The sequence below is a fragment of the uncultured Aggregatibacter sp. genome (assembly GCF_938046485.1).
In the GTDB taxonomy this organism is placed as follows: domain Bacteria; phylum Pseudomonadota; class Gammaproteobacteria; order Enterobacterales; family Pasteurellaceae; genus Aggregatibacter.
Window position 1 is genome coordinate 57672 of the sequence record NZ_CALIWN010000009.1, and the last position, 57671, is coordinate 115342.

A 57671-nucleotide genomic window follows, 5' to 3' on the forward strand; every position below is an offset into this window, starting at 1 on the left:
CACAATCTGATGGTTCAATGATTATTGAAGGTTCTGCCAATTTACGTGATTTAAATAAAATGTTCCATTGGAATTTGGATACCGAAGATGCCCGCACATTTAACGGTTTGATTTTGGAACATTTAGAAGAAATCCCTGAAGAAGGCACCGTCTGTGAAATTAATGGCTTACGCATTACCATTTTAGAGGTGGGTGAAAATATGATTAAACAGGCAAAAGTCGTGAAATTATAGCGCGCCTTGATGAAGAAAAATCCGCACCTAAAACTATCTTAACAGAGAAGACAAGGTACGGGGTTTTGTTTTTTTTAATCAATATGGCATGTCATCAGCCGCAGAATACGCGAGATTATTTTTCAATAATCTGCTTCACCAAGGCTTGTAATGTTGGAATAACTTCCTGTGCAAACCAAGGGTTTTTCGCCTGCCAGAGTTGATTTCGTGGAGAGGGATGCACTAAGGGCAAAAAGTGCGGTAGAAATTCGCGGTAGTTTTTAACGGTATCTGTGACATTTAGGCGATTTTCAGGCAGGTAATAGCGTTGCGCATATTGCCCGATGAGAATGGTCAATTCAAGTTGGGGGAGTTGTGCCAAAATTTGAGGATGCCATTTTGCGGCAAAACCTTTACGTGGCGGTAAATCACCGGATTTGCCTTTGCCCGGATAATAAAAATCCATAGGAATCACAGCAAATAAGCCGGAATGATAGAATAGATCGCGATCTACACCGAGCCAATGACGAAGTCGATCGCCACTTTGATCGTTCCAATACAAGCGACTATTTTGTGCTTTCAATCCCGGCGCTTGCCCCACAATGTTAATGCGAGCGGTAACAGGCGCCGCGAACAAGGGCGCAATACCTCTGTCGGTGAAAGAACGATTTTCCGGATCCGCCATGATGGCTTGGGTGATTTGCTCTAGTGTTTGCATACTTCCTCGAACCTCGTTAAAGATTACGCATGTTTCTTTTCTAATGCGTCTAACAGCTTCTGATGAATACCACCAAAGCTGCCGTTGGACATCACCAAAATATGATCCGTTGGTTTGGCTTCAGCTGCAATGAGATGAACAAAGTCATCCAAATTATCGCTGTCATACGCTGGCTGAGTTAAATGCGCAGAGATTTCCGCCACTTTCCACGGAATAGTGTCCGGTTGAAATAAAAATACCGCATCCGCTTTTTCTAATGCCGGTGCGATGTCCTCTTTATGTACCCCCATTTTCATCGTGTTAGAACGTGGTTCCAGCACCGCCAAAATACGTTCATTTTGTCCCACTTTATCGCGAAGTGCGGTCAACGTAGCTTGTATTTCTGTTGGATGATGGGCGAAATCATCGTAAACCGTCACGCCCTGAACATTGCCCTTCACTTCCAAACGGCGTTTTGCGTTGATAAATGTTCCCAGTGCCGCACAGGCATTTTCAATACTCACGCCCGCATGATGCGCCGCCGCAATGGCCATTAAGCCGTTCCGCATATTGTGCTCGCCTACAATATTCCAATGTACTTCTGCCACTTTCTCACCTTGATGGAACACAGCGAATTCCGTGCAATCGTGTTTAATGCGCTCCGCATACCATTCCTGATCGCGACCGACATATTGGCATTCAGACCAACAGCCCATTGCCAAGGTTTGTTGCACACTTTCTTCGTTTGCAAAAGAGAGAATTCGCCCATTGTTTGGAATGGTGCGAATCATGTGGTGGAACTGACGTTGAATGGCTTTCAAATCGTCAAAAATATCCGCATGGTCAAAACCAATATTATTAATAATCAACGTGCGCGGGTTGTAATGCACAAATTTAGAACGCTTGTCAAAAAATGCCGTGTCATATTCATCCGCTTCAATCACGAAATACGGGCTCTTACCTAAACGCGCGGAAATCCCGAAATTGCCTGCAATGCCACCGATTAAAAAGCCCGGTTGTAAACCGTTTTGTTCCAAAATCCACGTCAGCATCCCGGTGGTAGTGGTTTTTCCATGGGTACCTGACACTGCCAAAACCCAACGATTACGCAATAAATGATCATGCAACCACTGTGGCCCGGAGGTATAAGGCAGGTTGTTTGCCAACATATATTCAATACAAGGATTACCGCGTTTCATGGCATTGCCCACAATCACCATATCCGGCGCCGGTTGCAGTTGGCTTGGGTCAAAGTGCGGTATGATTTCAATGTTATTTTCTGCAAGGAACGTGCTCATCGGCGGGTAAACGTTCGTATCAGAGCCGGTAACGTGGTAGCCCATTTGTTTGGCAATCATGGCAATACCGCCCATAAACGTGCCGCAAATACCTAAAATATGAACATGTTTGGTTGTCATTTGGAGTCCTTATGCATTCCAATTTCTGATGTAAACGCGAAAAATGTGTTGTGAATCACAGAAATAGGAATCTTTTTAATCATCTGAAAATGAGGATGTTATAATAAGCCAAGTTACGATTTGAGTAAATTTATTCATCAAATAAGGAAAAAGTATGAAAACGTTAGGCGAATTTATTGTAGAAAAACAAGCGGAATACCCAAATGCTAAAGGGGAGTTAAGTGGCATTTTGTCCTCCATTCGCTTAGTGGCAAAAGTGATTCACCGCGATATCAACAAAGCCGGTTTAACTAATAATATTATTGGTAATTCCGGTGTAGAAAATGTGCAAGGCGAAGCGCAAATGAAATTAGACTTATTCGCTCACAACACGATGAAACAAGCCCTTATGAGCCGCGAAGAAGTCGCCGGTTTTGCTTCCGAAGAAGAGGAAAATTTCATTGCCTTTGATACGGAGCGTGGTCGCAACGCGAAATACGTCATTTTAACCGACCCATTGGACGGCTCCTCCAACATTGATGTGAACGTTTCCGTTGGTACCATTTTCTCCATTTATCGCCGCGTTTCACCGGTAGGCACACCGGTCACCTTAGAAGACTTCATGCAACCGGGCAATCGCCAAGTGGCAGCAGGTTATATCGTGTATGGTTCCTCCACCATGTTGGTTTACACCACAGGACATGGTGTCAACGGTTTTACTTACGATCCATCACTCGGTGTGTTCTGCCTCTCCCATGAAAACATTCAAATTCCGCAAACCGGCAAAATTTATTCCATTAACGAAGGGCAATACCTCAAATTCCCGATGGGCGTGAAAAAATACCTGAAATATTGCCAAGAAGAAGATAAAGAAACTCAACGTCCTTACACTTCTCGTTATATCGGTTCTTTGGTGTCCGACTTCCACCGCAACATGCTTAAAGGCGGTATTTATATTTATCCAAGTGCCACAAACTACCCGAACGGCAAATTGCGTTTACTCTATGAAGGCAACCCAATGGCATTCTTGGCAGAACAAGCCGGCGGCGTGGCAAGTGACGGTTATAATCGCATTTTGGATATTCAACCGACTGCATTACACCAACGCGTTCCGCTTTTCATCGGTTCTAGAGAAATGGTGAAAAAAGCCGAACAATTAATGCGTGATTTTAAAGAGTAATCCATTAAGTGCGGTCAGAAAATGACGTATTTTATTTAAAGAAACGTTCATAAAAAAACCTCCTCAATTCTGAGGAGATTTTTTCTTACCTAAATCACGCATTACATCAAATACGCAAAATTTGCCCACAATGGCAAGCTGGCCGTCATAAATAAGAGAATGAGAAGGCTGTTATAAGACAACGCCCATTTTTTGAAAACATGGATTGCCAACATGGCGGCCATCACTAAATGCAATAAGAGATAAAGTAACAAAGCAAATTCGTTGCTAAAAACCACCGCACTTTGTTGAAAAAGAATGAATAAATTCACACATACAAACAGCGCATTCAGTGCCAGAAAGGCAATCGCCGCCAACATCAACAATGCAATAAATCCTTTCAGACGATTGCGAGAAATCACTAAAGCTAAATTCGCCAAAATAATCCCTAATAGGATTTGTGCCACGGGGTTAAATTGAATGAAGTTTTCTTCGCTAGCCAGCATCAAGCCATAACCAATGACACCCAACATACCGATGAAACCGGCGATTTTTAATAAGAGATGACGTAATTTAACCTCAAACGGTTGCTTCCATGTGATGATAGTCATTGCCAAACCACAAAGACAAACCAAGTCCATGAATACATGGTGATAGCTTGTCCCTAAACCGAACAACAGCCAAACCACCCAAAATAGACCAAAATAAAGGTTTACCCGCCCTAATCGGGAACGTTGGCCGTTACAAATTTTGCCTTTAATAAAAGCAATCAGACAAATCAACTGTGCCGTTAATACACCAAGCGCCAAATGCGACATTGCGTTGGCCTGCGGCTCCAACCAAAAGGCAAAAAGATCAATAACGAGTAACAAAAAAATGGGGAAGAAAGACGAAAGTGCGGTTAAAAATTTAGGTTGTTCTTCGGACATACGATTTCCTTGTGATAAACAAAGACAAAAATTGCCGTGCATTATGCAAGAATTCCCAAAAACGGTCAAAAGCTAGGACAAAAGTGCGGTTGAAAAACACAACGTTTTTTCAATTATCACAAGGCAAAATAAAGTTATGATCTAAAACATGGTATTTTGCCCTTTCTCTCTCTAAAATAACGCAAAAATTCACCGCACTTTAAGGAACCTTATGCTGCTCAGCATTCTTTACATCATTGGTATCACCGCCGAAGCCATTACCGGTGCCCTTGCCGCAGGTCGAGAGAAAATGGATATTTTCGGCGTCGTTATTATTGCCAGCATGACCGCTATCGGCGGCGGCTCTGTGCGCGATGTGCTCTTAGGGCATTATCCGTTAGGCTGGGTAAAACATCCCGAATATTTTATTATCGTGGCCTCGGCTGCGGTGTTAACCGTATTTATCGCGCCTTTTATTCGCCATTTCATGCGTTATTTTCACACCATTTTCTTGGTGCTGGATGCTGTCGGACTTATTGTGTTTTCCATTATTGGTGCCCAAATCGCGTTAGATATGGGGCATGGCACGACAATTGCCGTAATTGCCGCCATTATTACCGGCGCATTCGGCGGGGTATTGCGTGATTTATTGTGTAATCGTATTCCACTCGTGTTCCAGAAAGAGCTATACGCCAGCGTGGCATTATTGGCGACGGTTATTTACATCGGTCTACAACATCTACAGGTAGATCAAAACATCGTCATTATCATTACCTTGATTGTTGGCTTTATTACCCGCTTACTGGCAATTTACTTTGAATGGGGCCTGCCGATTTTTGATTATCAAGAACAAGATATTTCAACACATCATAAAGACGACAAATTACCGCAAAAAACGAAATAGGAGAAAAGATGTCCGTCAATTTAATTGAAATGGGAAAACAGGCGAAAGAGGCAGCCTTTGTACTTTCCCAACTTTCCCAATGCGAAAAAAATCAAGCCTTAGCGTTTATCGCCGAGCAATTAGAACAAGAACAAGCTCGTATTTTAGCCGCCAACGCACAGGACATTGAAGCCGCCAAACAAAACGGTTTATCCGGCGCCATTATTGATCGTTTATTATTAACGCCTGAACGTTTACAGGGTATCGCTAATGACGTGCGACATGTGATTTCTTTGGTGGATCCCGTTGGGCAACTTATTGACGGCGGTGTGTTAGATAGTGGTGTCAAGATTAAACGTGTTCGCGTGCCTTTAGGCGTTATCGGCACGATCTACGAAGCGCGTCCGAATGTGACAATTGATGTGGCAAGTCTCTGCTTAAAAACCGGCAACGCCGTCATTCTACGCGGCGGCAAAGAAACACAACATTCTAATAAAATCTTGGTGGACGTGGTGCAAATTGCCTTAGAACGTGCCGGCTTACCTAAAGCGGCGGTTCAAGCCATTACGGATCCCGATCGTGCGCTAGTCATGGAATTACTGAAATTAGACCAATATGTCGACATGATCATCCCTCGTGGCGGCGCAGCATTGCATCAATTGGCAAAAGAACATTCCACCATTCCGGTGATTGTCGGCGGTATCGGCGTTTGCCATATGTTCATTGAGGAAACCGCCGATTTGGAAAAAGCACTGCCGGTGATTTTGAATGCAAAAACACAACGCCCAAGCACCTGTAACACCTTGGAAACGCTGTTGGTACAACGTAGCATTGCAAATGACTTTTTACCTAAACTGGCAGAAACGTTGAAAGAGAAAAACGTAAAATTACACGCAGATCCGACCGCACTTTTCTTATTGCAAAAAGCCGGTGCCAATGTGGTGCCATTAGTGGAAGCCGAACTGAAACAAGAATGGCTTTCATTGGATTTAAATGTGGTTGTCGTCGAAGATTTAGCACAAGCCGTCGCACATATTCGTCAATATGGCAGTCAACACTCCGACAGTATTTTGACCTCTTCGCAAAAGCAGGCGCAGCAATTTATCGCGCAAGTGGATTCGGCGGCAGTTTATGTCAATGCCAGCACCCGTTTTACTGACGGCGGACAATTTGGTCTAGGAGCAGAAGTGGCGGTAAGCACACAAAAATTACACGCTCGCGGCCCAATGGGATTAGAGGCACTCACTACCTATAAATGGGTGTGCGTAGGCGATTATTCGATCCGTTCTTAAAAAAGAGGGCATTTTTTAAATATTATTTAAAAATCAAAATTAATTGTTTGACAAAACTCCGGTAAATCAGTATTTGTAGAGTAAACACACTAATCATACTTATTTATCGGAGTTTTTTTATGTCTCATCTTTCAGTTGCTAAATTCGGTGGCACCAGTGTTGCCAACTACCCCGCCATGCAATCTTGCGCCAACATCGTGATTGCCGATCCCAATACTCGCGTTGTTGTTCTCTCTGCTTCCGCCGGTGTCACCAACTTATTGGTCGCCTTAGCAAACGGTTGTGAAGAACCGGAACGCAATAAATTGCTAAATGAAGTGCGTCAAATTCAAGAAAACATTTTGACAGAATTAAAAGACGACAGTCGCGTGCGACCAAAAATCGAAGCCTTATTAGCCAATATCACCTCATTAGCGGAAGCCGCGAATTTAGCCACCTCCTTGGCATTAACCGATGAATTAATCAGCCACGGTGAAATGATGTCTTCCTTGATTTTTGTGGAAGTGTTGCGTGAATTACAAATTGAAGCCACTTGGTTGGATGTGCGTACCATTGTTGCCACAAACAGCCATTTCGGCAAAGCCGCACCAAATGATGAACAAACCCGTCAAAACTGCGATAACCTCTTGAAACCGTTAATCGAACGCGGTGAGTTAGTCATTACTCAAGGTTTTATCGGCCGTGATGAACAAGGTAAAACGACCACCTTAGGACGTGGCGGTAGCGACTACTCTGCTGCTTTACTCGCTGAAGTGCTCAATGCGCAAGATGTGTTAATTTGGACCGATGTTGCCGGCATTTACACCACCGATCCTCGCATCGTGCAAACTGCACAGCGCATTGATACCATGAGTTTTTCCGAAGCGGCAGAAATGGCAACCTTCGGTGCGAAAGTATTGCACCCGGCAACCTTACTTCCTGCCGTGCGCAGCAATATCCCGGTCTATGTCGGTTCCAGCAAAGCGCCACAAGACGGCGGCACTTGGGTCACCCGCAATCCGCAACCGCGCCCGACATTCCGTGCGATTGCCTTGCGTCGTGACCAAACCTTGCTCACACTCTCCAGCTTAAATATGTTGTATGCACAAGGTTTTTTAGCGAATATTTTCACGATTTTAGCCAAACACAAAATCTCCGTAGACACCATCACAACATCGGAAGTTAGCGTTGCCTTAACCTTGGATAAAACGGGTTCAGCCTCTTCCGGTAAAAGCTTACTCTCTCAGGAATTAATCGAAGAATTAAGCCAATTCTGCACGGTGAAAGTGGATACCGGCTTGTCTTTGGTCGCCTTAATCGGCAATGAACTCCACACAGCCTCCGGTGTCGCCAAACGTATTTTTGAAACCTTAGATGCGTACAATATCCGTATGATTAGTTACGGTGCCAGCACTAACAATATTTGCTTGTTGGCAGACAGCGATAAAGCCGATGACATTGTTCGTTCCTTACATCGCTCTTTGTTTGAGTAAAACGTATGAAAAAATGACCGCACTTTGTGGTCATTGGTTTGTTTGGAAAAACCTCACGTCTGTTTGATGTGGTAAAGGGGAGAAGATGAAATGTCATTTTCTCCCTTTTTCATTGGATTCGGTGATTTTTTCTCGCCGGTTATTTTATTAAGAGGTGTTGCTTACGAAGACCCAGGACCAGCAACATGCCACCATAAACGATTGCCGCTAAAACAATCAGCCATGCGAGCCAATGTACGCGGGTAAGAAAACTCATGGCATTCCATTCAATGAGTGTTGGGCTGTTATACCAAACCAATAGCCCCATCATAGCGGCGGCACAAAAAACTTTCAGAAAAAATACCGCACTTTGACGGCTAAAATGATAAACATCCGCTTTTGCCAAACCACGATAAAGCAGATAGGCGTTTAAGGTTGCAGACATGGCTGACGCCATCGCCAAGCCTACGTAACTGAAAGGAATCGCTAATAAATTGAACGCCATGTTACTCACCATGGCAATGATGCCGATTTTCACCGGCGTTTTGGTGTCTTGGCGGGCGTAATAACCATTGGCCAAAATCTTGATTAACATGAAGCTTAGAAGCCCTACGTTAAAGCCCCACAGGGAATAAGAGGCGGCCTGAACATCGTTAAAGGTAAAGCTACCGCGCATAAACAGCACGAGCAACATCGGTTGCGCCAACACAGCGATACCAATCATTGCCGGCACACCGAGCAATAAAATCATGCGTACGCCCCAGTCCATTGTGTTGCGAAAATCCACCGCACTTTTAGCGTTATCATCACGGTTCACATGGTGCCGAGCAAGGGTTGGCAAAATCACCGTAGAAATGGCAATACCGAACAACCCAAGCGGAAACTCTAACAAGCGGTCGGAATAATATAGCCAACTGATGGAGCCCGTCATTAAAAAACTGGCGATAAAGGTATCAAGGAGCAAGTTGATTTGGCTTACAGAAACCCCGAATAAGGCGGGAATCATCAGTGTGCGAATTTTCTTCACGCCTTCGTCATGCCACGCCCATTTGGGTTTTACTAATAATTTGGCTTGATATAAGAAAGGCAGTTGAAACAGAAATTGTAATAACCCGCCGAGAAAGATCCCGATAGCCAAGCCTAAATCCGGATTTTCCAACTGCGGAGCCAGCCAAAGTGCGGTGGCGATCATGGCAATATTGAGCAACACCGGCGAGAACGACATCACGCCGAATTTACCGATGGTATTCAGAATTGCACCGGACAGCGCTACGAAGGTCACAAACCATAAATAAGGAAAGGTGATTTTGAGCAGCAACGAGGCTTGTGTGAATTTTTCCGCATTCGGCCCGTCATTCAGCCAATCCACAAACCAACCTGTGCCGAAAATTGCCGCGACCACCGGCGAACCGATCATCGCTAATAAGGTAACGACCGTGACCAAACCACCTAACGTTCCCGACACCTTGCCGATAAATTCACGGGTTTTGGATAAATCACCGGATTTTTGATATTCCGCTAACACCGGTACAAATGCTTGTGAAAACGCCCCTTCGGCGAATAATCGGCGGAGGAAATTAGGAATACGATTGGCGAATAAAAATACGTCTGCCGCCGCACCGGCACCGATTAAATTGGCAATCACCACATCGCGTACCAAGCCTAATACGCGCGAAACAAGCGTCATGCCGCTGACAATAATGCCGGATTTTAATAATCTTTTGCTCAAAACGAATTACTCTGAATAATAAAATTTGCCTAATTGTATAGAAATTTCGTTTTTACGCTATATTCTAAGGGAAAAAACTGTTAAAATCCCGCGCACATCGTTTGTGTGAGCCCATTTAGGAAGCACTTGTTAAGAATAACGATGCTTACTTTCGGTTGTGTCTCACCGAAATCAAAACAAAATCCCCGTTGACAAAAGTACAAGAAATCGGCATATTTACGCCCCTATTTTGTCACTATTAACTAACAGAAATTTTTAGGAGTTTGACCTTGGCTAATATCAAGTCAGCAAAAAAACGTGCGGTTCAATCTGAAAAACGCCGTCAACACAACGCAAGCCAACGCTCTATGATGCGTACTTACATCAAAAAAGTTTATGCCCAAGTCGCAGCGGGCGAGAAAGCAGCAGCTGAAGCAGCATTCGTTGAAATGCAAAAAGTTGTTGACCGTATGGCTTCTAAAGGCCTAATTCACGCTAACAAAGCAGCAAACCACAAATCTAAATTAGCTGCACAAATCAAAAAACTAGCTTAATTTTGCCTTTTCATTATTAAAGAAAAACCGCTCATTTGAGCGGTTTTTTGTTATAGCCAGCCAAAGTCTGGTTATAAAAACCATACGCTATGCGTATGGAGCCCCTCCTCGTAGCGTGCAACTTGTTGCACGAATAATTAACCTCGATGTATTTCATGCGTAGCGTGCATCTTGATGCACGACCAAATTACGCACGGAAGGTTATTTAACGCTTTCGAGCATTCACGATTTCGTGCAACAAGTTGCACGCTACGATTCACTAAGTGATATGAAAATAAACACGGTGACCAGTTTTCACAAGCTCCTTGAGGGGCTTGTGAAGTATAGGCTCTTATAGGGGAGCCTAAAAACCGAACGTTTTACGTGCGGATTGTTATTTTTCTTTTTTGATGGGACGAGAAGTAAAGTGCGGTGAAAAAACATTTCATTTTTCAACCGCACTTTTATCGCATTAATGTAACTCTTTGCCTTTTAATTCCGGCACTAAACACACTGTTGCTAACATATCAATGACATAAATCACCGCGAGAAAAGCAATGGCGGTTTGGAAGGAATACGCAGAAACCACGGCGCCCACGGCGACCGGGCCAAAGCCACCGACAGCGCGACCTAAGTTAAACAACACGTTTTGCGCAGTAGCGCGTGCTTGAGTCGGGTAAGCTTCTGCCATTAACGCACCATAACCGCCCATCATGCCGTTCACAAACATCCCTAAGAATGCCCCGGCAATTAACATGGTATTCGGCTCCGTTAATTGAGAATACGCAATGATGCTGACCACAGCCCCAGCTTGGAACAATAAGAAGCTCGGTTTACGACCAATGTGATCCGCCAAACGCCCGAAAATCCAAATGCCCGCCATCATGCCGCAAACGGTCACCGCCGTCCATACGCCTGATTTCGTCAAGCTAAAACCAAGTTGTTTGGAAAGGAAATTAGGCATCCAAATCATAATGCCGTAATAACCGAAGTTTTGTACGGAGGTCAGGATAACCACGCCCAAACTGACTTTCGCTGTGGCTTTATCTTTCACTAATAACTTGAATGACTCCAATTTAGACGCCCAACGGTTTGTTGGCTTTGGAAGTGCGGTCTGTTTTTGCACAAAAATGTCAGGCTCATGCAAACGGGCACGTAAATACCACGCGACAAATGCCGGGAAAATCCCCACCAAAAACATGCCACGCCAGCCAATTTGTGGCAATAATAATGGGGTTAACAATGCTGCCGCTAATACACCGACTTGCCAGCCAAGCGCCACATAAGAAGCCGCTTTCGCACGGTGACGTGCCGGCCAAGCTTCCGCCGCTAATGCCATGCCGATCCCGAACTCGCCACCTAAACCAATACCGGCAATGGTGCGATAAATCAGTAAATCCCAATAACCTTTCGCCAATGCGCATAAGCCGGTGAATACCGCAAAAAGAATGATCGTCCACGTTAACACGCGCACACGGCCATATTTATCACTCAATGCACCGAAAACAATGCCACCGAAAACCGCACCAACCAATGTCCAAGTTACTAAAGAACCGCCTTGTGCCGGGGTTAATCCCAAATCGGCAGAGATGGCGCTTAACATAAAACCGAGAATAAGAAGATCGAAACCGTCCATCGCATAGCCGACGGCAGAGCCTAGCAAGGCTTTCCAGCCATAGCTATTTACTTTTGTTGTCATATTGAATTGTCCTTCTGTTACTCACAGGTAACATTTAAAGTTTATAAAGAAGTGATTTTTTAGCTTGTAGAAAACAAGGCACAAAAAATTGTGCGCTAGTTTACTGCTTTTTAAGAAAATTTCAATGAATGGCATGATAAAATCGGTAGAAGATTTGGCGTTCCTCTCGTTAAATTTCCTACACGGTGGTACAATCGCGGCTTAATTTTATTCGCTAAGAGATACGTTATGTCCCGTCAGAAAAAGACCCGTCGCGTGACGGATATTATGCCGACCCGCAAAACCGATAAAAAACCGACCGCACCACGTTCAGGTCGTCAGTCAACGCGTTATGAACTTGATGCAAAGGCGCGTGAAGAGAAGAAAAAACGCAAACACAAAGGATTAGCCTCAGGTTCCCGCCATAGTGCGGTGAATGTGAAAGCCGAAAATCAAGCGTTGGAGATGAAAGATCCGCGCATTGGCAGTCGTAAAAAAGTGCCGTTGATGGTGGAGTTCGTCAATAAACCGCAAAAAGCGCAAGCAGAATCAGCCGCAAAATCTGAACCAAAAGCAACCTTGGATCCGATGCTTGAATTAGAACAATTGGAGAATAATGAATGCTTAAATCACTTGTTGGATCAACTGGAAGAAGGCAAGCAATTGTCTCTCAAAGATCAGCAATTTGTGGATGAGTGCTTAGCGCGAGTCGCGCAATTAATGGAAGAATTAGGTATTGTAGAAGACGAGGAAAACGCCGAAGATTTATACCGCACTTTTGAGACAATCAACATTAACCAATTCAAATAAACCCGTTATTTATTATGTGGAAGACAGTATTATTGCTTGTGGCAGTTTGTATCATTGTGGGGATGATAGGCTATGCCACCTATTTATTGCTTGCCTTGCAAAAGCAAAAAAAGGCGTTGCAACAAGCTCGTCGAAACCGAATCAATCGTATTAAGGAAAGCATCGAAATCATTGCCAAAGCCATGCTGAATGACGATTGCAATCTTTCCGAGGGCGTGTTGCGCCTGAAAATGCTATTAGAACCGGTGGGAATGAGCATTAAAAACCATGTTACCATGCTGCAGTTATACGAAGTGGTTGAAACGATGCCGACACATGAGGCGCGCAACGCATTAAAAAAGAACGAACGTATGCGTTTAGATTTGCAACGTGAAAGTGCTGAAGCGGCACTTGAAAAAAACATTAAGTTGGAGTTACATCAGCTATTGGCTGATATTGAAAAATTATAAAAAATATTGGGGGAAATTTAATGTCCGAGATTATTTGGGATTTGGCATTAATTCAGAAATACAATCAATCCGGTCCGCGTTACACGTCTTATCCGACAGCATTGGAATTTAATGAACATTATACGAACGAGGATTTTATTGCTGCTACACAGCGTTATCCTGAGCGCCCGCTGTCTTTATATGTACACATTCCGTTTTGCCACAAACTTTGTTATTTTTGTGGTTGTAATAAGGTCATTACCCGCCATCAACATAAAGCGGATATCTATTTGGATTTTCTTGAAAAAGAAATTAAAGCGCGGTCAAAATTATTTACAAACCGTGTGGCGACCCAAGTGCATTGGGGCGGCGGCACGCCGACCTATTTAACGGAAGCACAGTCTGCCCGCTTAATGAATATGCTACGTGAACACTTCAAGATCGCTGACAATGCAGAAGTGAGTATTGAAATGGATCCGCGTGAAATTGAGCTTTCTATGCTGGACCATTTGCGCAACATTGGTTTTAACCGTATTAGTATGGGCGTGCAAGATTTCAATAAAGACGTGCAAAAAGCGGTGAATCGCGAGCAAGATGAGGCATTTGTCAATGCTTTATTGGTGCGCGCCCGTGAGTTGGGTTTCCAATCGACTAATTTGGATTTAATTTACGGTCTTCCGTTGCAAACCGTAGAAAGTTTTATGTTCACATTGCAAAAAGTGATTGAGCTCAATCCTGATCGTCTCAGTGTGTTTAACTATGCCCACCTGCCAAGCCGTTTTGCCGGTCAGGCGAAAATTAAGGAATGGCAATTACCTAAACCGGAAACTAAGCTGGAAATTTTGCAAAAAACCATCGAAACCTTGGGAAATGCCGGATATAAATTTATCGGTATGGATCACTTTGCGAAACCGGATGATGAACTTGCCATTGCACAGCAAAAAGGCATTTTGCATCGTAATTTCCAAGGTTACACCACACAGGAAGAATGTGATTTGCTGGGATTGGGTGTGTCGGCTATTAGCTTGTTAGGCGACACCTACGCACAAAACCAAAAAGATCTGAAAACCTATTATGCCCATGTGGAGGAAAATGGCATTGCCTTACACAAAGGCTTGGCGATGACAGAAGAAGATTGCCTGCGTCGTGATGTGATTAAACAATTAATTTGTAACTTTAAATTAGCGTATGCGCCATTAGAAAAACAGTACAACATTAACTTTAAACAACACTTTGCAGAAGATTTAGCGTTGCTAGCGCCTTTGGCTGCCGATGGTTTATTGGATATCGGTGAGGAGCAAATCACGGTTTCCGCAAAAGGACGCTTGTTGATTCGTAATATTTGTTTGTGTTTTGACACTTACTCTCGCGTACAAGCCAAGCAACAGCAATTCTCGCGGATTATTTAAGAAAAGCCGACATCGTATTTCCGGCTTGCTTTTTGCCGGGAAAAGAGTAAAATCCACAGGCTTTTTGTCTATATATACAGAGAAAAAAGTAAGTTTAACTCTCATTTAACTTTCGATATTTGAGGGTTTTCTTTTTGTAATTAAATTATTAGAGGAAGGTTATGGTAACCATTCGTTTATCTCGTGGCGGAGCTAAAAAACGCCCATTTTACCAAATCGTAGTTGCTGACAGCCGTTCACCACGTGACGGTCGTTTCATTGAGCGTGTGGGTTTCTTCAATCCAATCGCACAAGGCAATGCAGAACGTGTTCGTATCAATTTAGACCGTGTTAACCACTGGGTTAGCCAAGGTGCTTCATTGTCCGATCGCGTTGCGAGTTTAGTAAAAGAAGCGCAAAAAAACGCCTAATTTTACTTTTTTGAGGTGATGAATATGCAACAACAAAGAATCGAAACTGTCGGCAAATTAGGTTCGACTTATGGTATTCGCGGTTGGTTACGTATTTACTCATCCACAGAACAAGCTGAAAGTATCTTTGATTATCAACCTTGGTTTTTGAAAATCAAAGGGCAGTGGCAGCCAACCGAACTGGAAAATTGGCGTCATCATAATCACGAAATGATCGTTAAATTAAAAGGCGTGGATGATCGTGAAGCGGCGCAAATTCTTGCCAATGTGGAAATCGGTGTCGATTTATCGGTATTTCCAACCTTGGAAGAAGGGGATTACTACTGGCACGATTTAATTGGTTGTGCTGTGGTGAATCTGGAAGGTTATGCCATGGGAACCGTGACTGAAATGATGGAAACCGGTTCTAATGATGTATTGGTGGTAAAAGCCAATGTAAAAGATGCTTTCGGGAAACAAGAGCGGTTAATTCCGTTTTTGTATGAACAAGTAGTTAAAAGAGTCGATCCCGCCACTAAGACGATTACAGTGGATTGGGACGCTGGTTTCTAATCTCAGGTATGCCGTAGCGCTTTGCGGTAACATTAACATAAGGCTCAAAAATTAAGGCTAAATTATGTGGATTGGGGTAATAAGTCTGTTCCCTGAAATGTTTAAAGCAATTACGGAATACGGGGTAACCGGCAGGGCTGTTAAGCAAAACCTGTTACAAGTGCGGTGCTGGAATCCAAGAGATTTTACGCACGATAAGCATAAAACCGTGGATGACCGTCCTTATGGCGGAGGCCCGGGAATGCTGATGATGGTGCAACCGTTAAAGGATGCTATCGATTCAGCAAAAGAAGTCGCAGGCGAAGGTGCAAAAGTGATTTATCTCTCGCCGCAAGGTCGTAAACTCGATCAACAAGGCGTAGAGGAATTAGCGCAGAATCAGAAATTGATTTTGTTATGCGGCCGATATGAAGGCATTGACGAGCGTTTGATTGAAACGGTTGTTGATGAAGAATGGTCGGTAGGTGATTATGTCCTCACCGGCGGTGAATTACCGGCAATGACGTTAATTGACGCAGTTGCCCGTTTTATTCCCGGTGTACTCGGTAAACAGGCTTCCGCAGAGGAAGATTCGTTTGCCGACGGATTACTGGATTGCCCGCATTATACGCGTCCTGAAGTGCTTGATGGATTAACCGTGCCACCCGTGCTGATGTCGGGACACCATGAGGAAATTCGCAAATGGCGGTTAAAACAATCGTTATTGAGAACATGGTTACGACGCCCTGAGCTACTGGAAGGCCTAGCTCTGACTGACGAACAACGTAAGCTGTTAAAAGAGGTGAAAGCCGAATATAACAGTAAACTCAGTTAAATCTAGGATCAAAAAGGATCAAAAATGTCTAACATCATTAAACAACTTGAACAAGAACAATTAAAACAAAACGTACCTAGCTTCCGTCCAGGTGATACCTTAGAAGTGAAAGTATGGGTTGTTGAAGGTAGCAAACGTCGTTTGCAAGCGTTCGAAGGCGTGGTTATTGCAATTCGTAACCGTGGCTTGCATTCTGCATTCACCCTACGCAAAATCTCTAACGGTGTTGGTGTTGAGCGTGTATTCCAAACTCACTCTCCGGCAGTGGATAGCATCGTAGTGAAACGTAAAGGTGCGGTACGTAAAGCAAAACTTTACTACTTACGCGCACTTTCCGGTAAAGCAGCTCGTATTAAAGAGCGTTTGGGCGAATAATTTCGTATATTTAGAAGAATCTGCACGCGAAACGTTAGATAACATAACTCACGGACTAAGGTGCAGATTTTTTTATTTGTTAGCGTCCGACTATCGCCTCAGCCACAGGATTTCCTTTCCCTCTTTTCTTCCTATTCTCTCACTTGTTTTCTCCTTAAATCACGTCATTAATGCTTTTAACCTATTGATAAGTTTTGATTTACAAATCATTGAAGAGGATTATAATAAATGCGACTTATTATCAGTTAAAGAAAATTCCTATTCACAGTTTTCTTTTATTTATTTTTTCGAGCCTATTCAAAGGAAAAACAAATGCCGCAGATTTTTGACTTTTTACAAAAGTACAGTGATTACATTATTATCGGTTTATTGCTTTTTATGAGCGTCTTAATGCTCGCCATGGTGATTGAGCGTTTTATTTTCTTAGCCCGCGTTAAAGTCAGTCGATATTCCACCATTCATGCACTTGAAATTGATTTAAACCGCAATCTTACCGTAATTTCTACCATCGGCGCGAATGCACCTTATGTTGGTCTGCTAGGAACCGTTATCGGTATTCTTTTAACCTTTTATCAAATCGGTCAAGCCGGTGGTGAAGTCAATGCCGGCGAGATCATGATGCATTTATCTTTGGCGTTAAAAGCGACCGCACTTGGTATTTTGGTAGCTATTCCGTCAATGATTTTCTATAACGCATTAGGACGCAAGGTTGAAGTTAACCGTTTGAAGTGGAAAGTCTTAAATTCTCAAAAAGATAAAGAAGAAACCGAAGCATAAGGAATTCCTGTGAAAAAGTTTGATGAAATCAACATTATCCCTTTCATTGATATTATGTTGGTATTGTTGGCTATCGTGTTGATTACTGCTTCTTTTATTTCACAAGGAAAAATCCAAGTGAATGTACCGAAAGCAAGTGCTTCTGTGGCGTTTAAATCTAGCGAGCTGGCAAAATTATTAACCGTTACGGCAAAGGGTGAGCTGTTTTTTAATGACAAACCGACCACGCTTGAAGCGCTGGAGACTGAAATTGCCGGTTGGGATAAAACCCAAAAAGTGACCTTAAAGATTGATGCGGATGCCACATTCCAAGATTTTGTGTCTGTCACGGATTTATTGGCGAAAAATGACATTAAAGATGTCGCCATTGTGGCAACGAAAGATAAAGGTGGCGAGGAACCAAAAAACACGAATCCGCAGGCGCTCAAATCAGTGGAATCTCAAGGGACAAAACCTGCAGAACAAGCCGTCGGTGCCGGCAAGTAGGAGAATGTGAATGCAGAATGCAAAACGTTCACTCTTGAGCTTTCTCTTATCTGCCGCGATTCATATTGCGATAATAGTTTGGCTTTTTGGCAGTCATGTGAATACCACGGATACGAGTGCTAACAGTGCGACCGGTGAAATTTCAACCAGTATTTCCATGGAAATGATGATGGCCATGGTAGAGGCTGATCCGCCGCCGGTGGAAGAAAAAGCCCCGGAGCCGGAAAAACAGGAAACTGTTGAAGATCCAACCGTTAAACCGGAACCGCCAAAGGTTGAAAAACCAAAAGAACCGGAAAAACCGCAAGAGCCGAAAGAGAAGCCAAAAGAAAAACCTAAACAAAAGCCAAAAGAAAAACCGAAAGTCAAACCAAGCCCTGATGTGCCGATAGGTGACAGAACGGTTGAATCTAACGCTTCTGTGAATTCAAAGGCAACGACAACCGGTCCGGCAACGACGACGAATCCTAACTTAGTGGGGAATGGCGCTAGCGGCAGTGAGCTTGATGCTTACCGTTCTGCGTTGCGCCGTGAAATTGAGCGACACAAACGCTATCCTGCTCGCGCGAAAATGATGCGTAAGCAGGGCGTGGTGACGGTTTCCTTTACTATTGGTGCAGATGGTTCTATCACTGGCGTAGCGATTGCGAAGAGTTCAGGGGTTGAAGATTTGGATAATGCAGCGTTAAGTGCGGTAAATAGTGCCAGATCGATTGGGCCTCGACCGGCAGGCATGGGCGCATCGATTTCTGTTCCGATTAGTTTTAAAATCGATTAGTTTTTCTGACTGACAAAAATATGCCTCGGGATTGTGTGACAACCTGAGGCGTATTTTTTTGCGGTTAGCCTTAAAAAGAAAAATAGGCTAAAATCAGGGCATTTTTAACCACGAGAAATTCCTTTATGTCAGTAAAAACTCTTGAAAATCAGACCGCACTTTTACAGCAACAAGAACAACAATTACGCGATGCGGTGAGTCTTGCCCTTGAAATCGCCCAAAAAGCCGGTGTGGCCGCCGAAGTGGGTGTGACGAAATCCGGAGGGTTATCGGTTTCTACCCGTTTAAAAGATATTGAAAACGTTGAATTTAATAATGATGGCGCATTAGGCATTTCAGTTTATTTAGGTCAACAAAAAGGCAATGCCTCCACTTCCGATTTAAGCCCTGAAGCCATTAAAAATACCGTAGAAGCCGCATTAGCGATTGCGAAATATACCTCACCCGATGATTGTGCCGGTTTAGCCGACAAAGCATTAATGGCATTTGATGCACCGGATCTCGATTTGTATCACGCGGCAGATATTGATGTGGATCGTGCTGCGCAGTTGGCATTAGAAACAGAAAACGCGGCGCTAGCATTTGACAAACGCATTGTTAACAGCGAAGGCGCGTCTTTCAATGCACATACCGGCGTGCGAGTGTATGGCAATAGCCATGGTATGTTGCAAAGTTATTTATCCAGCCGCTATTCGTTGTCTTGCTCAGTTATCGCTGCACATGATGATCAACTGGAACGGGATTATGAATACACGGTTTCCCGTAATATAAATTCGTTAGAAAGTGCACAATGGGTGGGCGAAAATGCCGCACGAAAAACCCTTGCTCGTTTACAACCGCAAAAAATCGCCACGCAGCAAGCGCCGGTAATTTTCCTAAATGATGTGGCGACCGGCTTAATCAGCCATTTAGCTGCGGCTATTAGTGGTGGCAGTTTATATCGTAAAGCCAGTTTCTTGCTAGATCATCTTGGCAAGCAAGTTTTGCCGGATTGGTTTCATATTAGTGAAAAACCGCATTTAATTGGTCGCCTTGCCTCAACGCCATTTGATAGCGAAGGCGTTAGAACACAGGATTTGGAGATTATCCGTCAAGGGATTTTGCAAACCTATTTGCTTACCAGTTATAGCGGTCGTAAGTTGGGTATGCAAAGCACGGGACACGCCGGTGGCATTCACAACTGGTTGGTCCAGCCTAATTCATCTGGAAAACTGACCGCACTTTTACGTGAAATGGGACGCGGGTTATTGGTAACAGAAGTGATGGGGCAAGGGGTAAATTTGGTTACTGGTGACTACTCACGTGGCGCCGCCGGATTCTGGGTGGAAAACGGTGAAATTCAATATCCGGTGGCTGAAATCACCATTGCTGGCAGATTGCAGGATATGTTACGTAATATTGTGGCAGTTGGGGATGATATTGAACATCGTTCAAATATCCAGACCGGTTCGATCCTGTTGGAAAATCTGAAAATTTCCGGAAATTAGATCCTATTTTATTAAATGATAATAATTCTTATTGACAAGAATGAGATCTCTGATACAATGCGTTCCATCTGTTAAGTATTGCAGTTAAGGTGATTGGTTTCATTTTAAAGTTTGCATCATGCTCCATAACAGGTAGAGTAAAAAGTAAATTCGTTAGGGTATTCAAAAGACTGAAGTTTAAACTTCAGTCTTTTTTTTGCTAAAATACCCGCACTTCACTCCCATTAAAAAGGCGATTATTTCATGAAAAAACATCACGTTGACATTCTTATTTCCGAACAGGATGTGCGCAGTCGCATTGCGGAATTAGGCCAAGAAATTACCAATTTTTATCAACATAAAAATATCTATACGCCATTGGTTGTTGTCGGCTTGTTACGTGGTTCTTTCATGTTTATGGCAGATTTAGTACGCGAAATTCACTTGCCTGTGGAAATCGATTTTATGACCACATCCAGTTACGGTAATGCCATGAATTCCAATCATGATGTGCGTATCAGCAAAGATCTTGATGGCGATATTAAAGGCAAACATGTGCTGATCGTGGAAGATATTATCGATACCGGCTACACCTTACAAAAAGTGCGCGATATTTTAAATCTACGCGAGCCGAGTTCGTTGACCATTTGCACGTTATTGGATAAACCTTCACGCCGTGAAGTGGATGTGCCGGTTGATTGGGTAGGATTCACTATTCCTGATGAGTTTGTTGTCGGCTATGGTATTGATTACGCACAACGCCATCGTAATCTCGGCTACATTGGCAAAGTGATTTTGGACGAATAGATAAGACCAGCAGATGGGAAGATCAACAGATGCTGATTTCCCATCTTCAATGAGGCGGATTAATAATCGCTATTATTGTCTTTAATCCCTTTCACAATAGCAATACCGGCACTGGCACCAATGCGTGTTGCGCCGGCTTCAATCATCGCAAGCGCTGTTTGCGTATCTCGAATCCCTCCGGAGGCTTTAACACCAATGTCTCCCACAACCTGTTTCATCAACGCGACATCTTCTACGGTAGCGCCGCCCCGATTAAAACCGGTTGATGTTTTAACAAAGGCGACCCCTAAGGCTTTACTGATTTCACAGGCTTTTACAATTTCCTCTTTTGTGAGCAAGCACGTTTCTAAAATGACTTTTAACGGTTTACCCTGACAGGCAGTTAAGACGGCTTGAATATCTTCTTTTACAGCAGCCCATTGATTTGATTTAATCCAGCCCACATTGATGACCATATCAATTTCATCCGCACCGGCAGCAATGGCGGCTTGCGTTTCAAATACTTTGACCGAGGTTAGATTCGCACCCAATGGAAAGCCCACGACAGTACAAATTTTTATCGGTGTGCCGGCCAATTTTTGTTTTGCCAAAGGAATATGACACGAGTTAATGCAAACAGAAAAAAATTGATATTCAATGGCTTCATTGCATAATGTTAAGATATCCGTTTCTGTTTTTTGTGCGGTTAGCGCGGTGTGATCAATGTAGTGAGCGAGGTGCTTTGCGTTCATTATGAAGACTCCTGTTATTGCAAATAAATAGAAGTAAATTATAACGCAAAGACCTACCGGGGTTGTGATCTGGATGCTATTTTGTGTATTTAGCGATCATGAATGTGATGGTTTACATACACATCAAAGCGGTGATTCTTCGTTTCGCGTGAAAAGTGCGGTGCTTTTTGCGCGAGAAAATCAGCGTAGTCGGGGCGCTTGACCACGACGCGCTGACGGGCGAGTTGGAGTGCGGGCGCAAGTAGTTCGTCCGCATCTAAATCGGCACCGACCAAATGTTGAAACACGCGCATTTCTTTCTTCACCAAAGCGCTTTTGGCTTTGTGTGGGTACATCGGGTCGAGATACACCACATCAGCGAAATCCGTGTCAGGATTCAGTTGATTGATGTGTTGATAAGGCAACAGTTGCATATTTTGTTGCATCCATGGGCCGATTTCTTCGTCGGCATAAGCACGTTGTAAGCCATCTTGTAACAACAAACGTACGACCGGGTGGCGTTCAACCAGTTTCACTTGGCAGCCTAGCGCCGCCAATACAAAGGCATCACGCCCTAAGCCTGCCGTGGCGTCAATCACCGTCGGCAAATTATCTTGTTTAATACCTACCGCTTTTGCCACCGCCTCACCGCGACCGCCACCAAATTTGCGGCGATGTGCCATAGTGCCGCCGACAAAATCCACAAATATCGCGCCTAATTTTGGCTCGTCTAATTTGCGTAATTCCAGGCGTTCCATGCCTTCCGTTTCCGTCCACACTAACGCCAACGGGCTGTTCGGATCGTGCGTTAACCCGGCTTCGGCAAAAAGTGCGGTGGGTTTTTGCAGTGTTTGGGTTTCGCAGAGGAGTTGGATGTTCATGTTTATCCCTTTCTCACCAACCAAACGCCCGCTTCCATATGTTCCGTATAAGGAAACTGGTCGAACAAGCCGGCTTTTTCAATACGATGGGTTTGGCTGAGGGCTTTTAGGTTGTCGCATAGCGTATATGGATTGCAGGAAATATACAAAATGCGCTCATATTGTTGCACCAGTTTAACGGTTTCCGCATCCAAGCCGGCACGTGGCGGATCAACAAAAATGGTGTTGCATTCATAGGCTTGCAAATCAATGCCTTTTAAGCGATTAAATTCGCGCACGCCTTGCATCGCTTGCGTGAATTCTTCCGCTGACATTCGGATGATTTGTAAGTTGTTTATCTGATTTGCCGCGATGTTAAATTGCGCAGCGGCGACCGAAGGTTTGGCAATTTCTGTGGCCAACACTTTACGGAAATTTTGTGCCAGCGCGATAGAAAAATTGCCGTTGCCGCAATAAAGCTCCAATAAATCCCCTTGGCTATTGCGAGTGCAATCTACCGCCCATTCCAACATTTTGCTGTTTACTGCTGCGTTTGGTTGCGTAAAGCTGTTTTCCACTTGGCGATAAATGTAGTCTTTGCCGTGCACGCATAAGATTTCATCTACATAATCCTGTTCCAGACAAATTTTTTGTTTGTTGGCACGCCCGACAATTTGCACGTTAAAACCTTGCTGCTGTAACTGCAAACGCAAGGTTTGCGCAGCGGTTTGCCAGTCTTCATCCAAGGTTTTGTGATACAACAAACTGACGATAATCTGTTGGCTTTGCGTGCTTAAATAATCGATTTGGAACAGTCTGTGGTGTAATATCATTTGCTGTTTTAACAACGGTAATAATGCCGTCATCATGCGATTAATCAGTTCGCTGGCGATAGGGAAATTATCTACCCGATAACGTTGTTTGCTCTGTTGATCGAACATGATGTGATAGAAATTATCACCTTCATGCCAAATGCGAAACTCTGCCCGCATACGGAAATGCTGCGTTGGCGAGGTGAACACCTGCAAATCAGGTGCAGCAAATGGTGATAAAAGTGCGGTCAGTTTTTGCTGCTTTTCTGCGAGCAATTCGGCGTAACGGTCAACGGGTAAATTAAGCATAGCATTCATGGAATTGGCGGTCGTAAAAACAAAAGGCTCGGAATCCCAAGCCTTCTGATTGTTGTTTAAGTGATTAGTCTGCCGAGTAGTCGTCCAGATTGTCCACGCCAACCACACCGGATAAGGTGTAAAGGCGTTTGTTGGTGGAGATACGGCTACGATATTTCTGCCAGGTTTTTTCGAAGAAAGTTTCCGCAGCACGTTCACCACGACAGAAAGCCACGAAGTCTTTCTCTTCTTTGGTTGACGGCTTACGTTCGCCTGAATCTAATGCGCGGAAGGCTTGTCCGTATTGTTCTAAAGCTTGTGCTTCTTTGATGGTGTAATCACCGTGACGGGCAAAACCGCGCGGATAGTTTTTGTCGTCAAAAAAACGACGGGTTACGCTAAAACTCTCAGCCATATAATCCTCTAAAATGGGTATCGAAAATAAAATCGGCAGGCATTAAACCAATTTTTGTTTATTTTTGCAATAAACCTTTTACGGTTTGCACATATTCATCCACAAAACTGTTTTCATTATGGGCTAAGCCTTCCATATTCACGCGATATTTGCCGTTAACATAAAAATCCGGTACGCCGCGCACTTGGTATTTTGCTACTAAGTTTTGCTGTTTGCTGACCAAACCGTTGACGGCAAAGCTATTAATGCCACCATCGAATTGCTCAGCAGAAATGCCGTTATCAATGAAGATTTGACGAATGTCATCCATGGATTTTAATGCATTAGCCTGTGCCGCTTTAAATAATGGCATTCTGACTTTTTCTTCGGCGTTAATGGCTAAGGCTAATGCCCATGCGCGAGTGAGGTTTTCTGATTGACGACCTAAGAAGTCCACATGGTATTGTTTGAATGATGTGCCTTCAGGTAATGCCTCGGCAATTTTTTGCGGAATGTGATATTGCGTTTCAAAAGCATAGCAATGTGGGCAATAGAAAGAGAAAAATTCGATCACCTCAGGTTGTGCGGTGCGCTGTTGTCCTTCAATGACAAGATATTGTTTACCTTCCGTTAAATCCAACGCGTGTGTAGAAAGCGAAAAGGCAGCAGCCATTGCTAAAAAGAACCATTTTTTCATGTGTCATCCTCAACTAATTGATTTATTTAATAATACCGCGTGCTTTTAATAACGCAGTTTTAAAGTCTTCTTCGTAATCTTTTTTAATGCCGGGAATCGGCTCGAATTTGTCTTTGCCGGCCATTTTTAAGTGATAAATAACGACTTCGTCAGGCAGTTCCGCAAGCGGTTTGTTAAACCCGGCTTCATCAGCGATTTTTTGTAAAATCTGCATTAATGAGAGATCGGCGTCTTTAGACCAATAAGGTTGTAAAAGTTCCAACACTTCATTCAGGCGATGACATTTCATACGCATTTCCTTATTATTGAAAAAATTAAGCAAGATCATACTGTAATTAACCTCGGAAGAAAATATGACAATGTCAATTAGTGCCGTCATTTTAGCCGGCGGACAAGCCAAGCGAATGGAGGGGGCGGATAAGGGATTGCAATTATTGCACGGTAAGCCGCTATTTCAATTTATTTACGATCGCTTGCATTCGCAGGTGGAAACGATTTCTATTAATGCCAATCGCAATCAGACAATTTATGCCACTGCAGGCGTGCCGGTGTTTGGTGATAATCTCGAAGGCTTTCAAGGGCCGTTAAGTGGGATTTTGACGGCGTTGGAACGAGCGGATTCCGATTTTGTTTTATTTGTTCCTTGTGATAGCCCATTCTTCCCGGACAATTTACTGGAAAAACTCAAAAGTGCGGTGGATTTTCACGGCGTTTCTATTGCTTATGTGCATGATGGCGAACGTGAACATCCTACGTTTTGTTTAATGGCGCGCAGTCTAAAAGACCAGTTGGCGACTTATTTAGCCTCCGGCGAGCGCAGAATGTTGCAGTTTATGCGTCAAAACGGGGCGGTGAGTGTGGACTTTTCCGAAAATAAACAGGCATTTACTAACATCAATACATTAGCGGATTTAACGTATTTTAACCAGCAGAAGGATTTTTCGGGGTTTATTGCTAAATAGGGGAGCTGCGTTATAGAATAACGGCTTATTTTTATTTATGGTTAAGTGAAATTTAAAGGTTTCTCATGTTAAAAAAAATTTCTGTTTGTTTTTTAATTGGCACGCTGAGTGCGTGTTCGTTTTCCTCTTATTTGCCTTTTTCTTCCGCGCATAAAAAAATGGTGATTAATCTAGAACAATCAAAAATCGATAAAAAATCCTATGCTACGGCTTATGCGGCAACGGTGGAAACGTATCAAGGTCGCGTTGATCGTGATTATTATGTCAATTCTTTTGCTAGTGGAGCGAACGACTGGTATTTAGGTCGAATTCTTGTGCCGGTGGAACAAATCAAAGAAAAATTACATAAAGGCGGGCATGACTCGAATATCTATGCGTATTACAGCGGCGTGATCCATGCCGCAGCATTACAAACCAATTTTGGTAAGCTGAATGCGACATGTTGGAGCCATATTGATACGCCAAGCGTGACCCAAGGTATTTATGATGCCATGTTAGATTTACAACGTGGCAAAGTGCGGTCTGAAAATGACGAATATATCGTGCAAGGTTCCGAGGAATTACTCAAACTTTGCGGTAGCAAATAATCAAAAACTGTCGGTTTTTACCGGCAGTTTTTTGTATTTTAAACCTTGGCTGAAAGGTTTTTGCAGGATTCAGCACCCGATTTATACCCTCGTAGAAACAAGGAGACAGAATGTTTAATTTACCCGAAAGTAACATTCATTTGGCGGCGAGTGCCGATAATAAACAGCAAGCCATTACGCTGGCGGCAAATGCCCTTGAACAGGCCGGTTATGTGGAAAGCGGTTATTTACAAGGCATGTTAGGGCGCGAACAACAAACATCGACCTTTTTAGGCAATGGCATTGCCATTCCGCACGGCACGTTAGAAACCCGTAGTATGGTAAAAAACACCGGCGTGCAGATTTTCCAGTTTCCACAAGGGATTGAATGGGGTGAGGGCAATATCGCTTATGTGGTGATTGGCATTGCGGCGCGTTCTGACGAACATTTGGCATTATTGCGTCAACTGACTCACGTTCTTGGCGATGAAGACACAGCAGAAAAATTAGCCACGCTCACCGATGTGAAGAAATTTCGCGCCATTTTAATGGGTGAAGCGGACGAATTTAATGTGGTTGATGAAAACATCAGCTTAGATGTGGACACCAGCAGTTTGCTCACCTTAATCGCCATTAACGCCGGCAAATTGGAACAACAAAGTGCGGTCAATCATCAGTACGTTTCGGAAGTCATTGCCAATCCGGCATTGCCGTTGGCACAAGGCCTATGGGTGACCGATGCCGCCGTAGGAAACCAAAAGAATGGGTTGGCGTTCAGTCGCGCAAAACAGGCGTTTAATGTGAATAATAAAATGGTGCATGGCGTGGTAACGGTGGCTTATGCCAACGAGCAAATTGACGAAGCTTTAGCCCGTCTGTTAGATGCCAAGGTACAGCAAACCCTATTAAACGGTGACAGTACACAGATTGCTGCGGCATTAAACGGCAAGGCGATTCCGCAAGCGATGACACCGATGACATCAACGGCGTCTGCCGTGCCATCTGTGGCTGCCGGCAGTGTTGTCGGCACCTTTACCATTCGTAACGAGCACGGTTTACACGCCCGCCCAAGCGCCATTTTGGTTAACGAAGTGAAGAAATTCGCGTCTAAAATTACTGTGGAAAACCTCACACGTGCCAGTGCACCGGTGAGCGCCAAAAGTTTGATGAAAATTGTCGCCTTGGGCGTGACGCAAGGTCATCGTTTACGTTTTGTGGCGGAGGGCGATGACGCACAAGCTGCAGTAGAAGCTATTGGTAAAGTGATTGCATCAGGGCTTGGCGAAACGATTTCCGCAGTGCCACCAAGCGAACCGGACACTATTGAAGTGATGGAGCGAGTTACGCCGGCAATTTCTGCGCCAAGTGGTGAAAGTGCGGTGGAAAATCCGAGCGAATCCGTGGAAGGTATTTTTGAAGTAAAAAATGAACATGGATTGCATGCGCGCCCCGCGGCGATTTTAGTCAGTGAAGTGAAAAAATATAACGCCAATGTTGCCGTACAAAATCTCGATCGCGATACACCGTTGGTTAGTGCAAAAAGTCTGATGAAAGTGGTGGCGTTAGGTGTAGTGAAAGGCCATCGTTTACGTTTTGTGGCCACCGGAGAGCAAGCACTACAAGCTATTGAGGGTATCGGTGCAGCAATTAATGCAGGATTAGGGGAATAATGATGGCAAAAGTCGCAACTATCACTTTAAACGCCGCTTATGACTTGGTCGGGCGTTTAAAACATATCGAATTAGGTGAGGTCAATACCGTGGAAACCCTGGGGCTTTTCCCTGCGGGTAAAGGCATTAACGTGGCGAAAGTGTTAAAAGATTTAGGCGTTGATGTCACGGTGGGTGGTTTTCTTGGTGAAGACAACCAAGGGGATTTTGTCACCTTATTCGATAAACTGGGATTACAAGACAAATTCCAACGCGTGCCGGGCAGAACCCGAATCAACGTAAAAATTACCGAAACCGAGGCTGATGTTACCGATTTAAACTTTTTAGGCTATGAAATCAGTGAAAGCGCGTGGCAACAATTTGTGGTGGATTCTCTCGCTTATTGCCAATCTTTCGACATCGTTGCCGTGTGTGGCAGTTTACCACGCGGCGTGACACCTGACTTATTTGCTGATTGGCTAAAACAACTCCATCAGGCGGGCATAAAAGTGGTGTTAGACAGCAGTAATGCAGCGCTAACTGCGGGCTTGAGCGCACGCCCTTGGTTGGTGAAACCGAATCATCGCGAATTAGAGGCCTGGGTGGGTTATACCTTAAATTCACTGGAAGAAATTGTGTCTGCTGCCAAAAAATTAAAAGCGCAAGGCATTGCCAATGTGATTATTTCCATGGGCGCTCAAGGTTCCGTTTGGTTAAGTGACGAGGCTGTGATCCAAGCTCAACCGCCAAAATGCGAAAATGTGGTGAGCACCGTGGGGGCAGGCGATTCTATGGTCGCGGGTTTGATTTACGGCTTACTTAACGGTCTTCCTCAAAAAGACACCCTTGCCTTTGCCAGTGCGGTGTCCGCTTTTGCCGTGTCGCAAAGTAATGTCGGGATTGCCGACCGCTCGTTGCTCGATCCTATTTTAAATCACGTCAAAACGACAGTTATTGAGGGATAATCTTATGCATATTTATTTAACCCCAACCGCCAACTTCGGTCATGCAAAGGCCTTTTTATTGCGTGAAATGCTAAGCAAAGCCGCGCAAGCGCAACATCAAATCGTGGACAGTGCCGAGGCGGCGGATCTGATCATCGTTTTGGGGAATGTTTTACCCAATAATGCTCAATTCAGTGGCAAAAAAGTGTTTTTGGCAAAAATTGACGAACATTTCAACGCACCCGAAAACTTGTTAGACCAGGCCATTCAACAGGCGCAGGATTATGTTCCGCCTGCTGAAAGTGCGGTCGTTTCTAACGGTAAAATGAAAAATATTGTGGCGGTGACTGCTTGCCCGACAGGCGTAGCGCATACGTTCATGTCTGCCGAAGCCATCGAAACCTACGCCAAACAACAAGGTTGGCAGGTGAAAGTGGAAACCCGCGGACAAGTGGGTGCGGGCAATGAAATCACGGCAGAAGAAGTGGCGGCAGCGGATTTGGTGTTTGTGGCAGCGGATATTGACGTGCCGTTGGACAAATTCAAAGGCAAATTAATGTATCGCACCTCCACCGGACTTGCGTTGAAGAAAACCGCGCAAGAATTCGATAAAGCCTTTAAAGAAGCCAAAATTTATGAAGGCGGCGCAACGTCCGCGGCGAAAGCTGAAGAGCGCGGCGAGAAGAAAGGCGTCTATAAGCATCTCATGACCGGCGTATCGCACATGTTGCCATTGGTGGTGGCGGGCGGTTTGCTTATCGCCATTTCCTTCATGTTTGGTATTGAAGCATTCAAAGACGAAAACATCGCGGGTGGCTTGCCGAAAGCTTTAATGGATATCGGTGGTGGCGCGGCGTTCCACTTAATGATCGCGGTGTTCGCAGGTTATGTGGCGTTCTCCATCGCCGACCGTCCGGGACTTGCCGTGGGGTTAATCGGCGGGATGTTGGCGACGACTGCAGGCGCGGGGATTTTAGGCGGCATTATCGCCGGTTTCCTTGCAGGCTATGTGGTGAAAGGGCTTAATGATGTGATTAAATTACCACCAAGCCTGATGTCCCTTAAACCGATCTTAATTTTGCCGTTATTGGGATCCTTCATTGTCGGCTTAGCCATGATTTATCTCATTAACCCGCCTGTCGCGAAAATCATGACGGCGTTGAGTGAGTGGCTAAAATCCATGGGCGATGTGAATTCCATGGTGCTTGGCGTGATTATCGGCACCATGATGTGTATCGACATGGGGGGGCCGGTAAACAAAGCGGCTTATACCTTCTCCGTGGGCATGATCGCCTCTCAGGTTTACACCCCAATGGCAGCGGCAATGGCAGCAGGTATGGTGCCACCAATCGGCATGGCGATTGCTACTTGGTTAGCGCGCAATAAATTCACTGCGAATCAACGTGATGCGGGTAAAGCCTCTTTCGTGCTTGGTTTGTGTTTTATCTCCGAAGGGGCATTGCCATTTGTGGCGGCAGATCCGCTCCGTGTGATTATCAGCAGTGTGATTGGTGGCGCAACTGCCGGCGCCATTTCCATGAGTTTAGGCATTACCTTGCAAGCGCCGCACGGTGGTTTATTTGTGGTGCCGTTTGTTTCTGAGCCATTGATGTACCTTGCGGCTATCGCCATAGGTTCCGTCGTCACCGGTGTGATTTATGCGGTGATTAAACCGAAGGCAGAAGCATAAAGTTGAACAAAGTGCGGTGGATTTTCACCGCATTTTTTATCTTATGAGGACATACTATGCCATTTAGTGAAGAGGAAAAGCGCAGCCTTTTATCTCAAAAAGGCATTGGTGCAACGATCTTAAAGCGTTTGGAAGAAATGGGATTAGATGACGTCAAAATACTGGCGGTGACGAGCCCGGATTTTATTCTTCAACGCGGTGCGGAAATCACCGGTTCAACCTGTTGGCGAAATAGCCCACAAGCCAGAAAGGCGATAGAAACAGCAGTGAATTGGGCAAAAGACTGGTCTCAAAAATAACCGCACTTTAGTGTCGGTTCCCAAAAGGCGGCTTAGCAAACCAGACTAAAATAAATAACGCCAAAAACAGCACGGCGGATAACCAAAAAATCTCGTTGGCACCGAGGATAAACCCTTGCGATGTAATGTTACGGGCAAGCAGGGAAGAGGTTTGTTCTTCGCCCATGCCAAAATGCTCCATCATCTGGTAATACTGTTGTGCGTTTGGGTTATACGGCGTAATGGCTTCGGTCAGCTGTGAGTGGTGAACGGCTTCACGGTTATACCACAAGAATGTCGTAAGGGAAGTACCGATAGAACCGGCGAGGGTTCGCAAAAAGTTAAATAAACTGGAAGCGGAGGCCATTTTGTGTGCCGGTAAATCGGACAGCGTAATGGTGGTAAGCGGCATGAAAAAACAGGCGACGGCTAAGCCTTGTACCATTTGCGGCAATGCCACATCGGCAAAACTCATACCCGGTTCAAAGGTAACGGCACGCCAATAAAAGGTAATGGCATAGACTACAAAACTGATGGTAACCAAAATACGCATATCGATTTTATGTCCAAACTTACCGATAAGAGGCGATAACAAAATCGGGAACAGACCTACGGGGGCGGATGCTAAACCTGCCCAAGTCGCTGTGTAGCCAAAAACCTGTTGCAGCAACAAGGGAATTAACACCACGGAGCCGAGGTAAATTAAAAATGCCAAGCTGGTGGATAAACAGCCCACAGTGAAATTGCGTTGCTTGAATAGGGAAATATCTACTACTGGGTTGTCGTCCGTCAGTTCCCAAATGACAAGTGCGGTTAAGGTTACGGCGGAAATGACAGCAAGGATAATGATTTCAGTGGAGTTAAACCAATCTTGCTCACGCCCTTGATCTAGCATTAATTGCAAGCAGCCTACCCCCAATACCAATAAGACTAATCCCACCGTATCAATAGGTTGATGCTGAATTTTACTTTCTCTCGGCATTAATATTTTCCAACTTGTACTGATAATGAACAGTCCAACGGGCACATTAATAAAGAAGATCCACCCCCAATGTAAATTATCACTGATCCAACCGCCGAGAATGGGACCGAAAATCGGTGCGACTACTATGGTCATTGCCCAAAATGCCAATGCCATGCCCCGTTTTTCGGGAGGATAGTTATTGAGTAGCAAACTCTGAGACAGCGGAATAATCGGGCCTGCCGCTAATCCTTGGAAAATACGGCACAGAATCAACATTTCTAAGCTATGAGAAATACCGCATAACCAAGAGGCCAACACAAAAAGTGCGGTGGAAATGAGGAATAATTTTACTTCCCCGAAACGTTTGGCAAGCCAGCCGGTAATGGGAATAGAAATGGCATTGGCAACACCAAAAGAGGTAATCACCCAAGTGCCTTGGCTGAACGATGCACCGAGATCGCCGGAAATTGTCGGAATCGCCACGTTTGCAATGGTGGAATCCAATACTTGCATGAACGTGGCAAGGGATAGCGCTAACGTAATGATACCAAGGTCTGCGCCTTCAATAGGTTTTTGCATGATGGGCAAGCCTTAGTTTGTGTTATCGCGAATAATTTTTTCGATGAGATTTTCCACCGCACTTTGATCATAATTCAACGTATTGGTGGAATAGAGCGGCTCAGTACGTTTTTGTTGCGACAACATTTCACCACGGGTATCTGAAATATTCACTTCAACCAAGGTAGATAAGCCGATACGCAACGGGTAGTTAGCAATTTGTTGTGCATCTAGGCTAATGCGGACAGGTACGCGTTGTACTACTTTTATCCAGTTACCGGTGGCATTTTGTGCAGGGAGTAAAGAGAATGCGCTGCCGGTGCCCATTTCGATGCCTTCTACTTTGCCGTCAAATTTCACATCATGACCGTATAAATCAAAGGATAATTTCACCGGCTGCCCGATTCGCATATCTTTTAATTGTGTTTCCTTGAAATTGGCATCAACCCACATTTGTTCGTTGGAAATGATCGCCATCAGCGCACTACCTACTGCGACTTTTTGTCCCACTTGTGTGCTTCGGCGTGCCACATAGCCATCGACCGGGCTGGTGATTTTGGTGCGTTGTAAATTGAGCCATGCCTGTTTGACCGAACTGATGGCTTTTTGAATTTCCGGTTGCTCTTTTAGCGGCACATTCATTAATAAGGATTGATTGGCAGCAAGTTGGTTTTTTACGGCTCTTAAGTTGGCTTCCGAGGTCATTACCGCTTCTCTCGCGTGTTGTAGCGATTCTTTATCAATTGCTCCGCTTTTCCCTAACTGTTCACGGCGTGCTAAATCGCCTTGTGCTTTCGTTAACGCCGTCTGGTTAGCTTGAACCGTTGCTTCCAGTTGTTTCACGGTGTAGCCCAACTGCGAAATTTGGCGTACTGCACTTGCTAAGGTACTTTGCGCTTGATTGAAACTCAGTTGATAATCTGTGTCATCCAGCTCAAGTAACACATCTCCCGCGTGTACAAAATCCATGTTTTCAACATTAATTTGTCGTACGTTTCCGGCAATTTGCGAAGAAATCATGACTTGATTGCCACTCACATAGGCGTCCTCGGTGGTTTGATAATTTTTAATAAAATAGGACCAATATAATCCGGCGAGGATCGCCATGAGAATAAGAAGAAAAAAGAAAATGCCTAAGGCTTTTTTGCGTGTATTTTTTTGGGGGGAAGCAGTTGATTGGCTTGCGTCTGTCATTTATGTTCCTTTTTTAATAGCTTTTAAAAATGATTATTAGTTATTTGATTTTTATAATCTATCAATTCTATTTAGTCTAACAATTGGCGCTATTATGTGCTTTTTTCTATACTTACGCCAACAAAAACGAACGGTGTTAGGTTTTTCAATCGTTCATCTTTTTATAAATTAACAAAGTAAAGTATAGGAGAACATATCATGTCAAAAACATTTATTGGTTTAGATACCGCAAAATCTGAAGAATTAGCTGCAAAATTAAATGAATTATTAGCCACTTATCAAGTCTTCTACACCAACGTGCGTGGTTATCACTGGAACATTAAAGACGTGAACTTCTTTGAATTACACGCAAAATTTGAAGAAATTTACACCGATTTAGTGGAAAAAGTGGACGAAGTAGCAGAACGTATTTTGACCTTGGGCTACACCCCAAACAATGCGTTTAGCCAATATTTAAGCCATTCTCGTATTAAGGAAGATATTGCTGTGAGCACTGCAGTTGCTTGCTTAAGAGGCACACTAGAAGGCTTTAAAGTGTTACTGGCTCAACAACGTGAAATTCTTGCGTTGGCGGCAGATGCCGGCGATGAAGGTACCGTTTCACAAATGAGTGATTACATTAAAGCACAAGAAAAATTAGTTTGGATGTTCCAAGCCGCTTGCCAAACTTGTGCAAACTAATTTGCGCGATTAATTAAAGAAAAACCTGCTTGATTGAGATTAAGCAGGTTTTTTTATGGACAAAAGTGCGGTGAAATTTTAGAACGGTTTATCAAATAAAAATCCTCTCATATTTCACCGCGCTTTTTTGTTTTAATAAGTTGAATTGCAATTAAGCGCATTGGGGAATGGTACTGTCGTTATTTGTGCGTTTGGATAAATTAAGGTTGGAAGGTGAAGAAAAGTTGATATAATCACGCCCTTATTCATTTTAACATTGTACAAGAAATAGACATTATGACGAAATTCACTTATTGGCAACGTGCGAAAGTTGCTTTTCAATACATTATGCCGCAACTGTATTTAACCCAATTAGCCGGCTGGTTCGCCCAACAAAAATGGGGGGCAGTAACACATTTCGTGATCAAGGTTTTCGCGAAGAAATACAACGTAGATATGAGCGAAGCAAAAAAAGAGAACTTTAGTGATTATGAAAGCTTCAACCAATTTTTTATTCGTGAGTTAAAAGACGACGCGCGAAAAATCAATGAAAATCCGACCGCACTTTGCTTACCTGCTGACGGTCGTGTGAGCCAAATCGGGCATATTGACGATGAACGTTTATTGCAAGCCAAAGGGCATTTTTTCAGCCTATCTGATTTATTAGCCGGCGATGAAGAATTAGTTAACACCTTTAAAAACGGCGAATTTGCCACGATTTATTTATCTCCGCGTGATTATCACCGCGTCCACATGCCGTGCGATGCGACCTTGCGCAAAATGATTTATGTGCCGGGCGATTTATTCTCGGTCAATCCGTTCTTAGCCGAACACGTGCCAAATTTATTCGCTCGCAATGAACGCGTTATTTGTGTTTTTGATACAGAATTCGGCCCAATGGTACAAATCCTCGTGGGCGCGACCATCACTGCCAGTATGAGTACGGTTTGGGCAGGCGTCATTAATCCTCCGCGCACCGGTGAAGTCAAAGTCTGGACATATCAAGAGGACAACGGCATTAAACTTACCAAAGGTCAAGAAATGGGCGCATTCCAATTGGGTTCAACCGTCATTAACTTATTCCCGGCGAATTCCGTGACCTTAGCTGAACATTTAGAGGTGGATGTTCCGGTAAGAATGGGTGAAATCTTAGCCACGATGAAATAGTTTTATTAACAGAAAGGAAAACAACATGACAGCAGAATTTTTCAATCAAGTGAGATTAGACGATACCGAAGCCAAAGGCAGTTACGGTATCGGTTTGCAAATCGGTCAACAATTATTGGATAGCCAATTGGCGGTGAAAGCAGAAGCCGTCGCAAAAGGGATTTACGATGTGTTAAATCAACAGGCACCGGCATTAGATTTCAATGAAATCAGCCAAGCGTTGCAACAATTGCAACAACAAGCCGCGGAAGCCCAACAAGCGCAATTCAAAGAAATTGAAGCCGCTGGCAAAGCCTTTTTAGAGACGAACAAACAAAAAGACGGCGTGAAAGTCACCGATTCCGGCTTACAATATGAAGTGTTAGTTGAAGGCAACGGCAACGTGCCATCGACAACCGATAAAGTACGCGTTCACTACACCGGCACATTACCGGACGGCACCGTATTCGACAGTTCCGTCGCACGCGGTCAACCGGCAGAATTCCCGGTTAACGGCGTAATCAAAGGTTGGATCGAAGCGCTTTCCATGATGCCGGTCGGTTCTAAATGGCGTTTGGCAATTCCACACGAATTAGCCTATGGCGAACGTGGCGCAGGCGCAGCCATCCCACCATTTAGTCCATTAGTGTTTGAAGTGGAATTGTTAGAGATTCTTTAATTTATCTCTCTCATAAAAAAGCCACACGCGATATTGACGTGTGGCTTTTTTTATTCCTATTTGACGACGGTTCCCACAATACTTCGGGTCGTTTCCCGCACTTCAGTGAGTTGTACGCGAATTCGGTCGCCGATTTTGTATAACCGCTGATCTTTCACATAAAAAGCGATTTCATCAGGATTAATCACAACCTCTTCTTTATTGTCGTGCAGCGTTGAGGCAGGAATAAACATGGAAGCGCCGTTTTCTAATAGCATGACGCGTAAACCACCACGGCTCACATCTTGTACTTCGGCTTCAAATTCCGGTCTGTCAGTAACTTTATCCGCCAAATAACGGCAATATAACCAGTCGGCAATATCACGTTCTACCAAACGATTTTGGCGACGGGCTTCTTGTAAGCGGGCAAGTACGCTTTCTTCCGGTTTGGTGAAATTGCGGTTGGCTAAATGGGCTTTGATTAAGCGATGGTTCACCATATCCGAATATTTACGGATTGGCGATGTCCACGTGGCATAGCCGTTTAAGCCTAAACCAAAGTGCGGTGCCAATTCCGCTTTAAATTCTGCGAACGTGAGAAAACGACGCAAACGGAATTCCAAATAATCCCCTTCAATCGGTTCAATATCATGGCGCATTTGGCAGTAACCTTTTAAGGTTGCCAAATTTTCTGGCGCATAACGACTTTGTAATTCCGCTTTATTTTCATCATTGGCTAAATTAGCTAACAAGAAATGGTGGGCGTTTTCCAAGAATTTTTTATCGAATCCGCTGTGCGTGTTGAAGATGCCGCATTGCAGGTTTTCATGTAAAAATTGGGCGGCGCAGATATTGGCAATAATCATGGATTCTTCCACGATTTGGTTGGCAATACGACGGTATTCCGCTTTAATTTCTTGTACCTTGCCGTTTTCTGCCAGCACGAAAGAATAATCCGGTTTTTCTTTAAAGAGCAGAGCGTGGGTTTTACGCCATTGCGTTCTGGTTAGGGTAAATTGGTGTAGCCAGTGAATTTGCTGTGCTGTTTCCGGATTTTCCGGTTGCCAAGCATTGTCTTTGCCTTCTAGGTAATCGGAAACATTGTTATAGGCTAATTTGGCTTTAGATTGCACTTCTGCCAATACAAATCGTGAAGGCGCGGTGATATTGCCGGCTAAATCTGTTTGAATATAACACACCAATGCCGGACGGGTTTCGTGAGGTTTTAAAGAACAAAGCTCATCGGAAAGTTCGCGCGGCAACATTGGAATATTGAAGCCGGGCAGATAATTGGTGAAACAACGTTGTTTGGCGTCTTTTTCGATTTGTGAATTTAAACTGATATAAGCCGTCGGATCGGCAATGGCCACCACTAATTGCCAGCCGGTTTGTTCACCGTTTGAAGTGAGCGGCTCAATATACAAGGCATCGTCCATGTCCTGCGTGGTTTCAGAGTCGATGGTGACGAAGTGAAGTGCGGTCAGATTTTCGCGTGTTTCTTGATCCTGTATTTCATAGTGATCTTGTCCTTGCACCGGTTCACGCGGTTGTTCGTGACGCGCAAGAGTCACCCACCAAGGTGCCAGTTCATCATCAGCATGGCAAATAAATTGAGTGATTTGCGCATAGAAAAAACGATTGTCGCGCAAAGGGTGGGTTTTTAAGGTTGCCACAACCCAATCGCCTTCCTGTAATTCTTCTTTGACGGCTTTGCTTTGTGCGGCGCCAATGGGCTGATTGATGTTAGGATGATCAACAAGCACCTGTAATTTCTTGTCTTTATTGAACCGCACTTTCGCGATAAAACGGGTAAGCATCGGCTCGATTAAGGCTTCCGGTTCGGCTTGTTCTTTATCGCCTTGTTTTTCAATCGTGGCGCTGATCTTATCGCCGTGCATCACTTTTTTCATGGCAATAGGGGAAATGAAATAGCTTTTCTTGTCGCATTCCAAAAAGCCGTAAGCCTTGTCCGTACCTTTCACCGTGCCTTCCACACGTTCTTTGCTGTCATGAATTTGTTGTTTGAGTTGTGCGAGTAATGGATTATCTTGGAACATAATTACGTTGGGCGGATTTTCGTCCGCAGATAAAGTGAAAAACGATAACGGCAGACTGAAGTCCACCTTACAAAAGAAAAGGCAGGTCAAAAAACCTGCCAATAAATAAAGGAAGAAAAAATTATTCTTCGCCTAATTCGCCCATGGCGGTGATGCTGAAACCGGCATCAACATGGACGATTTCACCGGTGATACCGGAGGCTAAATCAGAACATAAGAATGCAGCGGAGTTGCCTACATCTTCGATCGTCACGGTGCGGCGTAATGCAGCAGTTTTCTCGAAGGTTGCCAACATTTTCTTGAAGTTTTTAATGCCGGAAGCCGCTAAGGTACGAATCGGGCCTGCGGAAATGGCGTTCACGCGAATGCCGTCTTTACCTAAATCCGCTGCCATCACACGAGTGGCTGCTTCAAGAGAAGCTTTGGCTAAACACATCACGTTGTAGTTTGGAATGGCACGTTCTGCACCTAAGTAGGACAACGTTAATAATGCCGCGTTAGGATTCAAATATGGACGTGCTGCTTGCGCCATTGCTACAAAACTGTATGCACTGATGTCGTGGGCAATGCGATAACCTTCGCGGGTTGCCGCATTCACATAGTCGCCGTCTAATTGATCGCCCGGTGCGAATGCGATGGCGTGTACGAAACCATCAAATTTATCCCAGTGTTTGCTTAATTCTGCGAAGCAGTTTTGAATGCTTTCATCGGTGGCAACGTCTAACGGAAGCACGATGTTTGCGCCAAATTCTTTGGCAAATTCTTCAACACGCGGTTGTAATTTTTCATTTAAATAAGTGAAAGCCAATTCTGCGCCTTGCTCTTTCATCGCTTTTGCAATGCCGTAGGCGATAGAACGATTGCTGGCGAGACCTGTAACTAAAATACGTTTACCTGTTAAGAAACCCATAATTATTCCTGTTTGTTTTAGTGAAAAAATTGGCGAAATTATACTTGTTTTGCCTTATAGGAGCAATTATCAGAGTAAGTGTTCCGATATGTTAGGATAATTTATTAAAAGCTAATTTATTCAGATTGATTATGCTGACTATGTTTGCCAAGTGCATAGAGCGTAACTAAGCCTAATCCAGTAACAACAATGTTGCGGGCGGTAAACAGTTTTTTACTTACTGCCGTGAATAGTAAAGAACGTATTAAGGGTTGATTTAACACTGAACCTAAGAAATTTATATTCTGGAGAGGAGATGAAATTTCTCGTTTTGTTGTATTACCTTGTGAACGTAATTTAAGTCGCAATATATTGCCCTTGAGTACTAAAAGTTCTTTTTCTTCTTCTAAACGCATTATCACTTCTCCTACTCTTGTTTGGATTTACCTATAATATTTTTTAATGCATTAATGTCTTGTTGTATCTCTATTACTGTATCCATCATAAATGTTTTTTGTTTTTTCAAAAAACGCGATAACCCAAAGGCTAAAAACAAAACAATCAATAGTGCGATAACACTGATAGAAAAAAATGCGGTAATTTTATTTTCTGGAGAAAGGTAGGAATTCAAACCAAATAATAAACTAATAAAAGAAACTAATAAAAGTAAGAAGGCGAACAGTATAATAACGAGAGTTGATAACAAAGAATTTTTTAGCTGGATAAAGTCAATCCGAAGCATTTGCAAACGGATTTGTGTTAACTCAAGGGTTGTAATCAATGTATTTTTAATTTTTTGTATGATTTGCATTCCATCTCCTTAAGCTGTCTGAAACGAAAATTGGCTGCGCAGAAAAACTAGTATACGCAGCCATTATTTAGTAGAACGATTTTAGTAAATAACAACTATTTTTTACTGATGAGTACGCCCAGTAATAACCCAATAACAGCGGCAGTGCCGATGGCTTTGTAGGGGTTTTCCTGTACTAGAGTATCAGTGTTCTTAATCACCTCTTTAGTTTTTTCAACGGCTTCTTCTTGAAGAGAGCTAAATTGTCCTTTAATCGCTTTAACTTGAGAACTTAAACTTTTTTTCAATTTTTTCAGTTCTTCTGCGCCGGCTTCACTTTTTTCATTAAAGAGCTCTTCAGCATTATTCAAAATGTCATTTAGTTCTTCTAACAGTTCTTTGCGTTTTGCATCGAATTCTTTACTCATAGTGTTTCTCCTCTTGTTAGAATGTAATAATTAAAATACCAGCAGAAATAATACTTCTATTCCTAGATGGTTACTGATTCTATACATATATTTTATAGAGAAGTCAAGGGTAAATCTGTTATGCCGGATTATCCATATCCTTAAATTCCACCTCAAAACCGTGTTCTTTTGCCAGCCACTCGCCCAAGGCTTTTACGCCATAACGTTCAGTGGCGTGGTGACCTGCAGCAAAAAAATGAATCCCTTGCTCCCTCGCAGAATGGATCGTTTGTTCAGATACTTCGCCTGTAATAAAGGCGTTGCAACCTTGGGCTGCAGCAAGAACAATGTAATCTTGGCCTCCACCGGTGCAGATACCGATTTTGCTGATAAAGTGCGGTCCGTTTTCCGTGCAAATTAATAGTTTGCGGTTTAACACCTGTTCGATACGTTCGGCAAATTGTTCGGCAGTTAACGGTTCTTTTAAGGCGCCCCAAACAGGAATGTTGGCCGAGCTTTATCGCCTTGTTTTTCGATCGTAGCGCTGATTTTGTCGCCGTGCATGACTTTTTTTATGGCAGGTGGCGCAATAAAGTAGCTTTTTTTATCACATTCTAAAAAGCCATAGACTTTATCGGAGCCTTTTACCGTGCCTTCTACACGTTCTTTGCTGTCATGAATTTGTTGTTTGAGTTGTGCGAGTAATGGATTATCTTGGAACATAATTACGTTGGGCGGATTTTCGTCCGCAGATAAAGTGAAAAACGATAACGGCAGACTGAAGTCCACCTTACAAAAGAAAAGGCAGGTCAAAAAACCTGCCAATAAATAAAGGAAGAAAAAATTATTCTTCGCCTAATTCGCCCATGGCGGTGATGCTGAAACCGGCATCAACATGGACGATTTCACCGGTGATACCGGAGGCTAAATCAGAACATAAGAATGCAGCGGAGTTGCCTACATCTTCGATCGTCACGGTGCGGCGTAATGCAGCAGTTTTCTCGAAGGTTGCCAACATTTTCTTGAAGTTTTTAATGCCGGAAGCCGCTAAGGTACGAATCGGGCCTGCGGAAATGGCGTTCACGCGAATGCCGTCTTTACCTAAATCCGCTGCCATCACACGAGTGGCTGCTTCAAGAGAAGCTTTGGCTAAACACATCACGTTGTAGTTTGGAATGGCACGTTCTGCACCTAAGTAGGACAACGTTAATAATGCCGCGTTAGGATTCAAATATGGACGTGCTGCTTGCGCCATTGCTACAAAACTGTATGCACTGATGTCGTGGGCAATGCGATAACCTTCGCGGGTTGCCGCATTCACATAGTCGCCGTCTAATTGATCGCCCGGTGCGAATGCGATGGCGTGTACGAAACCATCAAATTTATCCCAGTGTTTGCTTAATTCTGCGAAGCAGTTTTGAATGCTTTCATCGGTGGCAACGTCTAACGGAAGCACGATGTTTGCGCCAAATTCTTTGGCAAATTCTTCAACACGCGGTTGTAATTTTTCATTTAAATAAGTGAAAGCCAATTCTGCGCCTTGCTCTTTCATCGCTTTTGCAATGCCGTAGGCGATAGAACGATTGCTGGCGAGACCTGTAACTAAAATACGTTTACCTGTTAAGAAACCCATAATATTTCCTGTGATTTGCGTTAAAAATTGCGGTGTAGTATAAGCGAAAACGTCTTTGAATACAAAGCCGACCAATTTATCAAAACAAAAAGCACTTATTCAGTAGTGAATAAGTGCGGTTGAATTATTGACTGTTTTTTTAGAAATTGACACGAATACCCAGTTTGGCGCCGACTTCATTTAATTCTAAATCGCGGCTAAATCTGTTGTATTCAATATTTCCATTTAAGCTAATGCGTTCATTGATCTTGTATTGCGCCCCACCAAGTGCGCCAAAACCAACATAATTATCACGATATTTAAGATAATTGAAGCTTTGACGAGTTGTTCGGCTTACGGTGGCGTTGATATTGTTATGCGATAAACGAATACCAATATAAGGAACGAGCTTTGCATTGATGTCGTTAATGTTGAAATCATACAGTCCGGTGACACCGACAGAGCTCAATTTGACAGAACTCTCTGCGCTGATATTTTCGTCATGTGCAGATTTGTGGATTTTTCTGAAATGGGTGTAATCTACCGCAAGGCGAAATGGATTATCAAAATCGTAACCTAAGCTGATACGTTGATTAAACGTGTTTTGATGGCCGGGAAAATCATCAATGGTAAATTGTGAATATCCCAAATCGCCTTGTACGTAAACATTTTCGGCATGAGCGGACAAGGCAAATGTTGTGGCGAGAAGTGAAATTTTGAATAAATTTTTCATAGATTGGCTCCCGTGAATAGGTGAAAAGATTGGCTAAGGCATAGAAAATGCTATGAATTGATAGAATTATACTGCGCTTTCCTCTAGAATCAATCCGTTCATTTAAACGGTTGCATGGCAATTGAGAATATGGTGAAAGCGTGAATGAAGTGCGGTAGATTTTTTTTCTAAATCTTGAATTTAACGAAATCATCTCCATATAGAGCCAAATTAGCAGAATAGAAAAGAGAGTATGCGATGAGAACAAAAAAATCAGAATTACAAACCATACCGGTATTGCCATTGCGCGATGTCGTTGTGTTTCCTTATATGGTGATGCCGTTATTTGTGGGAAGACCAAGATCTATCCACAGCCTTGATGAAGCAATGAATCACGGCAAGCAACTCTTGTTGGTATCGCAAAAGCAGCCGGAATTGGAAGAACCCGGTATTGATGATTTATACGATGTCGGCACCATTGCCAATATTATCCAGTTGCTCAAACTGCCGGACGGCACGGTGAAAGTGTTAGTGGAAGGACAGCAACGTGCACAGATTTATCAATTGGAAGATATCGGTGAACATTTTCAAGCGCAAATTAAGCCGATTGAAAGTACGCTTGGCAATAAAAAAGAATTACAAGTTGTTCACAAAGCAGCCTTAGATGAATTCCAAAACTATGTGAATTTGAACAAGAAAGTACAGCCGGATATTCTTTCCGCACTTCAACAAATTGAAAATTTGGAACAATTAAGTGACACCTTAGCCTCCCATTTACCGGTTTCCGTTGCCCAAAAACAAACCGTATTAGAAATGAGCAATGTGGTGGAACGTTTTGAGTATTTGCTGGGGTTAATGCAGTCCGAAGCGGATCTATTACAGGTGGAAAAACGCATTCGTAGTCGCGTGAAAAAACAAATGGAAAAAAGTCAGCGCGATTATTACTTAAACGAACAAATTAAAGCCATTCAAAAAGAGCTTGGCGAAGAAGAAAATGCGATAAGTGAAATTGAACAGCTTCGTCAAAAAATTGAAGAGGCAAGAATGCCTTTGGAAGCACGTGAAAAAGCCGAAGCTGAATTGCAAAAACTGAAAATGATGTCGCCAATGTCGGCTGAAGCCACTGTTGTGCGCAGTTATATTGACTGGATGATTCAAGTGCCTTGGCATAAACGCACCAAAGTGAAAAAAGATCTCGCCAAAGCACAAGAAATTTTAGATGCCGATCACTATGGTTTGGAGCGCGTGAAAGAGCGTATTTTGGAATACCTTGCCGTGCAAACCCGTTTAAATCAATTAAAAGGGCCAATTCTTTGCTTGGTAGGCCCTCCTGGTGTCGGTAAAACCTCTTTAGGACAATCTATTGCCAATGCAACAGGGCGCAAATATGTGCGCATGGCATTAGGCGGCGTGCGTGATGAAGCAGAAATTCGTGGTCACCGGAAAACCTATATTGGTTCCTTGCCGGGCAAATTGATTCAAAAAATGGCAAAAGTCGGTGTAAAAAACCCGCTCTTTTTGTTAGATGAAATCGACAAAATGTCTTCTGATATGCGTGGCGATCCAGCTTCTGCTTTATTAGAGGTATTGGATCCGGAACAAAACGCCCATTTCAACGATCATTATTTGGAAGTGGACTACGATTTATCCGATGTCATGTTTGTGGCGACCTCAAACTCCATGCACATTCCAACGCCATTATTAGATCGTATGGAAGTGATTCGTTTATCCGGTTATACAGAAGATGAAAAACTGAATATCGCCACTCGCCATTTGATCAACAAACAAATGGAACGCAATGGGCTAAAAGCCGGTGAATTAACCATTGATGACAGTGCGATCGTGGATATTATCCGCTATTACACTCGCGAAGCCGGTGTGCGTAATTTAGAACGTGAAATTTCAAAAATCTGCCGTAAAGCTGTAAAAACCTTACTGTTAGATAAGAAATTAAAATCCATCAAAGTGACGGCGAAAAATCTACACGATTACCTTGGCGTGAAACGCTTTGAATTTGGTCGTGCCGATACGCAAAATCGTGTTGGCGAAGTCACCGGTTTGGCATGGACGGAAGTCGGCGGCGATTTACTGACGATTGAAACCGCCTCCGTGCCGGGCAAAGGCAAACTCAGTTACACTGGCTCCTTGGGGGATGTCATGAAAGAATCCATTCAAGCGGCAATGACTGTCGTACGCGCCCGTGCAGATAAATTAGGCATTAATCCGGAATTCCACGAAAAACGCGATATTCATATTCACGTTCCGGACGGTGCGACACCAAAAGACGGCCCGAGTGCAGGGATTGCTATGTGTACCGCATTGGTGTCTTGTTTAACCGGTAATCCGGTAAAATCCGAAGTGGCGATGACCGGTGAAATCAGCTTACGTGGCAAAGTATTACCAATTGGCGGTTTAAAAGAAAAATTACTGGCTGCGCACCGTGGCGGCATTAAAACGGTGGTTATTCCAAAAGATAATGTGAAAGATTTGGAAGATATTCCGGAAAATGCTAAACGTGATTTGAACATTCATGCGGTAGAAACCATCGATGAAGTGTTAACCATTGCATTGGAAAATCCGCCAAGCGGTGTTGAGTTTGTCAAACTTGAGCCAATTTCTACGGTGAAAAATAGCCGCCGGAAGAAAGGTATTGCACCAAGTGCGGTCAATTAATGAAAAGTTTTTTAACACGATAAGGATCTATAGAGTAGCGTGCAACTTGTTGCACGAAATCATGAATACCCGAAAGTGTGAAATCACGTTTCATGCGTGGTTTGGTCTTAAAATAAACCGCACTTTGATGTAATTTATTAAAGTGCGGCATTTTTTTGTACATTTTTCTATGTGCTTTCTAGGCTTTCTTTAGGTTCGTTCTCTGTTTTTTCTTTATTCAGCAATAACCGTTCCGTTTCAAAATCATGATGCAGCGGTTCGATATCCGGCATGGTTTTGTTGGCTTTGGCAGAAAGTGCTTTAAAGCGCTCCACTTTGCCCATCAAGCCCTGCTGCCCCACGAGTGCCGTGACAGCGCTGTTGTAGTGCGAACTGACGGTGGAAAGGCTGTTTCCCACTTTCGCTAAACGCTCTGCGAGTAAGCAGATTTGGTTGTAAATCTCACCGGCTTTTTCGCTGATTTCACGCGCTTCCGCATTACCGCGCTCCACCCTCCACAGGTTCGCTACCGTGCGCAAAATCGGCATCAGCGTGGTGTGTGACACCATAATGACATTTTTGTCATAGCCATAACCGAACAAACTCGGATCCATTTTTAAGGCTTCAATGTAAGCGGGTTCCACGGCAATAAACATCAACACGAAATTCGGGCTACGTATGCCGATAAGGTTGCTGTAATCTTTGCGGGATAGGTCGTCGATGTGATTCCGCAGTGCTTTAATATGCTCGCGCAGAAACGCCTGCCGCGCTATTTCATCTTCAGCACTGACCGCACTTTCATAGGCGTTAAGCGACATTTTGCTGTCGATAATCAAATGTTTCTCATCCGGTAGGTTAAGAATAAAGTCGGGATAATTGCGCTTGCCCTCTTCGTTTTTGAAATGCGCCTGTGCGGTGTAATGTTCATCTTCCACCAAGCCGGCAGATTGCAGCGCCCGCTCCAACTGCATTTCCCCCCAGTTACCAAGGGTTTTCTTTTCCCCTTTCAGAGCGGAAGTCAAATTGTTCGCTTGTTGCGACATACTCAAACCGATTTCTAACACTTTCTTAATTTCCGCTTCCAAGCCTGCGTTGCCCTTAAGGGATTCCGAGTGAATTTCATTCACCCGTTTTTGGAAGCTTTCAATTTGCTCACGGAATGGCTTTAACAAGCTGTCCATGGACGCTTGGTTCGTTTGCTGAAAACGCTGGCTTTTCTCTTCTAAAATACGATTGGCGAGGTTTTGAAATTCCGTATTGAGCTGCTGTTTGGTTTGTTCAACATGTTGTTGCTGCTCGACAAAATGCTTTTCTTTTTCCGTTAACGTGGTTTTCAATTCCGCCAGTTCCTGCGAAAGTGCGGTGTGTTTTTCCGTTAAATTTGCTAGCGATTCTTCTTTGCGGACAATCTGCGCTTGGCTTTGCGCAAGTTGTCCGCGCAAGCTGTCCGCCTGTGCCGATGCCACACCAAAACGTTCTTTCAGCGTCGTTATTTGTTCTGCAATAGCAGAATGGCGCGCCTGCTCTTCGTTCAGTTCCGTTTGCAAATACTGTACTTTTTCATCCCGTTCGTTTAAGCGAATTTGTAGCCCATCCGCCGTAGTTTGTGCTTTCACCACCTCTTGTTCTAATTGATTTTTACGGGCAGTAACGGCATCAAATTTTTCTAATAAGCGATTAAAATCCTCAATGTTTTTATTTAAATCCTGTTGTAATTCCAAGCTATCCCGTTTCCGACGCGCGCTGACAAAAAGCAATATAAGGCAAAGCACGCCCAATGCGGTACAAACGCCCAATAACACATTTAAATCAATATCCAATGCAAACATGTTCCCTCCTGATATTCGGCGTTAGTATAAAGGAAATCCTTGGTCTTTGCCGACCTTTTGCTTTTTCATTTCGCAAGTGGTAAAAGGCGCAAAACTTGCGGTAGAATGGCGCACGAACCGTTTTAATATTTGTCGAGAAAAATCACCGCACTTTTAGGGCATGCCATGAACCAACCTTTATTTCAGCCTACCAAACACGAGGAACACTGCCCGCAGTGCGGTGCGTTGTTGCAAATAAAACAAGGCAAAAAAGGGCTGTTTCTCGGGTGTTCTGCCTATCCGCAATGTGATTATTTAAAACCGTTACAGGCTTCCAACGAAGTAAAAACCCTCAAAATATTGGAACAAAACTGCCCTCAATGTGGCCATTTATTGGCGTTAAAACAAGGGCATTTTGGCATGTTTATTGGCTGCAGTAATTACCCTGACTGTCATTTTGTGGTGCATGAGGAAACAGAAGACAAAACGGAAGAACACGTACCTTGTCCGGAATGTAAAGAAGGGCAGTTAGTGGCACGGCGTGGACGTGCCGGCAAGCTATTTTACGCCTGCAACCGTTTTCCGCATTGTAAGTTTTCCGTGCCAACTAAACCGTATTTAATCGATTGCCCGCAATGCCATGGCAATTTAGCCTTATTAAAAAAACAACAGGGCGAACAACGCACTTGGCAATGTGTGAATAAAACCTGCCGCCATATTTTTACGACCGAGTAACCTCATGAATTTACAAGAGATTGTTAACCATTTAAAAAATCAGCAAGTCGTTGCCTACCCTACCGAAGCGGTTTTCGGCTTAGGTTGTAATCCAAACAGCCAAAGTGCGGTGCAAAATTTACTGGTTTTAAAACAACGCCCCATGTCAAAAGGACTGATTTTAATTGCGCCGAGCTTGGATTTTTTGTTGCCTTTTATGGATGAAAGCTGTTTGATGGAAGCACATTGGCAACGCTTAACCACGCAATATGATCGGCCAACGACTTGGGTCGTCCCAGCCAGAACGACGACACCCAAATTTCTTACCGGCGATTTTGACAGTATTGCGGTACGTATCAGCCAACACCCTGCCGTTAAGCTGTTATGCGAACAGGCAGGCTTTGCACTCACCTCCACCAGTGCCAACTTAACCGGACAGCCACCTTGCCGCACTGCACAAGAAGTCACACAACAATTCGGCACAGATTTTCCGGTGCTAAATATGCCTGTGGGCGGCGCGGTAAACCCATCCGAAATTCGCGACATTTTCACCAACCAAGTTTTTCGTCAAGGATAAATCATGTTATATGCCGTTTGGGGCAACCCTATCGCTCAAAGCAAATCGCCGCAAATTCATCGCATTTTTGCCGAACAAACCGCACAAGACGTGCAATACGATGCCATGTTAGGCGACGAACAGGATTTTGAACGGCAATTATTGGCGTTTTTTGCGCAAGGTGCAGTAGGGTGTAATATCACCTCGCCTTTCAAAGAACGGGCGTTCAAGCTGGCAGATGCACACAGTGAGCGTTGTCTGATGGCGGAGGCCTGCAATACGTTGAAAAAATTAGACGATGGCACGCTGTATGCGGACAATACCGATGGCGCAGGATTGGTGACGGATTTGCAACGATTAAATTGGCTTAAGCCGAATCAAACCCTACTCATTTTAGGGGCAGGCGGTGCCACAAAAGGCGTATTGTTACCGCTTTTACATGCACAGCAAAACATTGTGATTGCCAATCGCACTTTAGCCAAAGCACAACAGCTGGCAGAGAAATTTTCGCCTTACGGCAATATTCGTGCCGTAGAACTTGGTCAACTTCCCGCGCAATCCTTTGATGTGATTATCAATGCGACCTCCTCAGGTCTGCACGGCGATACGATACAAATTAACGATGAGATTCTGCGAACAGCAAAAGCGGTTTATGATATGCAATATGACCGACAAAAAGACACGCCGTTTTTGGCGCGCTGTCGTGCGTTAGGTGTGCAAAACCGAAGTGACGGTTTCGGGATGTTATTGGCGCAAGCAGCGCATTCATTTTATTTATGGCGAGGCGTAATGCCAAATATTACGCCATTATTTGAACAGTTATAAAAAAGCTATTGGCGCGTTTTCGCTTGCAGAATGCCATCCGTGATAATCAAAAGCATGGCAAGGATCAAGCAAATAAACAGCGGATAACTTTGCGCATCAATCTTTTCACCAATTAATAAGGAAATTCCCACCATCAGGCAAGGCTCTACATAACCAAGTAAGCCCAGCAAATTCATCGGCAAATGATTGCTGGCAAGAATGTAAGAATTAAGTGCCGTGCCGCTAATTAAGCCAAGCAGTAGCAATAAAACCAAAATATTCGGATTGCTTTGTTGTACTTGGGCAATATCCACTTGCCAGGCGAAGTAAATACAAAATGGCAAAAGGGTCAACATTTCTAAGAAGAATGCCGCAAGATCGGTGATTTTCCACATTCGTCGTACCACAAAGTAAGAGGTATATCCCACGCAAATTACCAACGCCTCCCAGGAAATTTCCCCTTTTAAGGCAATGTTGGAAATCACCCCCACGGCGGCAATCAGTACGGCTAAGAACTTAATGCGTGAAATCCGTTCTTTAAAAATAATTCGCGCTGCCGCTACCATCACTAAAGGCAGCAATAAATAACCAAAAGAAACACTCAACGAGCTACCATTATTAGGTGCCCACAAAAATAGCCACATTTGAAAGCCCATCAACGCACCGGTAAAGAGAAAGGCCAACGCAAAGTGCGGTTGTCTTTGAATGCGTTTTAAATGGGCAATCAACGCCATTTTTTGTTTAAACAAAAACACAGCCGCCGCCACAAAAGGCAAGGTAAATACAATGCGATAACCGAAAATATCTGTACCACTCAAAGGCAGCAACAGCGTAGAAAAATAATACATGTAGCCAAACAGCAGAGAGGCAAATAAAGAAAACGCAACGCCTTTTAGCATAAAAACTCCTTAAATCATGACCGCACTTTACGCTAATAACTGCCAAAATGCACGCACTAGAGGGCGCTCTAAGGCAGGTTTCAATGCACACACACCAAGTTCAAAAGGGGTAATCGATTCCTCTAACTGCAAGGTAGAAATTTGGCTGTTCAGTGGACTGTTCTTAATCACCACATCAGGCAATAACGCCAAACCACAGCCCAGTGCCACCATGGACACTATGCCCTCATGCCCCGCCACAGTGCCATAGATTTTTGGGTGTTTAATGCCTTTTTGTTTAAACCATTCTTCAATCCGCTGCCGTGCCATGCCGTCTAACGGCAAGATAAAAGGAACCTGTTGCCAATTAATCGGTTCTTGTTGCAATAATTGTGTTGCCGAACAGGCCACACGAGGCGCAATCATCGACAACGCAATATCATCGATATAATGAAATGTCACCGCACTTGGTAATACCGGCGGTTTCCCCGCTAACGCCAAATCCACCTGCTGCGTCTGCACTAAATGTACCGCCTGCGCCGGATCGCCTGTGGTCAGTTGAATTTCCACTTTCGGATAATGCGCACGGAATTTCTCCAAAATCCCCGGCAAATGGCTATACGCCGCCGTCACCGAGCAATACAGCTTGAGCTCCCCGCTAAGCTCTTCCTCTTGGGTATGCAACTGCTGTTGAAACAGCATCCAATTCTGCCACTGCTGCTGTGCAAACACCAAAAACGCCTCACCATTCGGCGTTAACGACACCTGACGATTATCCCGCCACAGAAGTTGCTGGCCCAGTTCCTGTTCGATTTTTTGCACTTGGCGGGACAAGGTTGACGGCGACATATGGTGCAACGCCGCCGTTTTGGCGAAGTTTTGAGTTTGGGTGAGGGTGATGAAGATTTTGAGATCGTTAAAGTTCATAATATTTGTTTTGCTTAAGTTTGATTTGGGTTTTGTACTCAACGTCGTTGAGTACGAGTTCATTTTCTTTGCTTGCCCAAAGAAAACGAACCAAAAGAAAAGGCACCCCGGATAAGCCGCTTGTCCTTATTTCAATGCAATTTTCTTGACGCTAAATTTCGAACTCGCCACCAGCGGCTCAGACAAACGAAAATTTCCTAAAAATTGCAAATCGCTCAGGCGGTTCAGATGGGGACCCTATTTTATTCGAGCGCGACTTAAAGTGTATTATGTCAACAGATTCAAAAGTGCGGTTATTTCTAAAAATGTTTTTTAAAATGAAAAACACCTAAAAATTCAACCGCACTTTTTTAAAAAACAAATTATTTTCTCCGTGTAAGACGCCCTTATGGAAATGCAATTTTTAGCTAAATTTCGCTTTGTTTGAGCGAAGCGAGTTCGAAATTTAGCGTGAAAAAAATTGCATTGGAATAAGGATAAGCGGCTTAGTCGGAGTGCCTTTTTCTTTGCCTTCTTTCTTTTGGGCAAGCAAAAGAAAGAAGGTCGCCATCGGCGAAACCGATTCCTCTAAATGTAGGTAATTGCAAAAACCGCAACACAAAATCCCAATAATATCACTTTACGCAACACCAAAACACCCTATAATCACCTAAACCTAAACCTAAACCTAAACCTAAACCTAAACAAACACTCCCACACAAAAGGAAAATATCATGGCTAATTATTTCAATACCTTAAACTTACGCCAACAATTAGATCAATTAGGTCGTTGCCGTTTTATGGATCGTAATGAATTCGCAAACGAAGCGAATTTCTTGAAAGGCAAGAAAATCGTGATCGTAGGTTGCGGTGCACAAGGGTTAAACCAAGGGTTAAATATGCGTGATTCTGGTCTAGACATCAGCTACGCATTACGCCCGGAAGCCATCGCAGAAAAACGTGCGTCATTCCAACGTGCCACTGAAAATGGCTTTAAAGTGGGCACTTATGAAGAACTGATTCCAACCGCCGATTTAGTCATTAACCTCACCCCGGACAAACAACATTCCAAAGTGGTTGCTGATGTGATGCCGTTGATGAAAAAAGGTGCAGCATTGGGCTATTCCCACGGTTTAAACATTGTTGAAGTGGGCGAGCAAATCCGTCCTGACATCACCGTCGTAATGGTGGCACCAAAATGCCCGGGTACAGAAGTTCGTGAAGAATACAAACGTGGTTTTGGCGTGCCTACATTAATTGCCGTGCACCCGGAAAATGACCCACAAGGCGAAGGTTTAGAAATCGCCAAAGCTTGGGCGGCGGCAACCGGTGGTCATCGTGCAGGCGTGTTGGAATCCTCTTTCGTGGCGGAAGTCAAATCAGACTTAATGGGTGAACAAACCATCCTTTGCGGTATGTTGCAAGCGGGTTCTCTCATTTGCTACGACAAATTAGTAGCTGACGGCAAAGATCCAGCCTATGCGGGCAAATTAGTACAATACGGTTGGGAAACTATCACCGAAGCCTTAAAACAAGGCGGTATCACGTTGATGATGGATCGATTATCCAACAGCGCAAAATTGCGTGCGTTCGAGTTAGCAGAACAAATCAAAGAAGAATTGGCGTTCTTATTTGCCAAACACATGGACGATATCATCAGCGGCGAATTCTCCCGTGTGATGATGGAAGACTGGGCAAACGGTGATGCCAACCTCTTAAAATGGCGTGAAGAAACCGGCAAAACCGCTTTTGAAAACGCACCGAAATATGAGGGCAAAATCAGCGAGCAAGAATATTTCGACCATGGCGTGTTAATGATTGCGATGGTGAAAGCCGGTGTTGAATTGGCATTCGATACCATGGTGGCCAGCGGCATTTACGAAGAATCCGCTTACTACGAGTCCTTACACGAATTGCCGTTAATCGCCAACACGATTGCGCGTAAACGTTTATATGAAATGAACGTGGTGATTTCCGACACGGCAGAATACGGTAACTACTTATTCGCTAACGTTGCCGGTCCGATTATGCAAAAAGCATTGGTGCCAACCTTACGCAAAGGCGATATCGGTGAACCAACACCAACTGTGGAAATTGACAACATCACTTTACGCGATGTGAACGATGAAATCCGCAATCACCCGGTAGAATTGATCGGTCAAGAATTGCGTGGTTACATGAAAGATATGAAACGCGTTTCATTGCAAGGTTAATGGAAACATTCATGACGTAAAAAAGCCGGCGATGTTGCCGGCTTTTCTATGCTTGTGTGAACAGGACAAAACGCAATAGGCTGTTTTAAATATCCAAATTCGCTCTTAATGCATTACTTTCAATAAATTCGCGACGAGGCTCTACTTCATCACCCATTAAGGTGGTGAATAACTGATCTGCCGCCACCGCATCTTTGATAGATACTTTCAACATACGGCGAGTATTCGGATCCATTGTTGTTTCCCAAAGCTGTTCCGGGTTCATTTCACCTAACCCTTTATAGCGTTGAATCATCAAACCACGGCGAGATTCTTTCATTAACCATTCAATCGCCTGCTCAAAAGAAGTTACTGTAACTTTGCGCTCACCACGCATAACATAAGCGTTTTCTTCTAATAAACCGACCAATTTTTCACCCAATGCAATTAAGCGGGCATATTCATTACCGGTTACAAACTGGAAGTTTAAGAAATAATCCGTATCAATGCCATGGGTTCTCACCGTCAATACCACTTCATGCACGTTTCGCTCAGCATTGAATTGCAAACGATGGCTATAATGTCTGCCGTCAGTTTCTTTTCCATTTAAAGAAGCAACCAAAGAATCAGCCCAAGAATTGACCGCACTTTCCTGTTGCATTAATGCCGTCGTCAACGCCGGTTGATAAATCAATTCTTTCAACACGCTTTCCGGATAATAACGACTCAAGCGGGTCGTCATTTTTTGTACTGCAAGATATTCGGAAGCGAGATTTTGTAATGCCACACCTTGCATGCCCGGTGCATTGTCATTCACATAAAGCGCCGCATTTTCCAACGCAATCGCCAATTCAAATTCCGCCATGGCTTCATCGTCTTTAATGTATTGCTCTTGTTTGCCTTTTTTCACTTTATACAACGGTGGTTGTGCAATATATACATAACCGCGCTCAATCAGCTCCGGCATTTGACGATAGAAGAAGGTCAATAACAACGTACGAATGTGCGAGCCGTCCACATCCGCATCGGTCATGATAATAATGCTGTGATAACGCAATTTATCCGGGTTATATTCGTCACGACCGATACCGCAACCTAGCGCCGTAATCAATGTACCCACTTCTGCAGAAGATAACATTTTGTCAAAGCGGGCTTTTTCCACGTTCAGGATTTTCCCTTTTAACGGCAGAATCGCTTGGTTTTTACGATTACGCCCTTGTTTTGCCGAACCGCCCGCAGAGTCACCCTCCACGATATAAAGTTCAGATAACGCCGGATCACGCTCCTGACAATCCGCCAATTTACCCGGCAAGCCGCCTAAGTCTAATGCGCCTTTACGACGGGTCATTTCACGGGCTTTACGTGCGGCTTCACGGGCACGTGCCGCATCAATAATTTTGGTCACGATGATTTTTACATCGTTTGGATTTTCCAACAAATAGGCTTGCAAATACTCGTTCATCAAAGATTCCACCGCACTTTTTACTTCGGAGGAAACCAATTTATCTTTGGTTTGAGAAGAGAATTTCGGATCCGGTACCTTCACGGAAATCACGGCCACCAAGCCTTCGCGGGCATCATCACCGGAAGTCGCCACTTTGGATTTCTTGGTGTAGCCTTCGTTCTCCATGTAGTTATTCAACGTACGGGTCATCGCCCCGCGGAAACCTGCCAAGTGCGTACCACCATCGCGTTGTGGAATGTTGTTGGTAAAGCAGTAAATGTTTTCTGCATAACCATCGTTCCATTGCAACGCAATTTCCACGCCAATGCCGTCTTTTTCTGCAGAGAAATAGAATGGTTTCGGGTGGATTGGCGTTTTACCACGATTGATATATTCCACGAACGCTTGAATACCACCTTCATAATGGAAATGGTCTTGTTTGTCGGTGCGTTCGTCAATTAAACGAATGGAAACGCCGGAGTTTAAGAAAGATAACTCTCTTAAACGCTTGGCTAAAATATCGTATTCAAATTCAATATTAGTGAAGATAGTCGGGCTTGGCCAGAAACGCACGGTGGTACCGGTTTGGGTGGTTTCACCAATGACCGCTAACGGAGCAACGGGATCGCCAAGGCGATAAAATTGTTCATGCACTTTGCCTTGACGGCGAATAGTCAGTTGTAATTTATCAGACAATGCATTAACCACAGATACGCCCACTCCGTGCAAACCACCGGAGACTTTATAGGAGTTATCGTCAAATTTACCGCCCGCATGCAAAACCGTCATGATCACTTCTGCGGCAGACACACCTTCTTCCGGGTGAATATCTACCGGAATACCGCGCCCGTCATCTTGCACGGAAACGGAATTATCGGAATGAATAGTCACGATAATGTCACTGCAATAACCTGCCAAGGCCTCATCAATGGCGTTATCCACGACCTCGAAAACCATATGGTGTAAACCTGTTCCATCGTCTGTGTCACCGATATACATACCGGGACGTTTACGCACCGCATCAAGCCCTTTCAGCACTTTAATACTGTTTGCACCATAAGTTTCTGGAGTAGTTGTTGACATAATTCTTCTCTGTGTAATTCGTAAAAAATTGGGCGGGATTATAGCAAAATTTTGCGCAATTAGCTAAACATAACTGCGCTTAAACGGTAGTTAGACTTATTCTGTTGCGCGGGCATTTTTATGTTCGCGGATTAAAGACAGAAACGCTTGTCCGAAACGCTCCAATTTAATCGTACCGACACCGTTAATTTGCAACATTGCAATATTGCTGACCGGTTGGTATTGCGCCATTTCTTGCAAAGTCGCATCGTTAAACACGATATATGGCGGAATATTTTCCTTATCGGCAATTTGCTTACGCAGGAAGCGCAAACGTGCAAATAAATCTTTGTCGTAAGAACCGACCGCACTTTTGTGCATCATGGCCGTAGTGACGATAGATGATAGACGTGGCGTTGCCAATTCCAACGGCATCTCTCCCCGCAAAATCGGCTTGGCGTTTTCTGTGAGCTGTAACGTATTGCCATATTCACCGATCATTTGACGCACCAAGCCCAAATGAATGAGTTGACGCAACACGGACTGCCAGTATTCCGTGCTGTGTTCTTTGCCGATGCCATACACACTCAGTTGGTCGTGCTGCTGGTCACGAATTTTCTGGTTATTCATGCCACGCAAGACGGCAATGACATAATGAGCACCATAACATTGACCGGTACGATAAATTGCCGACATGATTTTTTGCGCGTCTAACAACCCATCGTATTTTTTCGGTGGATCGAGACAAATATCGCAATTTTGACAGGCGGTTTGACGATGTTCGCCAAAATAATTCAATAAGACCAAACGGCGACAGGTTTGACTTTCGGCAAATTCGCCGATGGCTTGCAGTTTATGCTGTTCAATTTGGCGTTGTGGCGTTTCCGGTTTTTCCATGAGCATTTTGTTCAACCACACATAATCCGCCGGGTCGTAGAACAACACCGCCTCTGCCGGCAAATCGTCACGCCCTGCACGGCCGGTTTCTTGATAGTAGGATTCAATGCTACGCGGTAAATCAAAATGCGCCACAAAACGCACGTTAGATTTATTGATCCCCATACCGAAGGCGATCGTCGCCACCACCACTTGAATGTTATCCCGCTGAAAATCCCGTTGTACCTTTTCCCGCAAGCTATTTTCCATGCCCGCATGATACGCCGCTGCTCGCACACCTTTATTGCACAGGGTCTCCGCAATACGCTCTACTTTGTTGCGGCTGTTGCAATAAACAATGCCACTTTTGCTTTTTTGTGCCACCACGAAACGGCACAGCTGCTCCATCGGCTTAAATTTTTCCACTAAGGTGTAGCGAATATTTGGGCGATCGAAACTCCCCACATGAAAGTGCGGTCGATTTAGCCGGAGATTTTGCAGAATATCTTGTTGCGTTGTGGGATCTGCTGTGGCAGTGAGCGCCATAATCGGCACGTTCGGGAAACTGCCTTTTAAGCCGCCAAGTTGGGTATATTCAGGGCGAAAATCGTGCCCCCATTGGGAAATGCAGTGTGCCTCATCAATGGCGATAAAGCTCACCTGACATAAGGAAATAAATTGGAAAAAGCTGTTGGTCATGACTTTTTCCGGGGATAAATACAACAATTTTAACTGCCCGGAAATCGCCCTATTTTGCACCTGTTGCTGTTCTTCAAAGGTTTGTGAGGAGTTTAAATAATCCGCTTCTACGCCACTGGCGCGTAGCTGATCCACTTGGTCTTTCATCAGTGAAATCAATGGCGACACCACCAAGGTCATCCCATCAAAACACAATGCTGGAATTTGATAGCACAGGGATTTTCCCGTCCCTGTCGCCATGATGACCAAGCAATCTTGCCCATTTAGCGCCGCCTGGATAATTTCCTCTTGCCCTTTGCGGAAAGCTTGATAGCCGAACACCGAATGCAACACATTCTTTGCCATCGCATAAAGTGCGGTGGATTTTGCCGACGATTTATCGAGAAAATCCACCGCACTTTTGGTAGATTCGGATGAGGTAAGGTGATTCATTAACCGAACTGCACCTGCTCACCATGTTTAGCAAGCGCTTCGGTTAGAGCTTGCCAGAAGTCTAAGCCGTCATTGCTGACCCAACGTTCGTTTTTATAGGCAAAATGGAAAC

Annotated in this window: 58 protein-coding genes and 2 pseudogenes (2 of these 60 cut by a window edge); 32 read left to right on the forward strand and 28 right to left on the reverse strand. The window is 44.0% G+C overall.

Annotation, left to right across the window (positions count from 1 at the left end; all coding sequences use genetic code 11):
• Positions 1-233, forward strand: partial view of an HlyC/CorC family transporter gene (locus Q0203_RS00825; RefSeq protein WP_033002484.1) — the 3' end only. Its footprint begins 1030 nt before the window's first position; 233 of the gene's 1263 nt are visible here — the last part of the coding sequence; the start codon falls outside the window, past its left edge; the stop codon is at positions 231-233.
• 115 nt (positions 234-348) lie between these two features.
• On the opposite strand, the gene Q0203_RS00830 is transcribed toward Q0203_RS00825, so the two are convergent.
• Positions 349-930 (reverse strand): uracil-DNA glycosylase family protein, encoded by a 582-nt coding sequence (locus Q0203_RS00830; RefSeq protein WP_297928851.1) that lies wholly within the window; start codon positions 928-930, stop codon positions 349-351.
• Positions 931-953: 23 nt separating this feature from the next.
• Positions 954-2327 carry a UDP-N-acetylmuramate:L-alanyl-gamma-D-glutamyl-meso-diaminopimelate ligase gene (gene mpl / locus Q0203_RS00835; protein WP_297928852.1) on the reverse strand — a complete coding sequence of 458 codons (1374 nt, stop codon included), beginning with the start codon at positions 2325-2327 and terminating at the stop codon, positions 954-956.
• A 154-nt stretch (positions 2328-2481) separates the two neighbouring features.
• On the opposite strand from mpl, the gene fbp reads away from it, so the two are divergent.
• A complete protein-coding gene (gene fbp, locus Q0203_RS00840; RefSeq protein ID WP_295972898.1) occupies positions 2482-3486 on the forward strand; it encodes a class 1 fructose-bisphosphatase in 1005 nt (334 codons plus the stop codon).
• Positions 3487-3587: 101 nt separating this feature from the next.
• Here the strand turns inward: fbp and Q0203_RS00845 are convergent, their stop codons facing one another.
• Entirely contained in the window at positions 3588-4394 is an 807-nt protein-coding gene (locus tag Q0203_RS00845; RefSeq protein ID WP_297928854.1) for a hypothetical protein, read from the reverse strand.
• Between the two features lie 211 nt (positions 4395-4605).
• Here Q0203_RS00845 and Q0203_RS00850 point away from each other — a divergent pair, with 211 nt between their 5' ends.
• From Q0203_RS00850 to lysC, 3 genes are all read left to right on the forward strand, one after another.
• Positions 4606-5277 (forward strand): trimeric intracellular cation channel family protein, encoded by a 672-nt coding sequence (locus Q0203_RS00850; RefSeq protein WP_297928856.1) that lies wholly within the window; start codon positions 4606-4608, stop codon positions 5275-5277.
• An 8-nt stretch (positions 5278-5285) separates the two neighbouring features.
• Positions 5286-6548, forward strand: a complete 1263-nt coding sequence (gene proA / locus Q0203_RS00855; protein WP_297928858.1) for a glutamate-5-semialdehyde dehydrogenase — start codon at positions 5286-5288, stop codon at positions 6546-6548.
• Positions 6549-6667: 119 nt separating this feature from the next.
• Complete coding sequence (gene lysC, locus Q0203_RS00860) at positions 6668-8020, forward strand: lysine-sensitive aspartokinase 3 (RefSeq protein ID WP_297928860.1); 1353 nt, start codon at positions 6668-6670, stop codon at positions 8018-8020.
• Positions 8021-8159: 139 nt separating this feature from the next.
• Here lysC and murJ read toward each other — a convergent pair whose 3' ends face one another.
• Positions 8160-9728 carry a murein biosynthesis integral membrane protein MurJ gene (murJ, locus tag Q0203_RS00865; protein WP_297928862.1) on the reverse strand — a complete coding sequence of 523 codons (1569 nt, stop codon included), beginning with the start codon at positions 9726-9728 and terminating at the stop codon, positions 8160-8162.
• 269 nt (positions 9729-9997) lie between these two features.
• On the opposite strand from murJ, the gene rpsT reads away from it, so the two are divergent.
• Positions 9998-10261, forward strand: a complete 264-nt coding sequence (gene rpsT / locus Q0203_RS00870) for a 30S ribosomal protein S20 (RefSeq protein WP_005548279.1) — start codon at positions 9998-10000, stop codon at positions 10259-10261.
• Positions 10262-10712: 451 nt separating this feature from the next.
• On the opposite strand, the gene Q0203_RS00875 is transcribed toward rpsT, so the two are convergent.
• The gene (locus Q0203_RS00875; RefSeq protein WP_297928863.1) at positions 10713-11939 is read right to left on the reverse strand and encodes an MFS transporter; all 1227 of its coding nucleotides are present in this window, start codon (positions 11937-11939) and stop codon (positions 10713-10715) included.
• Between the two features lie 228 nt (positions 11940-12167).
• Here Q0203_RS00875 and yihI point away from each other — a divergent pair, with 228 nt between their 5' ends.
• From yihI to hpt, 12 genes are all read left to right on the forward strand, one after another.
• Positions 12168-12728: a Der GTPase-activating protein YihI gene (gene yihI, locus Q0203_RS00880; protein ID WP_297928865.1), complete on the forward strand. Its 561-nt coding sequence runs from the start codon at positions 12168-12170 to the stop codon at positions 12726-12728.
• A 14-nt stretch (positions 12729-12742) separates the two neighbouring features.
• Positions 12743-13177: a DUF2489 domain-containing protein gene (locus tag Q0203_RS00885; RefSeq protein WP_290521024.1), complete on the forward strand. Its 435-nt coding sequence runs from the start codon at positions 12743-12745 to the stop codon at positions 13175-13177.
• 20 nt (positions 13178-13197) lie between these two features.
• The gene (gene hemN / locus Q0203_RS00890; protein WP_297928867.1) at positions 13198-14565 is read left to right on the forward strand and encodes an oxygen-independent coproporphyrinogen III oxidase; all 1368 of its coding nucleotides are present in this window, start codon (positions 13198-13200) and stop codon (positions 14563-14565) included.
• Between the two features lie 161 nt (positions 14566-14726).
• Positions 14727-14975 (forward strand): 30S ribosomal protein S16, encoded by a 249-nt coding sequence (gene rpsP, locus Q0203_RS00895; RefSeq protein WP_297928869.1) that lies wholly within the window; start codon positions 14727-14729, stop codon positions 14973-14975.
• A 24-nt stretch (positions 14976-14999) separates the two neighbouring features.
• Positions 15000-15527 (forward strand): ribosome maturation factor RimM, encoded by a 528-nt coding sequence (gene rimM, locus Q0203_RS00900; RefSeq protein WP_297928871.1) that lies wholly within the window; start codon positions 15000-15002, stop codon positions 15525-15527.
• A 64-nt stretch (positions 15528-15591) separates the two neighbouring features.
• Positions 15592-16341, forward strand: a complete 750-nt coding sequence (gene trmD, locus Q0203_RS00905) for a tRNA (guanosine(37)-N1)-methyltransferase TrmD (RefSeq protein ID WP_297928872.1) — start codon at positions 15592-15594, stop codon at positions 16339-16341.
• A gap of 24 nt (positions 16342-16365) precedes the next feature.
• Complete coding sequence (gene rplS / locus Q0203_RS00910) at positions 16366-16716, forward strand: 50S ribosomal protein L19 (RefSeq protein ID WP_021615897.1); 351 nt, start codon at positions 16366-16368, stop codon at positions 16714-16716.
• 312 nt (positions 16717-17028) lie between these two features.
• A complete protein-coding gene (gene exbB, locus Q0203_RS00915; protein ID WP_297928873.1) occupies positions 17029-17493 on the forward strand; it encodes a TonB-system energizer ExbB in 465 nt (154 codons plus the stop codon).
• Positions 17494-17502: 9 nt separating this feature from the next.
• A complete protein-coding gene (exbD, locus tag Q0203_RS00920; protein ID WP_297928875.1) occupies positions 17503-17979 on the forward strand; it encodes a TonB system transport protein ExbD in 477 nt (158 codons plus the stop codon).
• Positions 17980-17989: 10 nt separating this feature from the next.
• Positions 17990-18757, forward strand: a complete 768-nt coding sequence (locus tag Q0203_RS00925) for an energy transducer TonB (RefSeq protein ID WP_209364351.1) — start codon at positions 17990-17992, stop codon at positions 18755-18757.
• A gap of 125 nt (positions 18758-18882) precedes the next feature.
• The gene (gene pmbA / locus Q0203_RS00930; protein WP_297928877.1) at positions 18883-20244 is read left to right on the forward strand and encodes a metalloprotease PmbA; all 1362 of its coding nucleotides are present in this window, start codon (positions 18883-18885) and stop codon (positions 20242-20244) included.
• 243 nt (positions 20245-20487) lie between these two features.
• The gene (gene hpt / locus Q0203_RS00935; protein ID WP_209364353.1) at positions 20488-21030 is read left to right on the forward strand and encodes a hypoxanthine phosphoribosyltransferase; all 543 of its coding nucleotides are present in this window, start codon (positions 20488-20490) and stop codon (positions 21028-21030) included.
• 59 nt (positions 21031-21089) lie between these two features.
• On the opposite strand, the gene deoC is transcribed toward hpt, so the two are convergent.
• From deoC to Q0203_RS00965, 6 genes are all read right to left on the reverse strand, one after another.
• On the reverse strand, positions 21090-21761 hold the full coding sequence (deoC, locus tag Q0203_RS00940) for a deoxyribose-phosphate aldolase (protein ID WP_297928879.1): 672 nt from the start codon (positions 21759-21761) through the stop codon (positions 21090-21092).
• Positions 21762-21850: 89 nt separating this feature from the next.
• Positions 21851-22621 carry a class I SAM-dependent methyltransferase gene (locus Q0203_RS00945; protein ID WP_297928881.1) on the reverse strand — a complete coding sequence of 257 codons (771 nt, stop codon included), beginning with the start codon at positions 22619-22621 and terminating at the stop codon, positions 21851-21853.
• Between the two features lie 2 nt (positions 22622-22623).
• Positions 22624-23730: a tRNA (uridine(54)-C5)-methyltransferase TrmA gene (gene trmA / locus Q0203_RS00950; protein ID WP_297928965.1), complete on the reverse strand. Its 1107-nt coding sequence runs from the start codon at positions 23728-23730 to the stop codon at positions 22624-22626.
• A 64-nt stretch (positions 23731-23794) separates the two neighbouring features.
• Positions 23795-24124, reverse strand: coding sequence for a DUF413 domain-containing protein (locus Q0203_RS00955; RefSeq protein ID WP_111296261.1), 330 nt, complete (start codon positions 24122-24124; stop codon positions 23795-23797).
• 58 nt (positions 24125-24182) lie between these two features.
• Complete coding sequence (locus Q0203_RS00960; RefSeq protein ID WP_209364358.1) at positions 24183-24800, reverse strand: DsbA family protein; 618 nt, start codon at positions 24798-24800, stop codon at positions 24183-24185.
• A gap of 22 nt (positions 24801-24822) precedes the next feature.
• Positions 24823-25089, reverse strand: coding sequence for a YihD family protein (locus Q0203_RS00965; RefSeq protein WP_297928885.1), 267 nt, complete (start codon positions 25087-25089; stop codon positions 24823-24825).
• Between the two features lie 64 nt (positions 25090-25153).
• On the opposite strand from Q0203_RS00965, the gene mobA reads away from it, so the two are divergent.
• The 6 genes from mobA to Q0203_RS00995 all read left to right on the forward strand — a co-directional run bounded on the left by mobA (position 25154) and on the right by Q0203_RS00995 (position 30910).
• Positions 25154-25762, forward strand: coding sequence for a molybdenum cofactor guanylyltransferase MobA (gene mobA / locus Q0203_RS00970; protein ID WP_297928887.1), 609 nt, complete (start codon positions 25154-25156; stop codon positions 25760-25762).
• A 65-nt stretch (positions 25763-25827) separates the two neighbouring features.
• The gene (locus Q0203_RS00975) at positions 25828-26349 is read left to right on the forward strand and encodes a hypothetical protein (RefSeq protein WP_297928889.1); all 522 of its coding nucleotides are present in this window, start codon (positions 25828-25830) and stop codon (positions 26347-26349) included.
• A 110-nt stretch (positions 26350-26459) separates the two neighbouring features.
• A complete protein-coding gene (gene fruB / locus Q0203_RS00980) occupies positions 26460-27998 on the forward strand; it encodes a fused PTS fructose transporter subunit IIA/HPr protein (RefSeq protein WP_297928891.1) in 1539 nt (512 codons plus the stop codon).
• Positions 27999-28000: 2 nt separating this feature from the next.
• Positions 28001-28942: a 1-phosphofructokinase gene (gene fruK / locus Q0203_RS00985; RefSeq protein WP_297928893.1), complete on the forward strand. Its 942-nt coding sequence runs from the start codon at positions 28001-28003 to the stop codon at positions 28940-28942.
• A 4-nt stretch (positions 28943-28946) separates the two neighbouring features.
• The gene (locus Q0203_RS00990) at positions 28947-30611 is read left to right on the forward strand and encodes a fructose-specific PTS transporter subunit EIIC (protein WP_297928895.1); all 1665 of its coding nucleotides are present in this window, start codon (positions 28947-28949) and stop codon (positions 30609-30611) included.
• A gap of 56 nt (positions 30612-30667) precedes the next feature.
• Positions 30668-30910, forward strand: coding sequence for a recombinase RecA (locus tag Q0203_RS00995; RefSeq protein ID WP_297928896.1), 243 nt, complete (start codon positions 30668-30670; stop codon positions 30908-30910).
• 7 nt (positions 30911-30917) lie between these two features.
• Here the strand turns inward: Q0203_RS00995 and Q0203_RS01000 are convergent, their stop codons facing one another.
• On the reverse strand, positions 30918-32432 hold the full coding sequence (locus tag Q0203_RS01000; protein WP_297928898.1) for a DHA2 family efflux MFS transporter permease subunit: 1515 nt from the start codon (positions 32430-32432) through the stop codon (positions 30918-30920).
• A gap of 12 nt (positions 32433-32444) precedes the next feature.
• Positions 32445-33605 (reverse strand): EmrA/EmrK family multidrug efflux transporter periplasmic adaptor subunit, encoded by a 1161-nt coding sequence (locus Q0203_RS01005; RefSeq protein ID WP_297928900.1) that lies wholly within the window; start codon positions 33603-33605, stop codon positions 32445-32447.
• A gap of 198 nt (positions 33606-33803) precedes the next feature.
• Between Q0203_RS01005 and Q0203_RS01010 the strand changes: the two genes are divergently transcribed.
• The 3 genes from Q0203_RS01010 to Q0203_RS01020 all read left to right on the forward strand — a co-directional run bounded on the left by Q0203_RS01010 (position 33804) and on the right by Q0203_RS01020 (position 36090).
• On the forward strand, positions 33804-34286 hold the full coding sequence (locus Q0203_RS01010) for a Dps family protein (RefSeq protein WP_212509802.1): 483 nt from the start codon (positions 33804-33806) through the stop codon (positions 34284-34286).
• A 276-nt stretch (positions 34287-34562) separates the two neighbouring features.
• On the forward strand, positions 34563-35432 hold the full coding sequence (gene asd / locus Q0203_RS01015; RefSeq protein WP_297928903.1) for an archaetidylserine decarboxylase: 870 nt from the start codon (positions 34563-34565) through the stop codon (positions 35430-35432).
• 25 nt (positions 35433-35457) lie between these two features.
• A complete protein-coding gene (locus Q0203_RS01020; RefSeq protein WP_297928905.1) occupies positions 35458-36090 on the forward strand; it encodes an FKBP-type peptidyl-prolyl cis-trans isomerase in 633 nt (210 codons plus the stop codon).
• Positions 36091-36146: 56 nt separating this feature from the next.
• On the opposite strand, the gene rnb is transcribed toward Q0203_RS01020, so the two are convergent.
• The 9 genes and pseudogenes from rnb to Q0203_RS01065 all read right to left on the reverse strand — a co-directional run bounded on the left by rnb (position 36147) and on the right by Q0203_RS01065 (position 42557).
• Complete coding sequence (rnb, locus tag Q0203_RS01025; protein ID WP_297928907.1) at positions 36147-38126, reverse strand: exoribonuclease II; 1980 nt, start codon at positions 38124-38126, stop codon at positions 36147-36149.
• A 121-nt stretch (positions 38127-38247) separates the two neighbouring features.
• Positions 38248-39036 carry an SDR family oxidoreductase gene (locus Q0203_RS01030; RefSeq protein WP_005703676.1) on the reverse strand — a complete coding sequence of 263 codons (789 nt, stop codon included), beginning with the start codon at positions 39034-39036 and terminating at the stop codon, positions 38248-38250.
• Positions 39037-39152: 116 nt separating this feature from the next.
• Complete coding sequence (locus Q0203_RS01035) at positions 39153-39431, reverse strand: hypothetical protein (RefSeq protein ID WP_297928909.1); 279 nt, start codon at positions 39429-39431, stop codon at positions 39153-39155.
• Between the two features lie 11 nt (positions 39432-39442).
• The gene (locus Q0203_RS01040) at positions 39443-39826 is read right to left on the reverse strand and encodes a phage holin family protein (protein WP_297928911.1); all 384 of its coding nucleotides are present in this window, start codon (positions 39824-39826) and stop codon (positions 39443-39445) included.
• Between the two features lie 95 nt (positions 39827-39921).
• The gene (locus tag Q0203_RS01045) at positions 39922-40233 is read right to left on the reverse strand and encodes a DUF883 domain-containing protein (protein WP_295976647.1); all 312 of its coding nucleotides are present in this window, start codon (positions 40231-40233) and stop codon (positions 39922-39924) included.
• 118 nt (positions 40234-40351) lie between these two features.
• Positions 40352-40726: pseudogene (locus tag Q0203_RS01050) on the reverse strand (Nif3-like dinuclear metal center hexameric protein); the annotation flags it as partial.
• A gap of 2 nt (positions 40727-40728) precedes the next feature.
• Positions 40729-40935, reverse strand: a pseudogene (locus Q0203_RS01055) (exoribonuclease II); the annotation flags it as partial.
• Positions 40936-41056: 121 nt separating this feature from the next.
• Positions 41057-41845 (reverse strand): SDR family oxidoreductase, encoded by a 789-nt coding sequence (locus Q0203_RS01060; protein ID WP_005703676.1) that lies wholly within the window; start codon positions 41843-41845, stop codon positions 41057-41059.
• A gap of 139 nt (positions 41846-41984) precedes the next feature.
• Positions 41985-42557: an opacity family porin gene (locus tag Q0203_RS01065; protein WP_297928913.1), complete on the reverse strand. Its 573-nt coding sequence runs from the start codon at positions 42555-42557 to the stop codon at positions 41985-41987.
• Between the two features lie 237 nt (positions 42558-42794).
• Here Q0203_RS01065 and lon point away from each other — a divergent pair, with 237 nt between their 5' ends.
• A complete protein-coding gene (lon, locus tag Q0203_RS01070; RefSeq protein ID WP_297928915.1) occupies positions 42795-45209 on the forward strand; it encodes an endopeptidase La in 2415 nt (804 codons plus the stop codon).
• A gap of 167 nt (positions 45210-45376) precedes the next feature.
• On the opposite strand, the gene rmuC is transcribed toward lon, so the two are convergent.
• Positions 45377-47017, reverse strand: coding sequence for a DNA recombination protein RmuC (gene rmuC, locus Q0203_RS01075; protein ID WP_297928917.1), 1641 nt, complete (start codon positions 47015-47017; stop codon positions 45377-45379).
• 165 nt (positions 47018-47182) lie between these two features.
• Between rmuC and Q0203_RS01080 the strand changes: the two genes are divergently transcribed.
• From Q0203_RS01080 to aroE, 3 genes are read left to right on the forward strand one after another with little or no spacing between them, the layout of a single operon-like run.
• Positions 47183-47731, forward strand: a complete 549-nt coding sequence (locus Q0203_RS01080) for a topoisomerase DNA-binding C4 zinc finger domain-containing protein (protein WP_297928967.1) — start codon at positions 47183-47185, stop codon at positions 47729-47731.
• 4 nt (positions 47732-47735) lie between these two features.
• Positions 47736-48287 carry a Sua5/YciO/YrdC/YwlC family protein gene (locus tag Q0203_RS01085; protein WP_297928919.1) on the forward strand — a complete coding sequence of 184 codons (552 nt, stop codon included), beginning with the start codon at positions 47736-47738 and terminating at the stop codon, positions 48285-48287.
• Entirely contained in the window at positions 48288-49091 is an 804-nt protein-coding gene (gene aroE, locus Q0203_RS01090; protein ID WP_297928969.1) for a shikimate dehydrogenase, read from the forward strand.
• A gap of 5 nt (positions 49092-49096) precedes the next feature.
• Here the strand turns inward: aroE and rarD are convergent, their stop codons facing one another.
• Positions 49097-49969 carry an EamA family transporter RarD gene (gene rarD, locus Q0203_RS01095; protein ID WP_297928921.1) on the reverse strand — a complete coding sequence of 291 codons (873 nt, stop codon included), beginning with the start codon at positions 49967-49969 and terminating at the stop codon, positions 49097-49099.
• 27 nt (positions 49970-49996) lie between these two features.
• Complete coding sequence (gene ilvY, locus Q0203_RS01100; protein WP_297928923.1) at positions 49997-50875, reverse strand: HTH-type transcriptional activator IlvY; 879 nt, start codon at positions 50873-50875, stop codon at positions 49997-49999.
• A gap of 713 nt (positions 50876-51588) precedes the next feature.
• Between ilvY and ilvC the strand changes: the two genes are divergently transcribed.
• Positions 51589-53067 carry a ketol-acid reductoisomerase gene (gene ilvC / locus Q0203_RS01105; RefSeq protein WP_297928925.1) on the forward strand — a complete coding sequence of 493 codons (1479 nt, stop codon included), beginning with the start codon at positions 51589-51591 and terminating at the stop codon, positions 53065-53067.
• Between the two features lie 85 nt (positions 53068-53152).
• Here the strand turns inward: ilvC and gyrB are convergent, their stop codons facing one another.
• The 3 genes from gyrB to cyaY form a co-directional block, all read right to left on the reverse strand.
• Complete coding sequence (gyrB, locus tag Q0203_RS01110) at positions 53153-55573, reverse strand: DNA topoisomerase (ATP-hydrolyzing) subunit B (RefSeq protein WP_297928927.1); 2421 nt, start codon at positions 55571-55573, stop codon at positions 53153-53155.
• Between the two features lie 96 nt (positions 55574-55669).
• Positions 55670-57559, reverse strand: a complete 1890-nt coding sequence (recQ, locus tag Q0203_RS01115; RefSeq protein ID WP_297928929.1) for a DNA helicase RecQ — start codon at positions 57557-57559, stop codon at positions 55670-55672.
• Positions 57559-57671: the 3' portion of an iron donor protein CyaY gene (cyaY, locus tag Q0203_RS01120; protein ID WP_297928931.1), read on the reverse strand. 196 nt of this gene lie beyond the right edge of the window; the window shows 113 of its 309 coding nt (coding positions 197-309); its start codon lies off the right edge, out of view — the gene reads right to left on this strand; the stop codon is at positions 57559-57561. Before cyaY ends, recQ begins: the two co-directional genes overlap by 1 nt.

Excerpts from the sequence above, each read along its gene's own strand:
- Q0203_RS00830 (WP_297928851.1), bottom strand. The coding sequence starts at position 930 with ATGCAAACACTAGAGCAAATCACCCAAGCCATCATGGCGGATCCGGAA.
- mpl (WP_297928852.1), bottom strand. The coding sequence starts at position 2,327 with ATGACAACCAAACATGTTCATATTTTAGGTATTTGCGGCACGTTTATG.
- fbp (WP_295972898.1), top strand. The coding sequence starts at position 2,482 with ATGAAAACGTTAGGCGAATTTATTGTAGAAAAACAAGCGGAATACCCA.
- Q0203_RS00845 (WP_297928854.1), bottom strand. The coding sequence starts at position 4,394 with ATGTCCGAAGAACAACCTAAATTTTTAACCGCACTTTCGTCTTTCTTC.
- Q0203_RS00850 (WP_297928856.1), top strand. The coding sequence starts at position 4,606 with ATGCTGCTCAGCATTCTTTACATCATTGGTATCACCGCCGAAGCCATT.
- proA (WP_297928858.1), top strand. The coding sequence starts at position 5,286 with ATGTCCGTCAATTTAATTGAAATGGGAAAACAGGCGAAAGAGGCAGCC.
- lysC (WP_297928860.1), top strand. The coding sequence starts at position 6,668 with ATGTCTCATCTTTCAGTTGCTAAATTCGGTGGCACCAGTGTTGCCAAC.
- Q0203_RS00875 (WP_297928863.1), bottom strand. The coding sequence starts at position 11,939 with ATGACAACAAAAGTAAATAGCTATGGCTGGAAAGCCTTGCTAGGCTCT.
- yihI (WP_297928865.1), top strand. The coding sequence starts at position 12,168 with ATGTCCCGTCAGAAAAAGACCCGTCGCGTGACGGATATTATGCCGACC.
- Q0203_RS00885 (WP_290521024.1), top strand. The coding sequence starts at position 12,743 with ATGTGGAAGACAGTATTATTGCTTGTGGCAGTTTGTATCATTGTGGGG.
- hemN (WP_297928867.1), top strand. The coding sequence starts at position 13,198 with ATGTCCGAGATTATTTGGGATTTGGCATTAATTCAGAAATACAATCAA.
- rpsP (WP_297928869.1), top strand. The coding sequence starts at position 14,727 with ATGGTAACCATTCGTTTATCTCGTGGCGGAGCTAAAAAACGCCCATTT.
- rimM (WP_297928871.1), top strand. The coding sequence starts at position 15,000 with ATGCAACAACAAAGAATCGAAACTGTCGGCAAATTAGGTTCGACTTAT.
- trmD (WP_297928872.1), top strand. The coding sequence starts at position 15,592 with ATGTGGATTGGGGTAATAAGTCTGTTCCCTGAAATGTTTAAAGCAATT.
- rplS (WP_021615897.1), top strand. The coding sequence starts at position 16,366 with ATGTCTAACATCATTAAACAACTTGAACAAGAACAATTAAAACAAAAC.
- exbB (WP_297928873.1), top strand. The coding sequence starts at position 17,029 with ATGCCGCAGATTTTTGACTTTTTACAAAAGTACAGTGATTACATTATT.
- Q0203_RS00925 (WP_209364351.1), top strand. The coding sequence starts at position 17,990 with ATGCAGAATGCAAAACGTTCACTCTTGAGCTTTCTCTTATCTGCCGCG.
- pmbA (WP_297928877.1), top strand. The coding sequence starts at position 18,883 with ATGTCAGTAAAAACTCTTGAAAATCAGACCGCACTTTTACAGCAACAA.
- hpt (WP_209364353.1), top strand. The coding sequence starts at position 20,488 with ATGAAAAAACATCACGTTGACATTCTTATTTCCGAACAGGATGTGCGC.
- deoC (WP_297928879.1), bottom strand. The coding sequence starts at position 21,761 with ATGAACGCAAAGCACCTCGCTCACTACATTGATCACACCGCGCTAACC.
- Q0203_RS00945 (WP_297928881.1), bottom strand. The coding sequence starts at position 22,621 with ATGAACATCCAACTCCTCTGCGAAACCCAAACACTGCAAAAACCCACC.
- trmA (WP_297928965.1), bottom strand. The coding sequence starts at position 23,730 with ATGAATGCTATGCTTAATTTACCCGTTGACCGTTACGCCGAATTGCTC.
- Q0203_RS00955 (WP_111296261.1), bottom strand. The coding sequence starts at position 24,124 with ATGGCTGAGAGTTTTAGCGTAACCCGTCGTTTTTTTGACGACAAAAAC.
- Q0203_RS00960 (WP_209364358.1), bottom strand. The coding sequence starts at position 24,800 with ATGAAAAAATGGTTCTTTTTAGCAATGGCTGCTGCCTTTTCGCTTTCT.
- Q0203_RS00965 (WP_297928885.1), bottom strand. The coding sequence starts at position 25,089 with ATGAAATGTCATCGCCTGAATGAAGTGTTGGAACTTTTACAACCTTAT.
- mobA (WP_297928887.1), top strand. The coding sequence starts at position 25,154 with ATGACAATGTCAATTAGTGCCGTCATTTTAGCCGGCGGACAAGCCAAG.
- Q0203_RS00975 (WP_297928889.1), top strand. The coding sequence starts at position 25,828 with ATGTTAAAAAAAATTTCTGTTTGTTTTTTAATTGGCACGCTGAGTGCG.
- fruB (WP_297928891.1), top strand. The coding sequence starts at position 26,460 with ATGTTTAATTTACCCGAAAGTAACATTCATTTGGCGGCGAGTGCCGAT.
- fruK (WP_297928893.1), top strand. The coding sequence starts at position 28,001 with ATGGCAAAAGTCGCAACTATCACTTTAAACGCCGCTTATGACTTGGTC.
- Q0203_RS00990 (WP_297928895.1), top strand. The coding sequence starts at position 28,947 with ATGCATATTTATTTAACCCCAACCGCCAACTTCGGTCATGCAAAGGCC.
- Q0203_RS00995 (WP_297928896.1), top strand. The coding sequence starts at position 30,668 with ATGCCATTTAGTGAAGAGGAAAAGCGCAGCCTTTTATCTCAAAAAGGC.
- Q0203_RS01000 (WP_297928898.1), bottom strand. The coding sequence starts at position 32,432 with ATGCAAAAACCTATTGAAGGCGCAGACCTTGGTATCATTACGTTAGCG.
- Q0203_RS01005 (WP_297928900.1), bottom strand. The coding sequence starts at position 33,605 with ATGACAGACGCAAGCCAATCAACTGCTTCCCCCCAAAAAAATACACGC.
- Q0203_RS01010 (WP_212509802.1), top strand. The coding sequence starts at position 33,804 with ATGTCAAAAACATTTATTGGTTTAGATACCGCAAAATCTGAAGAATTA.
- asd (WP_297928903.1), top strand. The coding sequence starts at position 34,563 with ATGACGAAATTCACTTATTGGCAACGTGCGAAAGTTGCTTTTCAATAC.
- Q0203_RS01020 (WP_297928905.1), top strand. The coding sequence starts at position 35,458 with ATGACAGCAGAATTTTTCAATCAAGTGAGATTAGACGATACCGAAGCC.
- rnb (WP_297928907.1), bottom strand. The coding sequence starts at position 38,126 with ATGTTCCAAGATAATCCATTACTCGCACAACTCAAACAACAAATTCAT.
- Q0203_RS01030 (WP_005703676.1), bottom strand. The coding sequence starts at position 39,036 with ATGGGTTTCTTAACAGGTAAACGTATTTTAGTTACAGGTCTCGCCAGC.
- Q0203_RS01035 (WP_297928909.1), bottom strand. The coding sequence starts at position 39,431 with ATGCGTTTAGAAGAAGAAAAAGAACTTTTAGTACTCAAGGGCAATATA.
- Q0203_RS01040 (WP_297928911.1), bottom strand. The coding sequence starts at position 39,826 with ATGCAAATCATACAAAAAATTAAAAATACATTGATTACAACCCTTGAG.
- Q0203_RS01045 (WP_295976647.1), bottom strand. The coding sequence starts at position 40,233 with ATGAGTAAAGAATTCGATGCAAAACGCAAAGAACTGTTAGAAGAACTA.
- Q0203_RS01060 (WP_005703676.1), bottom strand. The coding sequence starts at position 41,845 with ATGGGTTTCTTAACAGGTAAACGTATTTTAGTTACAGGTCTCGCCAGC.
- Q0203_RS01065 (WP_297928913.1), bottom strand. The coding sequence starts at position 42,557 with ATGAAAAATTTATTCAAAATTTCACTTCTCGCCACAACATTTGCCTTG.
- lon (WP_297928915.1), top strand. The coding sequence starts at position 42,795 with ATGAGAACAAAAAAATCAGAATTACAAACCATACCGGTATTGCCATTG.
- rmuC (WP_297928917.1), bottom strand. The coding sequence starts at position 47,017 with ATGTTTGCATTGGATATTGATTTAAATGTGTTATTGGGCGTTTGTACC.
- Q0203_RS01080 (WP_297928967.1), top strand. The coding sequence starts at position 47,183 with ATGAACCAACCTTTATTTCAGCCTACCAAACACGAGGAACACTGCCCG.
- Q0203_RS01085 (WP_297928919.1), top strand. The coding sequence starts at position 47,736 with ATGAATTTACAAGAGATTGTTAACCATTTAAAAAATCAGCAAGTCGTT.
- rarD (WP_297928921.1), bottom strand. The coding sequence starts at position 49,969 with ATGCTAAAAGGCGTTGCGTTTTCTTTATTTGCCTCTCTGCTGTTTGGC.
- ilvY (WP_297928923.1), bottom strand. The coding sequence starts at position 50,875 with ATGAACTTTAACGATCTCAAAATCTTCATCACCCTCACCCAAACTCAA.
- ilvC (WP_297928925.1), top strand. The coding sequence starts at position 51,589 with ATGGCTAATTATTTCAATACCTTAAACTTACGCCAACAATTAGATCAA.
- gyrB (WP_297928927.1), bottom strand. The coding sequence starts at position 55,573 with ATGTCAACAACTACTCCAGAAACTTATGGTGCAAACAGTATTAAAGTG.
- recQ (WP_297928929.1), bottom strand. The coding sequence starts at position 57,559 with ATGAATCACCTTACCTCATCCGAATCTACCAAAAGTGCGGTGGATTTT.